51 protein-coding genes and 1 other RNA gene (1 of these 52 running past the window's edge) are annotated in these 57,671 nt (G+C 54.7%); 5 read left to right on the forward strand and 47 right to left on the reverse strand.

Translation table 11 applies throughout. The features are described 5' to 3' along the window. Positions 1-46: 46 nt before the first annotated feature. Positions 47-982, reverse strand: coding sequence for a ketopantoate reductase family protein (locus M3G15_RS06700; protein ID WP_260070451.1), 936 nt, complete (start codon positions 980-982; stop codon positions 47-49). Between the two features lie 103 nt (positions 983-1,085). Continuing rightward, positions 1,086-1,739: an RsfA family transcriptional regulator gene (locus M3G15_RS06705; protein ID WP_260070452.1), complete on the reverse strand. Its 654-nt coding sequence runs from the start codon at positions 1,737-1,739 to the stop codon at positions 1,086-1,088. 345 nt (positions 1,740-2,084) lie between these two features. Between M3G15_RS06705 and M3G15_RS06710 the strand changes: the two genes are divergently transcribed. After that, entirely contained in the window at positions 2,085-2,321 is a 237-nt protein-coding gene (locus M3G15_RS06710; protein ID WP_009225581.1) for a DUF2626 domain-containing protein, read from the forward strand. A 129-nt stretch (positions 2,322-2,450) separates the two neighbouring features. Then, positions 2,451-3,527, forward strand: coding sequence for a coiled-coil domain-containing protein (locus tag M3G15_RS06715; protein ID WP_260070453.1), 1,077 nt, complete (start codon positions 2,451-2,453; stop codon positions 3,525-3,527). A 14-nt stretch (positions 3,528-3,541) separates the two neighbouring features. On the opposite strand, the gene M3G15_RS06720 is transcribed toward M3G15_RS06715, so the two are convergent. From M3G15_RS06720 to M3G15_RS06730, 3 genes are all read right to left on the reverse strand, one after another. Then, a complete protein-coding gene (locus M3G15_RS06720; RefSeq protein ID WP_260070454.1) occupies positions 3,542-4,804 on the reverse strand; it encodes a sugar ABC transporter substrate-binding protein in 1,263 nt (420 codons plus the stop codon). 40 nt (positions 4,805-4,844) lie between these two features. Then, on the reverse strand, positions 4,845-5,267 hold the full coding sequence (locus tag M3G15_RS06725) for a hypothetical protein (RefSeq protein WP_260070455.1): 423 nt from the start codon (positions 5,265-5,267) through the stop codon (positions 4,845-4,847). Between the two features lie 197 nt (positions 5,268-5,464). Further along, positions 5,465-6,796: a PhoH family protein gene (locus M3G15_RS06730; RefSeq protein WP_036645603.1), complete on the reverse strand. Its 1,332-nt coding sequence runs from the start codon at positions 6,794-6,796 to the stop codon at positions 5,465-5,467. Positions 6,797-6,920: 124 nt separating this feature from the next. On the opposite strand from M3G15_RS06730, the gene M3G15_RS06735 reads away from it, so the two are divergent. After that, entirely contained in the window at positions 6,921-7,496 is a 576-nt protein-coding gene (locus M3G15_RS06735) for a YhcN/YlaJ family sporulation lipoprotein (protein WP_036645601.1), read from the forward strand. Between the two features lie 40 nt (positions 7,497-7,536). Here the strand turns inward: M3G15_RS06735 and M3G15_RS06740 are convergent, their stop codons facing one another. From M3G15_RS06740 to M3G15_RS06765, 6 genes are all read right to left on the reverse strand, one after another. Further along, entirely contained in the window at positions 7,537-7,989 is a 453-nt protein-coding gene (locus M3G15_RS06740; protein WP_009225576.1) for a pyridoxamine 5'-phosphate oxidase family protein, read from the reverse strand. Between the two features lie 106 nt (positions 7,990-8,095). Further along, positions 8,096-9,190, reverse strand: coding sequence for an LCP family protein (locus M3G15_RS06745; RefSeq protein WP_036645599.1), 1,095 nt, complete (start codon positions 9,188-9,190; stop codon positions 8,096-8,098). Between the two features lie 93 nt (positions 9,191-9,283). Then, positions 9,284-9,592: a YlaH-like family protein gene (locus M3G15_RS06750; protein ID WP_009225574.1), complete on the reverse strand. Its 309-nt coding sequence runs from the start codon at positions 9,590-9,592 to the stop codon at positions 9,284-9,286. A gap of 37 nt (positions 9,593-9,629) precedes the next feature. Next, the gene (typA, locus tag M3G15_RS06755; RefSeq protein WP_009225573.1) at positions 9,630-11,471 is read right to left on the reverse strand and encodes a translational GTPase TypA; all 1,842 of its coding nucleotides are present in this window, start codon (positions 11,469-11,471) and stop codon (positions 9,630-9,632) included. A 205-nt stretch (positions 11,472-11,676) separates the two neighbouring features. Beyond that, a complete protein-coding gene (locus tag M3G15_RS06760; protein WP_009225572.1) occupies positions 11,677-12,177 on the reverse strand; it encodes a hypothetical protein in 501 nt (166 codons plus the stop codon). Between the two features lie 156 nt (positions 12,178-12,333). Further along, positions 12,334-12,993: a TerC family protein gene (locus M3G15_RS06765; RefSeq protein ID WP_009225571.1), complete on the reverse strand. Its 660-nt coding sequence runs from the start codon at positions 12,991-12,993 to the stop codon at positions 12,334-12,336. Between the two features lie 131 nt (positions 12,994-13,124). On the opposite strand from M3G15_RS06765, the gene M3G15_RS06770 reads away from it, so the two are divergent. Then, positions 13,125-13,829 (forward strand): TerC family protein, encoded by a 705-nt coding sequence (locus M3G15_RS06770; protein WP_009225570.1) that lies wholly within the window; start codon positions 13,125-13,127, stop codon positions 13,827-13,829. 61 nt (positions 13,830-13,890) lie between these two features. Here M3G15_RS06770 and thiI read toward each other — a convergent pair whose 3' ends face one another. The 6 genes from thiI to M3G15_RS06800 all read right to left on the reverse strand — a co-directional run bounded on the left by thiI (position 13,891) and on the right by M3G15_RS06800 (position 18,661). Further along, the gene (gene thiI / locus M3G15_RS06775) at positions 13,891-15,126 is read right to left on the reverse strand and encodes a tRNA uracil 4-sulfurtransferase ThiI (RefSeq protein WP_260070456.1); all 1,236 of its coding nucleotides are present in this window, start codon (positions 15,124-15,126) and stop codon (positions 13,891-13,893) included. A 15-nt stretch (positions 15,127-15,141) separates the two neighbouring features. Then, positions 15,142-16,281: a cysteine desulfurase family protein gene (locus M3G15_RS06780; RefSeq protein ID WP_036645596.1), complete on the reverse strand. Its 1,140-nt coding sequence runs from the start codon at positions 16,279-16,281 to the stop codon at positions 15,142-15,144. A gap of 119 nt (positions 16,282-16,400) precedes the next feature. After that, a complete protein-coding gene (locus tag M3G15_RS06785) occupies positions 16,401-17,168 on the reverse strand; it encodes a lytic transglycosylase domain-containing protein (protein WP_260070457.1) in 768 nt (255 codons plus the stop codon). 187 nt (positions 17,169-17,355) lie between these two features. Continuing rightward, positions 17,356-17,766 (reverse strand): hypothetical protein, encoded by a 411-nt coding sequence (locus M3G15_RS06790; protein WP_260070458.1) that lies wholly within the window; start codon positions 17,764-17,766, stop codon positions 17,356-17,358. Positions 17,767-17,795: 29 nt separating this feature from the next. Next, positions 17,796-18,050, reverse strand: coding sequence for a DUF1540 domain-containing protein (locus tag M3G15_RS21645; RefSeq protein WP_397376595.1), 255 nt, complete (start codon positions 18,048-18,050; stop codon positions 17,796-17,798). Between the two features lie 107 nt (positions 18,051-18,157). Next, on the reverse strand, positions 18,158-18,661 hold the full coding sequence (locus M3G15_RS06800) for a YpuI family protein (RefSeq protein WP_009225564.1): 504 nt from the start codon (positions 18,659-18,661) through the stop codon (positions 18,158-18,160). Positions 18,662-18,819: 158 nt separating this feature from the next. Here M3G15_RS06800 and M3G15_RS06805 point away from each other — a divergent pair, with 158 nt between their 5' ends. Further along, positions 18,820-20,760, forward strand: a complete 1,941-nt coding sequence (locus M3G15_RS06805; RefSeq protein ID WP_260070459.1) for a S8 family peptidase — start codon at positions 18,820-18,822, stop codon at positions 20,758-20,760. Positions 20,761-20,849: 89 nt separating this feature from the next. Here the strand turns inward: M3G15_RS06805 and rnpB are convergent. The 30 genes from rnpB to addB form a co-directional block, all read right to left on the reverse strand. Next, an RNA gene (gene rnpB / locus M3G15_RS06810) (RNase P RNA component class A) lies at positions 20,850-21,262 on the reverse strand. A gap of 120 nt (positions 21,263-21,382) precedes the next feature. Beyond that, positions 21,383-22,498, reverse strand: coding sequence for a Nif3-like dinuclear metal center hexameric protein (locus M3G15_RS06815; protein ID WP_009225562.1), 1,116 nt, complete (start codon positions 22,496-22,498; stop codon positions 21,383-21,385). Next, on the reverse strand, positions 22,474-23,235 hold the full coding sequence (locus M3G15_RS06820) for a tRNA (adenine(22)-N(1))-methyltransferase (RefSeq protein WP_036645658.1): 762 nt from the start codon (positions 23,233-23,235) through the stop codon (positions 22,474-22,476). Before M3G15_RS06820 ends, M3G15_RS06815 begins: the two co-directional genes overlap by 25 nt. 317 nt (positions 23,236-23,552) lie before the next feature. After that, a complete protein-coding gene (gene rpoD / locus M3G15_RS06825; RefSeq protein WP_009225560.1) occupies positions 23,553-24,677 on the reverse strand; it encodes an RNA polymerase sigma factor RpoD in 1,125 nt (374 codons plus the stop codon). 46 nt (positions 24,678-24,723) lie between these two features. Beyond that, on the reverse strand, positions 24,724-26,547 hold the full coding sequence (dnaG, locus tag M3G15_RS06830; protein ID WP_260070460.1) for a DNA primase: 1,824 nt from the start codon (positions 26,545-26,547) through the stop codon (positions 24,724-24,726). A 101-nt stretch (positions 26,548-26,648) separates the two neighbouring features. Continuing rightward, the gene (locus M3G15_RS06835; protein ID WP_036645591.1) at positions 26,649-27,098 is read right to left on the reverse strand and encodes a YaiI/YqxD family protein; all 450 of its coding nucleotides are present in this window, start codon (positions 27,096-27,098) and stop codon (positions 26,649-26,651) included. A gap of 154 nt (positions 27,099-27,252) precedes the next feature. Next, on the reverse strand, positions 27,253-29,334 hold the full coding sequence (gene glyS / locus M3G15_RS06840; protein ID WP_260070461.1) for a glycine--tRNA ligase subunit beta: 2,082 nt from the start codon (positions 29,332-29,334) through the stop codon (positions 27,253-27,255). Beyond that, the gene (gene glyQ, locus M3G15_RS06845; protein WP_036645656.1) at positions 29,327-30,214 is read right to left on the reverse strand and encodes a glycine--tRNA ligase subunit alpha; all 888 of its coding nucleotides are present in this window, start codon (positions 30,212-30,214) and stop codon (positions 29,327-29,329) included. The genes glyS and glyQ overlap by 8 nt, the downstream gene beginning before the upstream one ends. Positions 30,215-30,655: 441 nt before the next feature. Next, entirely contained in the window at positions 30,656-31,405 is a 750-nt protein-coding gene (gene recO / locus M3G15_RS06850; protein ID WP_260070462.1) for a DNA repair protein RecO, read from the reverse strand. 39 nt (positions 31,406-31,444) lie between these two features. Beyond that, positions 31,445-31,582: a YqzL family protein gene (locus tag M3G15_RS06855; protein ID WP_009225554.1), complete on the reverse strand. Its 138-nt coding sequence runs from the start codon at positions 31,580-31,582 to the stop codon at positions 31,445-31,447. A gap of 119 nt (positions 31,583-31,701) precedes the next feature. Then, positions 31,702-32,604 carry a GTPase Era gene (gene era, locus M3G15_RS06860; RefSeq protein ID WP_009225553.1) on the reverse strand — a complete coding sequence of 301 codons (903 nt, stop codon included), beginning with the start codon at positions 32,602-32,604 and terminating at the stop codon, positions 31,702-31,704. 497 nt (positions 32,605-33,101) lie between these two features. Continuing rightward, positions 33,102-33,512, reverse strand: coding sequence for a cytidine deaminase (cdd, locus tag M3G15_RS06865; RefSeq protein ID WP_036645588.1), 411 nt, complete (start codon positions 33,510-33,512; stop codon positions 33,102-33,104). Between the two features lie 51 nt (positions 33,513-33,563). Then, positions 33,564-33,938, reverse strand: coding sequence for a diacylglycerol kinase family protein (locus tag M3G15_RS06870; RefSeq protein WP_009225551.1), 375 nt, complete (start codon positions 33,936-33,938; stop codon positions 33,564-33,566). Then, positions 33,938-34,435 (reverse strand): rRNA maturation RNase YbeY, encoded by a 498-nt coding sequence (ybeY, locus tag M3G15_RS06875; protein ID WP_009225550.1) that lies wholly within the window; start codon positions 34,433-34,435, stop codon positions 33,938-33,940. The genes M3G15_RS06870 and ybeY overlap by 1 nt, the downstream gene beginning before the upstream one ends. Then, the gene (locus M3G15_RS06880; protein ID WP_009225549.1) at positions 34,407-36,698 is read right to left on the reverse strand and encodes an HD family phosphohydrolase; all 2,292 of its coding nucleotides are present in this window, start codon (positions 36,696-36,698) and stop codon (positions 34,407-34,409) included. Before M3G15_RS06880 ends, ybeY begins: the two co-directional genes overlap by 29 nt. 49 nt (positions 36,699-36,747) lie before the next feature. Then, positions 36,748-37,719, reverse strand: a complete 972-nt coding sequence (locus tag M3G15_RS06885; RefSeq protein WP_009225548.1) for a PhoH family protein — start codon at positions 37,717-37,719, stop codon at positions 36,748-36,750. 6 nt (positions 37,720-37,725) lie between these two features. Beyond that, positions 37,726-38,907 (reverse strand): sporulation protein YqfD, encoded by a 1,182-nt coding sequence (gene yqfD, locus M3G15_RS06890; RefSeq protein ID WP_009225547.1) that lies wholly within the window; start codon positions 38,905-38,907, stop codon positions 37,726-37,728. Between the two features lie 3 nt (positions 38,908-38,910). Next, positions 38,911-39,198: a sporulation protein YqfC gene (gene yqfC, locus M3G15_RS06895; RefSeq protein ID WP_009225546.1), complete on the reverse strand. Its 288-nt coding sequence runs from the start codon at positions 39,196-39,198 to the stop codon at positions 38,911-38,913. Positions 39,199-39,507: 309 nt separating this feature from the next. Further along, positions 39,508-39,951 carry a GatB/YqeY domain-containing protein gene (locus tag M3G15_RS06900; RefSeq protein ID WP_009225545.1) on the reverse strand — a complete coding sequence of 148 codons (444 nt, stop codon included), beginning with the start codon at positions 39,949-39,951 and terminating at the stop codon, positions 39,508-39,510. Between the two features lie 16 nt (positions 39,952-39,967). Next, on the reverse strand, positions 39,968-40,141 hold the full coding sequence (gene rpsU / locus M3G15_RS06905; protein WP_005547957.1) for a 30S ribosomal protein S21: 174 nt from the start codon (positions 40,139-40,141) through the stop codon (positions 39,968-39,970). A 131-nt stretch (positions 40,142-40,272) separates the two neighbouring features. After that, positions 40,273-40,638: a histidine triad nucleotide-binding protein gene (locus M3G15_RS06910; RefSeq protein WP_009225544.1), complete on the reverse strand. Its 366-nt coding sequence runs from the start codon at positions 40,636-40,638 to the stop codon at positions 40,273-40,275. 247 nt (positions 40,639-40,885) lie between these two features. After that, a complete protein-coding gene (locus M3G15_RS06915; protein WP_260070463.1) occupies positions 40,886-42,040 on the reverse strand; it encodes an ABC transporter permease in 1,155 nt (384 codons plus the stop codon). A 1-nt stretch (position 42,041) separates the two neighbouring features. Further along, on the reverse strand, positions 42,042-43,166 hold the full coding sequence (locus M3G15_RS06920) for an ABC transporter permease (RefSeq protein WP_260070464.1): 1,125 nt from the start codon (positions 43,164-43,166) through the stop codon (positions 42,042-42,044). Between the two features lie 43 nt (positions 43,167-43,209). Then, positions 43,210-44,145, reverse strand: coding sequence for an ABC transporter ATP-binding protein (locus tag M3G15_RS06925; protein WP_260070465.1), 936 nt, complete (start codon positions 44,143-44,145; stop codon positions 43,210-43,212). Between the two features lie 137 nt (positions 44,146-44,282). Next, on the reverse strand, positions 44,283-45,395 hold the full coding sequence (locus M3G15_RS06930) for a sensor histidine kinase (protein WP_260070466.1): 1,113 nt from the start codon (positions 45,393-45,395) through the stop codon (positions 44,283-44,285). 3 nt (positions 45,396-45,398) lie between these two features. After that, positions 45,399-46,142: a response regulator transcription factor gene (locus M3G15_RS06935; RefSeq protein ID WP_260070467.1), complete on the reverse strand. Its 744-nt coding sequence runs from the start codon at positions 46,140-46,142 to the stop codon at positions 45,399-45,401. Positions 46,143-46,222: 80 nt separating this feature from the next. Further along, on the reverse strand, positions 46,223-49,693 hold the full coding sequence (locus tag M3G15_RS06940; RefSeq protein WP_260070468.1) for an AAA family ATPase: 3,471 nt from the start codon (positions 49,691-49,693) through the stop codon (positions 46,223-46,225). Then, a complete protein-coding gene (locus tag M3G15_RS06945; RefSeq protein WP_009224105.1) occupies positions 49,690-50,889 on the reverse strand; it encodes an exonuclease SbcCD subunit D in 1,200 nt (399 codons plus the stop codon). The genes M3G15_RS06940 and M3G15_RS06945 overlap by 4 nt, the downstream gene beginning before the upstream one ends. A gap of 101 nt (positions 50,890-50,990) precedes the next feature. Next, on the reverse strand, positions 50,991-55,016 hold the full coding sequence (addA, locus tag M3G15_RS06950; protein WP_260070469.1) for a helicase-exonuclease AddAB subunit AddA: 4,026 nt from the start codon (positions 55,014-55,016) through the stop codon (positions 50,991-50,993). After that, positions 55,013-57,671, reverse strand: the 3' portion of a protein-coding gene (addB, locus tag M3G15_RS06955; protein WP_260070470.1) for a helicase-exonuclease AddAB subunit AddB. The gene runs 884 nt beyond the window's last position; 2,659 of the gene's 3,543 nt are visible here — the last part of the coding sequence; its start codon lies off the right edge, out of view; the stop codon is at positions 55,013-55,015. Before addB ends, addA begins: the two co-directional genes overlap by 4 nt.

The raw sequence follows: 57,671 nt of genomic DNA on the forward strand, positions 1-57,671 counted from the left end.
ATCAATTCATAAAAGTAAGTAACTATATTTTTATATCCATGTCAGATTATAATGCTCGGACCAACCGCCAAACCATCTCGTGTCCGGGAACCGCGATTCCTTTGCTGCGCGCCATCTCGACCAATTTCCCATTAATATGATCAATCTCCGTTGGCATGCCCTGCTGCACGTCCTTTAGCATGGAAGAGATATTCGTTGAGGTCGACCGGCAAACCGCAGCGATTTGATCAAACATGTCGGCATTGTAAGGGATTCCGTAAGCCTCATAAACGCGTAATCCTTCATCGCAAAGTTGCCGGAGCAGGCGAATTCGTTCGTCGTTCTCCAGCAGTTGGCCGTTATTCAGCCGCCACAAAGCCGTTAAGGGGTTGATCGCCGCATTGATTAGCAGCTTCCTGTAGATTTCTCTCCCGATGTCTTTCGACAAAAGGGCTGTAAATCCTGCCTTCTCCAGCATTTTCACGAAACTTTCTGCTGGAGACTCCAGATCGGCCATACCGCCGTTCGCGCCAATTTGCGTTATCCCCTGACCTGCACGGTTCACGCTGGATTCGTTCAGCCGTTTTGCGCCTTCCGTCGTAATTGCCGCATAAAGCGGAACCCCTGGCAGCGCATTGCCGATCAGCTCTAGGTGCCCTATGCCATTTTGAAAGCATACGACCTTCGTCTTCGGACCCACAAACCGACTGAGAAAAGTCAGCAGATTAGCATCGATATGGCGTTGTTTCGTGGTTAACAACAGCCATTCGGCCGTATCGCTCGCTCTGTCCCTACTGCCTTCTCCCACGGGATAAGCTTCGAGCCGCTGGCCATCCACAACGGTTGCGGTCCCGTCGGCTTCGGCAAGCCGAATCCCTTCTTTCTTTAGCTTTGCGGCCTGCTCAGGGGTTCTTGTCCAAAAACGCACCGGCACGCCGAACGCCGCCAGCTTACCGCCAAACAACAGCCCCAATGCACCGGCGCCGATGATGTCAACCTTCATGAAGCTTCACGACCTTTCCTTTCTTCTAATCCCTTTATACCAAACTCCCCCCTAACAACACAAAAATCCCGCCATTTTGGCGAGATTTTGCGATAGGTTTCTGTTATTCGATCCGTTCTAAATTTCCGTTCGCGTCCATCTTGAATCTGGATTTGTTTTCCTCGTCTTCTTCGTTTAAAAAAGCTAACCGTCTAGCCCGGTCCATGATCTGAATCAACGCCTTATAATCGTCGTTCACGACCCGGTAATCGGTCTGTACCTCATTGACCTGTGCCGACAACTTCTCGTTTTCCTCGCGAAGCTTAGCAATCTCCTCTTCTTTCTCTCTAAGCTCCTTCTCCAACGCTTTCATTTGACGATTGGTTTCCTGAATCGTGTTTTTCCACCCGCGCAAAAAGCGGATCACCGCATCGATGGAAATCGTCTCCTCCGACACCCCATCTCCGCGATAACCGTTGTCGTCCACATCGACGGAAGTAAGCGAGGCCATGCCGGAACCGGCCGTTAGCGAGTTTTGCTTTTTCATATAATTACGCTTCTGTCTTTGTGCTTTCGCGATGCTGATGGCCGCTTCGTACTTCTTGCGAACGCAGCTGTTCCATCGGAAACCGCAGGCCGCCGCCGTTCTGCCTATCCGTTCTCCGACCTCTTCGAAAGCGTTTAATTGGGTGCTGCCCTCCCGTATATGCCGAAGGGTAACCTCGGCCAGAATCAAATCATCTTCTGGGCTCCATGCATCTTGTCTCACAGCTGTCATGCTATAAAAACCTCCTAACGACATCCTAATCTAACCGTCATCCAACCGGCGGTCTCCGGCAGGCGTAAGGGTAAAATGCTTCTTACTCCATTTCTATGCCTCTCATAGAGTTCATAGAATCTATTTGATACTAAAATGTATTTCCAAAATCCAGCTCCTCCATACATGACGTTTCACGAAATGAATAACAAGAGCAGGCGCCGCCAACACTACTGTTAGGTTTGTCACAACAACACCTGCGTAATTTGGCTAAATCATGACTTTTCGTTTACACTTTTCAGCCTAACGGGTATAATGGGGAAAGGAATGGAAGCTCGTTGATACATAAGAAAGGGGGATTACCTCGTGGCACGCATGTTCCGCGTCCTTGGCTTCTTCACATTGGCTATTGGGCTTATGGCCTTTGCGGGCGATCTGACGGAAATGGCTTTGCTGTTCTTCTTGCAAACCGCCTTTTTCGTCCTTTTCGGCTATCTGAAGCTTACCGAGAGAACCTATATCCTGCTGTTCTGGGGATATATGATCGTCGCATTTACCGGTTTCAGCTACTGGACGGTCTTCAAAATGGGTTTACCCCTCTAATCCCAAATCTCATAAATGTTCCAAAAAGGCGTTTCGGCTATGTGCTGGAACGCCTTTTTTCGTGAGTTCTGCTATTTCCGGGCCTGTTATCATATATATAGGACAACTACAGATGGGAGAGGATCGTTGTTGAAGATACGCATCATATCGCTCTGTCTATTGCTGTTGCTGGCGGCTCTTCAGTTTGCCCGTTTGTCGGCCGCCGCTGCTCCGCTGACTGCCGAAGAACAACAGATCCTGGAACAAAGCTTGTCCATTCAGGAAATCGACCGGGAAATCGAGCGGATCGAATCCCGCCAGCAAGAGACGGAAATGGACCTTCGCGAGCTGCAAGAGCAATTAACCGAAAAAAACGAACAAATCCGTATCAGCCGCGAACAAGCTGGCTTAAGACTACGCGCGTATTATATGGGGGAACGGGAAAATCTGCTGTACGCATTGCTAAGCGTGAACAGCCTCAAAGATTTTTTTACCGTATTGGATTATTATCAACTCATTATGGATCGGGATCGTACCATATTAAACCAATACAAGTCGGAATATGCTGAACTGACGAAGACCAAGCAGAAGCTGGAAGCCACGTCCACCGAACTCGACCGCATGAAAGAGGAGCTGCAGCTCCAGCGCACCCGGGTTGCCGCGCTTCGGCAAAGCGTCGACGAATCCCTTGGCCTCAGTGCCGATCCCGAGAAGCTCAAGGCGTTAATTCAAGAGTTGACCGCCTATTGGGAGAGCGTTGGGCTGTATGAGCTCCGCAGATATTTTCAGGCACTCAGCTCCGCCATGTCGCAATTCTCCGACTTTTTGAAGCAGAACGAGAGCAGTTTGATCGCTGAAAAAGGGGGATACCGTTTGGAAATCCACGAGGATGATCTGAATGCGTTCCTCTATGGCAAGAGCGAGTTGCTCAAGGATATGAGCTTTCAATTCAAAACGGACAAGATCATCGCGCGCGGCAGCCGGGAAGGCTTGGAGCTCGAAGTCGAGGGTCATTATACGGTGGAGCAGGAGCCGGAGAACGCGATTGTTTTCCATGTGGACCGCCTGCTGTTTAATGGGTTGGCCCTCCCGGATACGACGCGGGCCGAGCTGGAGCGGGATTTCGACCTTGGCTTTTATCCGAAAAAAATTGTCCCCTTCGTGGAAGCCACTGAGGCGGTGATCTCCGAGGGGACGTTAACGGTGAAATTGAAGTTGGCGTTGTAAGCGCTGGTGATGCTTTACCGACTAAGCTCAGCCAACCGTCCGCGATATTGCTTGCCAGTGATCGCTCCGCTTAAATAATCGGAGGTGAGCGGCGCGAAGCGCTCGAGCTGTTCCGGCAGCGACGGACTCGCCGGCAGCACAATTCCGGATCCGGCAGCCAGCGTGGCGGGGATCCAAGTGGGGAGCTGATTTCGGACGGCTTCGTAATAAACGGTTTTGAGAACAGGAAGATGCCCGGTTGTTTCATACCAACGCGCTTGATTATAAAGGGAGGTCATTTCTGAAATCCACAATCCGGCCGCATCGGGATGATCCGTTTGCGAAGAAACGGCATAACTTCGGCCTAGGATCCAGGTTGACGCTAGATTCGGCTGGAACTCCGGCATCCAGATTTTCGAGCGGGGATGACGATGCTTCTCGGCTTCCGTCGCCGTGGTGATCATCATCGCCAGTTCGCCGTCACTCAGCTTGCTCCACGAATCCGATCGGGCCAAGCCCGAATCCAAGAGCGCGGGGCGCAACGATTCCAGCTGTTGCAGGGCGTACGTCATATTGCCCTCCACTGTATAGAATTGCCCGGAACCGGCCGGCTTCCAGCCTCCGCCGACTTGCCACAGCAAAGTCGCTGCCGCATAGGGATCACGGTAATCCAATCCTAACAGGTAGGGCTGGGAATGTTGTTTTTTGAAGGTGGAGACTAAGACGTTCCAATCGTCCGCTGTAGCCGGCGGGCGTTCCAGTCCAAGCTGCTTCAGTTTGTCCTCATGATAAACCAGCACATAGGGATCCACATCCAGCGGAACTCCCCAGACGTAACCGTTCCACTCGTTTGGAATTAAGGAAGCGCTTAACACTTCGCCTGACAAGGAACCAGAGAAATAGCCCTCCGTGGGCAGCAGATAACCGTCCGCTGCAAAACGGCGAATCCAGACATTGTCCAAGAGCAGGACGTCCGGCGATTCCCCGAGCTTCATCAGCTGGCGCTGGTACGCAGCATAACTCTCCTCTAACGGCACATTCACCAGATCAACCTCCACCGGATGGCTCACCGTAAACTGCCGGTTCATCTCCTCCAGGCGACGGAAGTCAGTCTCATTCATCTGCACGGCCACGTGAATGTGGCCGGTCTCCTCCTTGGTTTGCGCTTCAGGCGGTGTAACCGGCTGAGCCTCCCCGCCGTCTTCTTGGCGAACTAGCGTCATTTCTTCGCTAGGCGACAGATTAATTAAAGCGAGCAGGAGGATTGCAAAAAGCACCCAATGATTTTTTCGCTTCACGCCTGTCCTTCCTCTCCACAATTTAGGAGCGCACGTCACGTCAATAACCTTCTGATACTCCGTATTGTAGCAAATCGCCGGATGAATTGTCCCGTAAAAAAATGTATATGTGTATGGCGGTGGGGTGCTTGGACTTTAACTCTCCTGTAATGTATGCGATTCCTGCAAAAATGCAGTTTTTTGAGGTGAAATCGCCGCTTTGTGCAAAATGCCTGCAAAAGTGCAGGCTTTTTGCGCCGAATTGCCCCATTTGTCCGAAATCGTGAAAAATAACTGTACTTTTGCAGGCTTTGGCCGAGAAATCGGGATTTAGCCGAAAAAAACTGCACTTTTGCAGGTTTCCCCCTTCGAGCAAAAGCGTGCAAACGAGCAAAAAAGCCCGGCGAATTAAGATAAACCGATTCGCCGGGCTTTTACTATTATTTTCCTCGCGACGGACGAGCGGTATGCTCTCGGTCAGCAACTTCCTGTTCCAGGAAGGCAAGTAACGAGCCGGAGGAAGTTTACGTCCGCATTTGGGAGCCGGTTCTCCTCCTTCTACCTCATCAGGGACAACTGGCGGACAAGAGCGGGCCGTGGTCGTTACTTGCTTCCGTTGACCTGGCTATCACTGTATCCGCCACAGTTGGCCAAGGCCAAGTCCAGTCCGAGCTCGCCCTTCTACAACAAATCCGCCGCCAGCTGAGCCAGCTTGGAGCGTTCGCCCTTCTCCAGGGTGATATGCCCGCTGATGCCCTGGTCGCGGAAGCGTTCGACCAAAATGGTTAATCCGTTGCTGGAAGCGTCCAGATACGGATGGTCGATCTGCTCCGGATCGCCAACCAGCACGATCTTGCTGCCTTCCCCGACGCGCGACACGATCGTCTTCACCTCATGGCGCGACAGGTTTTGCGCCTCGTCCACGATGATGAACTGCCCGGGGATCGAGCGGCCGCGAATGTACGTAAGGGCCTCCACCTGAATGCTGCCAAGCCCCATCAAGATTTTCTCGATGTCGCCGGATTTCTTCGTATCAAACAGGTACTCCAGGTTATCATAGATCGGCTGCATCCAAGGCCGCAGCTTTTCTTCTTTTTCCCCGGGCAGGTATCCGATATCCTTCCCCATCGGGACAACGGGCCGGGCAATCAGCAGCTTTTTGTATTTGTGCTCATCCTCGACCTTCAGCAGACCGGCGGCTAACGCAAGCAACGTCTTACCGGTGCCGGCTTTACCGGTGATCGTAACGAGCGGAATATCATCGTTAAGCAAGAGCTCCAATGCCATGCGCTGCTGGGCGTTTCGAGCGCTAATCCCCCAGACCGGCTCATTACTAAGATACAGCGGCTCCAAGCGGGTGGCATCTTCGTTCACTTTCAGCAAAGCGGATTTGCCAGTCCCCATCTCATCTTTTAATATCACAAACTCATGCGGGTAAAGGGAATAATTAGCCCCAAGCGGTTTAATTGGCAAAAAGCGATACGTATAAAATTCATCAATCACCGACGGATGAACCTTGATGGTTGAATAACCTCCGTATAGGTCGCTGGGGCCTACGGTCCGGTCCGACAAATAATCTTCGGCATGGAGTCCCAGAACGTCGGCTTTGATTCGGACCAGCACATCCTTGCTGACCAGAATGACCGGCCGCGGCGTTTCCATCTCCGCCTGCTCCAGGTGATAGTTCAGGGCTACCGCGAGAATCCGGTTGTCGTTGGTGACTTCCCCGAACTTTTCCTGAACCTTGACGAAGCTGCGGTGATTTAACTCGACCTTAATTCGCCCGCCGCCCTCCAGCGGTACGCCATCATGCAAATGGCCCGTTGACCGCAAGCCATCCAGCAAGCGAGAGACGCCCCGCGCATTCCGGCCGATCTCGTCGGCATTGCGCTTTTTGCTGTCGATTTCCTCCAGCACGACAGCCGGAATGACCACATCATGTTCGTCAAAGGCAAATACGGCACCCGGATCATGCAATAATACATTCGTATCCAATACAAAGATCTTCTTCATCATTATCCCCTCCACCGCGGTCATTGCAGCCTTATGAGCATACATATTTTTTGGCGTCCCGGGAACTCTATAACCGATATTAGAACCGGTATCGAGAGATCAATTCCGAAAGGACGGATTGAACATGCGATTATGGCTGTGTTTGTTACTGACGGCTACCCTGCTTACAAGTTGCGGAACTCGTTCTGAAAAGGCATCACCCTCTCCAAATCATCAAACAGGGAATGCGCCCCAGGCACAAAGCGTGAATCCTTATGCCACCAACGCCAACGACAAAGAGGTCATGTCAGACCGTGACAGACAAGTTTATTTGGAAGAACTGGTGAAAAAAGTCCCTGGCGTGAAAGGCGCGCATTGTGTCATTATGGGCAAAACCGCCATCGTTGGTATCGATGTGGATAGCCGCCTCGAACGTGCAAGGGTAGGGAGCATTAAATATACGGTAGCTGAAGCGCTTCGAAAAGATCCGCACGGAGCCGGCGCCATCGTCACCGCGGATATCGACTTAAATCAACGACTTGCCGAGATCGGCAAGAAAATCCGCGAAGGTCGGCCGGTTTCCGGCTTCGCCACCGAGCTGGCTGACATTATCGGACGGATCGTCCCTCAGATTCCGAACGATACCCGGCCGCCGGAAGGCAATCCGAAGCAAATGCAAATCGCCCCTGACGGCGGAGCAACGCGGCAAAATCTGCGTTAAGTTTGTCCCAAGAAGGAAAAAAAGCCTAGCGATCAACTCGCTAGGCTTTCTTCATGGCTTCAAACACTTGACGATCCAGCATGTCCGCAGCACGCTGGTCATAAACTTTGGCATATTCCGGCGGTGACACCAGCTGCGCGCCATAAAACAGCGCGTTTCGCACCGCATCGATCTCGATGTCGAAGCAGCACATATTAAACGGCACCCCGTCCAATGGATCCTGTACAACGGTAGCTCGGCCATTGATGGCGTAAATCGTATCCTGGCCAAACACTGTGACCGTCGCCCGCGGATTGGCCTTCAAATTACCGACCAGTCTGGAGCGATGATCCAGCGCCAGCCGCAGCTTCGAAGGATCCACGGCATACACCCAAGAAATGGCGCTGGACGTAGGGCCGCCGGATTCCTGATCCACCGTGTTCAACAGTACATACGTTTCGGACTGGAGAAGGGAATAAAGTGAATCAGATAATTGAGTTACGACTTCGGACATTAGACCAGCCCTCCTGTACAGTGTTACATCGGATTTCTGCTCAATACGCTTCAGCTATCCTTAAGTCAATTGTATTATAGCATGCGGCAAAACTTGCATTCAATCGTCAGTTCACCTGTCCGTCGTCCGTCTCCCCGCTATTTGCCTGCGCGGAACTTGCCTTCCCGGCGAGCTGATCCTTCAGCGCCTGCTTGGCCGCTTCCAGTTCATCCTGGTGCAAGTAGACGTACGGGCTCTTCCAATCCCCGGTCACTGGCACGAATGCCACATTCTCCTTAGAAATGTTCCAATACGCTTGAATGATATTTTTCATTTGCTGCGATTCCAGGTCGGTCTCCATATTCTTTCCGACGGATTCGATCACTTTGCCGGCCCCCATGACACCGTTCAGCGACTTCGCTTGGTCGATCAGGGCGTGCAGCACTTCATTCTGCCGGCGGTTACGGTCGAAATCATCCGAACCCTTCGTCTGCGGCTTGCAGTTCGATTTGCGGTAGCGCACGTAGCCTAACGCATCTTCCCCGTTCAGGTGCTGCTCGCCTTTCTTCAGGTTGATGTTCGTACCGTCCGCCGTATCGCGGTAACACATGTCGGCATCCACATTGACGTCAACGCCGCCCAGCGCATCCACCACATCGCGGAACCCTTGGAAATTCAGCACCGTCACATAATCGATATTGATACCAAAAAACTTGCCCATCATCGTTTTCATTTCCTGTGTGGCGGGAATCCCTGTTTTCTTCTCAGCCGCCAGGAAGTTCGGATAGTACGCGTTGAGCTTGTTCGTCTTATATCCGTCCAATTCCAGCTTGGTATCGCGCGGAAGAGAGACGACCGTTGCCGATTTGGTATCGGGATTCATCGCGATGACCATCATCACGTCACTCAGATGGGTGCCGGTCTGCGGACGGTAATCCGTCCCAAGCAACAGCATCGTAATCGGCTTCACCTTGGCGGATTTCTCAGGTGCTACTTTGTCTGGAGTCCCCGTTGCATCGATCACCTGATCCGCGGTATAGAATAAATACCCTGCATAAAGGCCAACCCCGATTACCCCGAGGATGAGGAGCGTCAGGACGGTTTTGAAGAACCGTTTCAGGCCGCCGGATTTTCTTTTTCGAGTGGAGCCCGCTTTTGCACCTTTTGTCGATCCTCTTTGGCTTTGCCCCCGTGGAGGTAAGCCGCTGCGGTTAGAACTCATGAACTTAAACACCTTATTTCTGTAAAAATGTTGTCGCATTCATTAAGACGTACCGAGCTTCGGAAAAGTTACCGGTTAGAAAGCGGAGGCAAATTATGCCGATTTATCGCTTGACGGCGAACCCGTCTTGTTCTCCTTGTTCCGTCGACCCTCGACAAAATAACGAATCCGCACCATCAGCATCAAAACGACAGCCACCAGCAAACATTGAATGATCGGCAGCTTGTCAATTTGGAAGATGAGCAGCAGGAAGGAGCCCAGCGCCATAAGGAGGTACAGAATAATCTCTTTAAACAGCGGCAGCTTCTGCTGTGCACGGAACACTTTATTGTAAACATAAATGATCAGCACGAAGATCAGCACGTAGGAAATGATCGGATGGCTGGCAAACCAAGCCTGCATAACGAACCCCTCCTTCAAATGGCAACCTTATTCCTAATTATAGGTTGGCTTCCGCCATTTTGCGATGTTTTTCTGCCCGTTCCCGTTCGCTCTTGTTCAAAATCTTCTTACGCAGGCGAACCGATTTTGGCGTAATTTCACAATATTCGTCGTCATTCAAATATTCCAGCGCTTGTTCCAACGAGAAGAGCCGCGGCGTCTTCATCTTCACCGTTTCGTCCTTCGTGGCGGAGCGCACGTTTGTCAGTTGTTTTTCCTTACAAATATTCACCACAATATCGTTATCGCGGGTATGCTCCCCGACGATCATGCCTTCATAAACTTCCGTTCCCGGTTCCACGAACAGAATCCCGCGATCCTCAATGGACAAGATCCCGTAGAGGGTGGAAACGCCGTTTTCACTGGAAACAAGCACGCCTTCATGACGTCCGCCAACCTGTCCGCCAACGAATGGACCATAGCTGTCGAACGCGTGATTCATAACGCCGTAACCGCGAGTCAACGTAAGGAAATGCGTCCGATACCCGATCAGGCCGCGGGCTGGAATCAAGAACTCCAAGCGAACCTGGCCGTTACCGTTGTTAACCATATTCACCATTTCCGCTTTGCGGGAACCCAAGCTTTCCATGACTGCGCCCATGCTTTCTTCCGGCACGTCGATCAGCAGGCGTTCGATCGGTTCCATTTTCACGCCGTCGATTTCCCGTACGATGACCTCAGGCTTAGATACCTGCAGCTCGTACCCTTCACGGCGCATGTTCTCGATCAGAATGCCCAGGTGAAGCTCACCACGGCCAGATACGATAAATGCGTCCGGGCTGTCCGTCTCATCCACGCGCAAGGAAACGTCAGTTTCCAGCTCTTTAAACAGGCGCTCGCGCAGTTTACGGGAAGTCACCCATTTGCCTTCGCGTCCTGCAAACGGGCTGTTATTAACGAGGAACGTCATTTGCAGCGTTGGTTCATCGATCTTCAAGACCGGCAAGGCTTCCGGGTGATTTGGATCGGCGATCGTTTCCCCGATATTGATGTCCTTGATCCCGGCAACAGCGACGATGTCCCCGGCTCCGGCTTCTTCGATTTCCACGCGGCGCAGGCCCTGGAAGCCAAACAGCTTCTCGATACGAGCGGTCTTCTTGCCGCCGTCGCGCGTCATCACCGCCACAGATTGACCTTGGCGAATCACGCCGCGGTTCACACGGCCGATGGCGATCCGGCCCAAGTATTCGTTATAGTCCATCAACGTCACGAGGAATTGCAGCGGCTCGTCAACGTTCTCCGTAGGCGCCGGAATATGGTCGATGATCGTTTCGTAAAGCGCCAGCATATTGTCATCCTGCTTCTCTGGATCCAAGCTGGATGTACCGTTTAACGCGGAGGCGTAAACGACCGGGAAGTCCAGCTGATCCTCACTGGCTTCCAACTCGATAAACAGATCCAGCACCTCATCGATCACTTCGGCCGGACGTGCAGCCGGGCGGTCGATTTTGTTCACCACGACGATTGGCGTCAGGTGATGCTCCAGCGCTTTACGAAGCACGAATTTCGTCTGCGGCATGCAACCTTCGTAAGCATCAACTACGAGCAGCACGCCGTCGACCATTTTCATAATCCGTTCCACTTCCCCGCCGAAGTCGGCGTGTCCCGGAGTATCTACGATATTAATCAAATAGTCCTTGTACGTAATGGCAGTATTTTTCGCCAAAATGGTAATCCCGCGTTCCCGCTCCAAATCGTTGGAGTCCATGGCCCGCTCTTGCACCGCTTCGTTCTCCCGGAAAATCCCGGATTGCTGCAGCAGCTTGTCGACGAGCGTCGTTTTCCCGTGGTCAACGTGGGCAATAATCGCAATATTGCGAATTTGTTTTCTATCATGCATAGGTTTGTCTCCAGATCCTTTCGTCTCTATAGATTATTGAGATGGTTTTATAAAATACAATTTGCACTTCGAACAGGAATTAGTTTACAAGACCAAGTGCAGCCTCATCCACCACAAAACAAAGCGTCGACTTAAATGCCGACGCTTGACATATCCCTTATATTATACGTGAAATCTTGAAATTTTCAAGAACTATCCCTGTGACTCACCAAGATCTCCGGCGGTTGCCCCGGCCAGCGATCAACCAAATCCCGGCAACGATCAGAACAATAGCTAAGAAATAAACGATCGTCGAAGCAAACAACGTCCAGCCAAGCAAGAGGAGTGATATCGCTCCCAATATCATGGCGGCGATGAATATTCCGTTCTGGCGCTGAGGCGCGAAATAACCATATTCAAACAAACCGACGGCAACGCCTAGGAAGAAGATCGGCCAGGTGTATTTCAATGTTTGCCATCCGCCGATGACCCCGGTAAAAAATACGAGGCTGTATACGACCAGAATGGCTCCGGGAAGCAGCAGTTCCGCAGGGCCTTTCCGCCAGAAATGCCATACGTGAAGCAAGATCCCAGGGATCAGCAGCAGCAGCGGCCAAAGCGCTCTTCCAAGAAAGCTGAAAAACCCTAATTTACCGAGCAGGATAATCACTCCGGCAGCGAGGATCAAGACGCCTGTCATGAGTTTGTTGTTGTCGGACATATCCATCACACACCTTCCAGAAGACAATGAGGGACAAGACGTTGCAAATTACGACATCCCCTTCACTTCCAGTTTATATGAATTCTGCCCAAAAAACCACTCGGCCTAAGGCGGGGGCCTGATGTTTTTTTCGGATGGTGTGGATGGAACTGCTGAGTGCGGTTAACCGCGCCCGGCGTTACATTTTCGCAGCCAGCCGAACATAATAACGACCGCGGCGGTTCCCGCCGGTACGACTCGTGCCAATGCGGGAGCGGCCGCCGCAAGCGCCGGTCCAAGCTGCGGATCCTGCAGCAGCATTTCTCCGGCAGTGTATCCGAGGATGCCTGCACCGGCATAAACGAGGAGCGGCAGACGCTGCAGCCAATCGGCGATCAGGTTGCTGCCCCAGACCACGATCGGAATGCTGATGGCGATCCCGATCACAAGAATCGACACATCGCCCTCTGCCAGCGCGGCGATCGCCAGTACATTATCCAAGCTCATAATAAAATCGGCGGCAAGAATCGTCTGCACCGCCTTCCACAATGAGCTTGCGCCCGCCACGCGGGAGTGTTCCTCCTGCGGCAGCAGCAGCTTTACGGCAATAGCAGCCAGCAGTACGCCGCCTGCCGCATGAATAAACGGGATTTTCAACAGTAACACGGCTACCCAGGTCAAGACGCAGCGCAGCAGTACGGCTCCCAGCGCTCCCCACCATACCGCCCGCTTACGTTGTTTAAGCGGCAAATTCTTGCTCGCCATAGCTATAACAACGGCGTTATCGCCGCTGAGTACGAGATTGATGATTAATATTTCCGATAACAGCAGCAAATGTTCCAAGCTTATCCCTCCCCCCTACAACTTGTATGAGGGATGTAGCCAAGCTATGCCACTTTAAAAAACAACTCTGGACAAATGAATCCTTTTAGAGATTTAATACGTATATACGTCTATAGAGGAAGTGACATAACGTGGACTTATTTAGCGCTGCTTTTTTTCTCGCCCTGATCAATATCATTTTTATCGATCTCATTTTGGCGGGTGATAATGCAATCGTCATCGGGATGGCGGCAAGAAAACTGCCCCACTCGGTCCAGAAGAAAGCCATTTTATACGGTACCATCGGTGCCGTGGTACTAAGGATCGCCGCAACGCTGATCGTCGTATGGCTGTTGCAAATCCCCTGGCTGCTGGCGGTAGGCGGATTGATGCTGGTCTTTATCGCCTACAAGGTGCTGGCGGATGAAGGCGGCCATGACAACATCGAAGCGAAGGATAAGCTATGGCCGGCGATCCGTACGATTATCATTGCCGACGCCGCCATGGGACTCGACAATGTCATCGCCGTAGCGGGGGCGTCCAAGCAGCACATGGTGCTGGTGGTGATCGGCCTGCTGATCAGCGTCCCGATCGTTGTTTGGGGTAGTACCTTGTTTATTAAACTGTTGGACAAGTTCCCTTGGATCGCATATCTTGGCGCTGCAGTACTTGCCTACACAGCCGCCAATATGATTACGGAGGAACGCCATTTCGCGCATTTCTTCGAGGAGAACCCGTCTCTTCGTTATCTGCTGATCGCCATTGTGATCGCCGGCGTGCTGTTGGCGGGTTACATGAAGAAGCGCCAGCAGCGCAAAGAAACCGAAGGAGCTCAGACCCATCCGGCAACCCGGTAGAAAAAAGCAAAACCCGCATGCGGCCATTTGAATTTGGCCCGGGCGGGTTTTCTCTTTAGGGTTAGAACCAACTTTCCTGAACGACGTTGTCCTCCGCGTTATCCCGTCGCTTGATGCTGCGCCCGGGGCGGATAAAGATCGTTTCCGTATCCTCTACGGCTTTGTCAATCATCTCATCCAAATTCTCCAACGAACGCTCAACGTTCTCCAGGACCCTCAGATTCGGGTTGGTTGCTGGAGATTTCGGAACAAATAACGTGCAACAATCTTCATAAGGCAAAATCGACAAGTCGTACGTGCCAATCTGCTGCGCCATCGCAATGATATCCACCTTGTCGGTCATCACCAAAGGCCGCAGGATCGGGAGATTGGTTACGCGTCCGATCGCATTCATGCTGGACAACGTTTGGCTGGCTACCTGGCCCAAGCTGTCTCCGGTGACTAGAGCCAAGGCGCCATTCCGTTCCGCCAGCTTCGTGGCAATGCGCAGCATCGCTCTTCGCATCATCGTGATGATCAAGTTATCCTGACCAGTCTGTGCCAGCTTGGTTTGAATTTCGGTAAACGGCACAAGGTGCAGCTTGATGAAGCCGGAATATTGAGCTAACACGTTGGCTAAATCAATGACCTTTTGCTCCGCTTTTTTACTGGTAAATGGATAGCTGTGGAAATGAACGCATTCGATTTCCAATCCGCGTCGCAGCGCCGACCAACCGGCAACAGGGCTGTCGATCCCTCCGGACAACAGCAGCATGGCTTTGCCGTTTGAACCGAGCGGGAACCCTCCCGCTCCCGGTATCACTTCGCAGAACAGATACGTGCCCTGCTCCCGAATCTCTACGCGCAGCTCCAGTTCAGGATGATGGACATCCACCCGAAGCTCGGGGCAGGCGTTCAGGATCGGGTTGCTGACCAGCTTGTTCATTTCCTGCGACGAGTGGGGGAACGGCTTCCATATCCGGCGGGCGGTAACTTTAAACTTCGTTCCCGGGGCTGGCCCCAGCTCCTTAATGAAATCGACCGCGGTCTGAAGGATATCCTCCAGACGGGACGGTACAACCTTGATGGGAGACATCGAAGTGACGCCAAACACGTTCTTCAGCGCCGCGATCATCGGTTCAAGCGGCTCTCCGTTTATGGCAATAAAGATTCTTCCGTATTCTTTGATGACTTCCGCCCGGGGGAAGTCATGCATCAGCGCTTTGACATGGTTGTGGATCACTTTCTCGAAGCGCGAGCGGTTTCGCCCCTTGAGGGTAATTTCTCCAAAACGGAGCAGCAACATATCATATTCCATTTTAACATTTCTCTCCTATCGTAAAACCTGCAGCCGCTTAACACATTGCTTTAACGCGGCGAGCAGGGCGTCAATGTCTCGTTCTTCATGTTCTTCGCCCAGACTGATCCGAATGCCGGACGAGGCCACTTCCTTGGATTTGCCCATGGCCAGCAGGATGCGGCTCGGTTCACTTCGCTTGGAAGAACAAGCCGAGCGGGTGGATACGAAAAATCCTTCTTCCTCCAGCATGTGCAGCAACGCTTCGGCTTTCATCCCCGGATAAGAAAAATGCACGATGTGCGGCGCTCCTTGCGCCGGGGAATTGATCGTCAGCTCTGGCAGCTCTGCAAGCCCATGCATTAGACGCTCACGTAAGCCATACAGCTTGGCTGCCCGAGTCTCGCGGCCTTCCTTCGCCAGACGCAACGCCTTGGCGAAAGCCACGATATAAGGGATGTTCTCCGTACCTGAACGGTAGCCCCCCTCCTGTCCGCCGCCTGCCAGCAGCGGCGCAAGCCGGAGCCCCTCACGGACGTACAGCAGACCAACTCCTTTGGGTCCTCTTAGTTTGTGCGCAGACAGGCTGTATAAATCAATTCCGCTGTCAGCCAAGGACAAGGGCAGCTTTCCAAAGCCCTGAACGCCGTCCACATGGAACAGCACCCGAGGCGCAACCGCTTTAAGCATCCGGCCGATTTCCCCCACCGGCTGTACGGTCCCGGTTTCATTGTTGACATGCATGACCGACACCAGTACGGTGTCTGGACGCAACGCTTCCCGCACCTGTTCGACAGTCACGCCTCCATCCTCGTCAACCGGAAGAATGGTCGTCTCCCAGCCCCAAGTGGCCAACTGCTTGACACTCTCGAACACGGAGGGATGCTCCGTTGCCGTCGTGATCAAATGCTTGCCCCGCTCAGTAAACTGAAGGGCGACCCCTTTAATGGCCATATTGTTGCTTTCTGTCGCCCCGCCGGTAAACACGATTTCCCGCGACTGAACTCCCAGAGCAGCGGCGCTTACCTCTCTCGCTTTGTCCAGCAGCTTCGCACTCTCTTCGCCCAGCCGGTGTAACGAAGACGGGTTCCCATAGTGCCGTGCCATAACTTCTGCAACAGTCTTGGTGACGTCCTCGTAGGGCGGGGTCGTCGCCGCATGGTCGAAATAGATCATTATTTTCACCTTCATCTCAAAAAAGATCAAATGAAAAACGCGTATACCCGAAATCACCGCGATCGGAGCGTTTTCCCTTTGATCTTTCGAATCATGTACTACTCAATTTTTATAACCAATTAAGCCTCGTATTTCGCTTGCGCTCGCATAATCTTGGCAATATAGCCCTGCGTCTCCTGCGGCAGCAAATGGAACTTCTCCATCAGTTGCTCATCGTTGCTGATTCCCAGCCGCTGCAGTCTGCCCGGTCCGGCATTGTAGGCCGCAAGAGCCGTTTTGATATCCCCGCCGTAACGGTGGATTTGATAAGACAAATATTTGGTGCCTCCGTCGATATTCTGCGCCGGATCAAACGGATCGCTGACCCCCAGCCCTTTCGCCGTAGCGTCCATCAACTGCATCAGACCTTTGGCACCGGCGGACGATACCGCCTGCGGATTAAAGGACGACTCCGTCGCAATCACCGCTTTGATCAGGCTTTCCGGCACTCCATATCGCGCACTAGCCTGGGCAATCAAAGACTGCAAATTGGCTATACCCTCCGCCTCCTGCCCCGGGACATCCCCTACCGTCTCTGCCGCAGCGGCCGTCAAGTAATTGGGAAGCATCTCTGCGAAGACTCCGTCCAACGATTCCCCAGAGTCAATACCAGCAGAATACAGATACCCTTGAAGCGACGCTAACAAAGATTGAGTATCGGCATTGGATTCGGTCTCAGGTGACGATTTCTCGCCCTGTTCCGCCAACATCAACTCCTGAAGCAATATATCAAACAACGAGCCGTCCGTATCACCGGTTACCCGCTCAGATGACGATTGTTGCAAGTTTAATGGGTTTAAAGACTGAAGCTGAATCAGCTGTTCCACCGTTCGCGGATCGATTTGCATGCGTTATAAGCTCCTTATCGAGGAATAACTAGTTCAATGCCTATATTTTACACGCAATCCGCGACTCATACCACCCTTTTTCGATAAAAGCTGCAGAAAAGAAAAGGCCAACGCCCTAAAGATGACGTTAGCCGATTGATATGACGGTCATGATTCCATCGCCACCAGCAGCCCCATCGGACGACTGTTAGCGGGTAAACGGCATCAGTACAAAGTAGCTTAACGTGGATACGAGCCCTAGGCCGATCGCCCAAGCTCCGGATGTTTTGTTGCCTTGGCTGTAGGCATAGAAGCCCATAACCGCAGCCAGCGGACCTAGAATAATCGACCATAAGAACAACGAGGCGATCCCTAAACCAACGCCGACGTAACCTACGGTACGTCCCGCCGTATTGGCGTTATCCGCAAGTTCGGTCCGGGAGGCATCGTGAGGTTCTTCGGATCTTTCACTGCGGACCACGTTACCGCTGAACGTCCCCGCCGGCGTGACCTCGGCCGCATACTCCTCACGGTGCTCACGATTTACTTTACGCGGATAGTCGGTGCGGCTTTTTTCGGCCGATTTTTTGTGCGGTTTGTCTGCTTTGGTATCCGTCATCTGAAGCACCTCCTTGAAATGTGTTTTCCTTACGACGATTTGGACTTAGGTTTAAACGTATGGCAGCAAGTGGAAGCGGACGATGAAGCGGTATCTCGGTGTTCCGTATCAAACGTTTCGCCGGCGAACTCTGCCGAATAACGGCTCTTCGCATGCTGATCGACATCGATCATAATGACGTCGGCATTGCACACGTTTTTCTCTCCCCAATAGGTGCAGTTGGATACGCTACATTTAACTATGGGTTTTTCCCCATTTGGCATATTGATCACCTCGCGTATCATTTTCTCCCCGGCCTGATTCCCTTATGCGCCGCACAATTAGCAAATCGTTCCCAAAAATAAAAAGATGCCGTGATCGCGGCATCTTGTCGTTTCATTTCATCCATCATTTATTTGGCGGAACGGTTTAATCGTAATTGGGTTAAATAATCGCTTTCATAATAATTTAGATCGTCCCGCAATTCCTCAAAAATCCCCGTGATATCCAGCACGATGTCGCGCGCCGCGCGAACCGGCTTCTTACGGAATCGAATGGCATCCTGCCCGGTATAAGCGTATCTGCCATCTTCGGAATAGCTTTCATTTTTAGGATAGAAGAAGTTATTAACGCAGTCATGGTACACATGGTATAGCACTTTCTCAGCAGCTTCGTCGTCAAAGGTTCCGCGACGGAGGGCAACGCCCAGCTTCTCGTAGCAAACCTCACTGAACACAAGCAGGTGACGCAGATCTGACAAAAATCCTTGGTAAAACAATACTCTGTCTTCGTCTTGGCCTTCCATAAGCTGCGGCAGAGAATGTTGGTTCAAGAACGTTTCAAGCTTCTCCACCGCTTGTTTTAATTTCTCTCGAGTGGTTTCACACAGCTGCCTGATGTTATTGGCTTGTGGCATGCGAACAATTCTCCTTCACCTGTAATGATCGGTATAGTCATTATCGAAATTATCGTAACACAATTTTACAGAATACGGTATCCCTCAAGAATAAAATCAGAGACATCACCTCACGCTATGGCTATGGACATTGGACACATGTTAAAGGAGGTTAACTGATGAACTGGCGCAGATGGACCGCTTTGGGGTTAACGGGTGCTGCGGCGGTAGCTGCGGTTTCGCTTCTTCTCCCATCCGCGGACAATGACAAGACAACTCCACGGAAATCCGTAACTCAGCTAACCGTGCCAAAGCCGGCGGAGGAGCAGAAATTAAAGCAAAGCATGCTGAAACGGGATATGACCGCAACCGAACGGTTATCTCGGATGGACGCTCGGGGGCATCTTCGTTCGCTTGCGGCAAGCTCTCCCGGCAGCATAGGTGACAAGCTGCAAGATGCCGCGCAGAAATTGCAGAAGGATCATAAGCATTTTCAGGCGATCCTCTGGTACGATGCCACAAAAGGGCAAACCCGGCAGTTTCGGCGGGAGGATTTTAAACCGGATCCGGCTGTAAGTAAGCAGCTCAACACCTATTTGGGTTACGCGAAAAAAGCGTTAAGCAAATCAAGCAGTTATGAATCGCCTTCCTTCCCAGAGAAGCAGCCGAAATATTTCATTGCTGCAGAGCCGGTGAAGGGCAAAAAGCAAGGGATTATCGCAGTAATGGATATCGGAATCTTAGGGCGGGTGCAGGATCACCAGCATAAAAACCTGCGTTTGATTCCTTATCCGAAGGAAGGCAAATTCAAGGTAGAATCGGTGCATGCGGACACGCTGAAAGACATTACGGTGAAGACGGGGCATGACAACGAAAAAGCAAGCCATTACTACGAGAACGAAATCGTTGTAATGTTCCACAGCAAGCCAACAGACGAGCAAATAAAGCAGATTTTGGCCGACATCTCCGGCAAACCGCCGCGGAAGCTGAACAGCACCTACATCTTCCGTTCGGACACGATGAGCATGAATCAGCTGAAGCAATATTTTCAAAATAAATGGCAGCCAAAGTATATCGAGCCGCATTATCTCTATCTGACCAATGAAAACGGCGACAGCATTTGGGACGATCCGGAGAGCTACTATTACAAAGACGATAAGGTAGCTGGCACCGAAGATAATCCCGAGATTCCAAACGATTTGCTGTTCTCCGAATACCAATGGAATCTGCCGATTATCGAGACGAACCGCGGCTGGAAATTGTCGAAGGGCAGCAACGACGTGATCGTAGGGGTCGTGGATACCGGCGTGGATCTGACGCACCCTGATCTGCAGGGCCGATTGCTGAAGGGCTACAACGTGATCGAACCGGACAAGGAGCCTACCGATGATGTTGGGCATGGCACGCATGTGGCGGGCATCATTTCCGCCAATGTGAACAATGGCGAAGGGATCGCCGGCATGATGTGGGGCGGCAAAATATTGCCGGTGAAGGCGCTAGACAAATCCGGTTCAGGCACAACGTATTCGGTGGCCCAGGGCATCATTTGGGCGACGGACCACGGCGCTAAAGTGATTAATATGAGCCTTGGCAACTACGCCGATGCCCAGTTTTTGCATGAAGCGATCAAGTACGCATATGAGCGGGATGTGGTGCTGATTGCGGCTACAGGGAACGATAATACCGAACGTCCAGGGTACCCTGCCGCTTATCCTGAAGTGTTGTCCGTGTCGGCAACCGACTATAACATGCAGAAAGCTTCCTTCTCCAATTACGGCGATTACATCGACGTGATGGCCCCAGGTGAAAGCATCGCCAGCACCTATCCGGATAATCAGTATGCCGCGTTATCCGGGACATCGATGGCGAGCCCGCACGTCGCAGCTCTCGCTGCTCTGATCCGATCGGTGAATCCAGACCTGAAGAACACCGAGGTCATGGACATTATCCGGAAGAACGTCATCGATCTTGGTGAAAAAGGTCGGGACAAATATTACGGGTACGGGCAGATCGACGTCTATGCCGCGTTGCAGGCTGCTGGTGGCAGTGCAGCTCCGCTGCAGTTCTGGCCGCAGTCAGTCCAACGTAAAATGGAGCGTGCGGTGGATCGCGTCAAATAACTTCCTAAACCAAAAGCCTCCGCATCGCTGGAAGTTCATCCAAGCGATGCGGAGGCTTTGACATTGATATAAGTCATGTTCCCTTTAGTGATGAAAGTTTGCCATAAGCCGGGTTCTGTACTCGTTGCGGTATAACGGGAACCACCCTCCCGCCTTGAGTGACAATCATCTATCTAGGCCGCACATTACTGAGCGGCTCCAGCAACCAACCCGGACGCGCCTCGGGCAAAGGCCGCTTCGCAAAGAAGCTGCGTCCCATTAGGTCTTGCTCCAGGTGGGGTTTACCAGGAACGAAGTCGCCAGCGTTCCTCGGGGTCTCTTACACCTCGGTTCCATCCTTGCCTGTGACCCCTCCACGAAGTGGAGAAGTCCATCGGCGGTCCATTTCTGTGGCACTATCCTTCAGCTCGCGCTGACTGGACGTTATCCAGCACCCTGCCCTGTGGAGCCCGGACTTTCCTCCCGCGGCTTTGCAGCCGCCGGCGATTGTCTGTCAAACTTTCGTAAGGCAACACTAGTTAGTATACAGACATTGCCGTCCGCTGACAAGAGCGCTTTTCCGGTAAGGCTGACGTTTCCTGCCAGCTTTGGAGACGGATATTCGTAGGTCCCAGACGCCCTTTTACATAAATCGAAACGGCTCGGTGTTGACCTGGGAAGCATGTACCCGGGTTGCATATTTGTCTTCGCTTAATTTTTCAGTCAGCCAAGCAGCAACGCGAGGCTTCATGATCTTCTCCGCATTATGCCCCGGGTCGACGATCGCAACCCCTGCCATCCAGGCATCCTGTGCGGTATGGTAATCTACGTCCCCGGTGACGAGCACGTCCGCCCCGCGGAATTGGGCATTTTTCCAATACCGTCCGCCTGAACCGCCCAAGACTGCAGCTTTGCGAATCGGCCGGTCCAAATCCCCGACAACTCGAACCATCGGCACGTCCAGTCGCTCTTTGACGCGCTGCACGAAGTCCCGGAGCGTAACAGGCTCCGTTAGCTTCCCAACCCGTCCAAGTCCAAAAGTGCGCCCCTTCAAATCCATAGGATACAGATCATAGGCTACCTCTTCATACGGATGCTGCTTCAGCATCGCTTGAATGACCTTGTTGCGCAGGCTCTGCGGCACAACGGTTTCGATGCGTACCTCCTCGACCCGCTCCAGCTTGCCTTGGCTGCCGATATACGGGGCGGTCCCTTCTCCCGGCTTAAACGTGCCGAAGCCTTCGAGGTTGAAGCTGCAGTGGCTGTAGTTACCGATGTGGCCTGCCCCTGCGTTCAACATCGCCTGAAGCACCGGCTCGTGGTGATCCTTGGGCACAAATACGACCAGTTTATACAGGTTGTCCGTATGCACATCTTCAAGCGAACCGGCGCTTTCGATGCCCAGTGCTTCCGCCATCCAGTCGTTCATCCCGCCGTCCGTGACGTCGAGGTTCGTATGCGCGATATATACCGCGATATCGTTTTTGATCAGCTTCTCGTACACCTTGCCCATCGGCGTGTCGCTCTGCAAATGAGCCAGCGGACGATAAATGATGGCATGATGGGCGACAATCAGATCCGCCTCTAAGGCAATTGCCTCGTCTACAACCTCCTCATTCACGTCCAATGCTACGAGCACGCCCCGAATTTCCTTCTGCAGGCTGCCTAGTTGGAGGCCAATTTTGTCCCCCTCCATCGCCACATGCTTAGGAGCCAGCTGCTCCATGTATTGCACTACTGTTTGTCCTTTGGCAAACATGCCAGCACCTCCTTTAACTGCTCCGATAACCGGGTAAGCTCCGCTTCCTTCTGACGGGATGCCTCCAGCGTTGAGGAAGCCACCGACCGGCGGATCCCCTCCAGCTTACGAAGCTCTGATTCCCATTTCCTGAAAAAGACTTCATTGGGGGCCGCGGTTAATCGAGGCCCCATCATGAGCAGGAGCTCGCGAGTCAAGCTGACCCGGCCTCCCGCCAGCTGGCGTTCACGGTACAGCTCAGCGTTCCGGACCTCGGCATCCGGCTGGGCTTCGGCCATCAGCACTTCGTAAATTTTGCCGTCCTCCTCCAAGATCGCCTCTTCGGCCAAATACCAATCGTGCTCGAGCAACCAGCGGCGGACAAATTCTCCGCCAACGTTCGGCTGCAGCACGAGCCGCTTGACACCGGCCAGCTTCGCTTGGCCGGCATCGAGAATGGAGGAGATCAGCGCCCCGCCCATCCCGGCGATGGTGATCACGTCAACTTCGCCGGGTGCAATCACGGCGAGTCCGTCCCCTTTGCGGACAGAGATCCGCGCCGTCTCCCCGGCTTCAGCCACCTGACGGCGTGCCGCTTCCAGCGGGCCGTCGTTCACTTCGCCGGCGACGGCGAAGACCGCTTGTCCACTGCGCACGGCAGCCACGGGCAGCAGCGCGTGGTCTGAACCGATATCGGCAAACCGGCATCCGGCCGGAAGCCAGTCGGCAATAAGCTGCAATCTAGCTGACAATTTCATGTCGTTATCCACACCACCCATTTTTTCCTTAATTCACAACAATAGCAGATATGCCACATAGCGATCGATAATAAAGTGCCAGGGCATCACATACCGCGGAAAGCAGCTCCACAGCGATTTGCAATGCCCAGGGAAAAACGGTAAAATAAAAAACAATAAAGAAAAAGAAGGAAATTATTCCAAAAGAAAGGGACGACGCTTAACGGACATCAGAGCCGTTATCGACCTGCTTCCGGGTCTACGTCCATAAAGCGCCGCTGTAACAAAAATGACCTTGCTGCTTGGCTGCAGAAGGTCAAGATTGCAGGCGATGACGCCTATTCGAGGAAGTCCTTCAACCGCTTGCTGCGGCTAGGATGGCGCAGCTTACGGAGCGCTTTCGCTTCGATTTGCCGGATACGCTCCCGCGTTACGCCGAAGACTTTCCCCACTTCCTCAAGGGTTCTTGTACGTCCGTCGTCCAGTCCAAACCGTAAACGGAGCACGTTCTCTTCGCGTTCAGTGAGCGTGTCCAGTACATCCTCCAGCTGTTCTTTCAGCAGCTCGTAAGCCGCTGCGTCGGCTGGCGCCAAGGCTTCCTGGTCTTCGATAAAGTCGCCAAGATGGGAGTCGTCCTCTTCCCCGATCGGCGTTTCCAGCGAAACCGGCTCTTGGGCGATCTTCATGATCTCCCGGACCTTCTCCACGCTAAGATCCATCTCCGCAGCGATTTCTTCCGGAGCAGGTTCGCGTCCCAGCTCTTGCAGCAGCTGCCGGGATACCCGAATCAGCTTGTTGATCGTTTCGACCATATGAACCGGAATCCGAATCGTTCGGGCCTGGTCGGCAATCGCACGGGTAATGGCCTGACGGATCCACCAGGTGGCATAGGTACTGAATTTGAAGCCTTTCTTGTGGTCGAATTTCTCCACGGCTTTAATCAAGCCCATATTTCCTTCTTGGATCAAGTCCAAGAACAGCATGCCGCGACCAACATAACGTTTGGCGATGCTGACAACCAACCGCAGGTTGGCTTCAGCCAAGCGCCGCTTTGCCTCTTCGTCCCCGTTTTCGATCCGTTTGGCCAGCTCCATTTCGTCGTCCGCCGACAGCAGCGGGACACGTCCGATTTCCTTCAGATACATCCGAACTGGATCGTTAATCTTGATTCCCGGAGGAAGCGAGAGGTCGTCGTCATAATTAAAATCATCGTCATGCGAGTCGTCTCCATCGCCGCGGCTCCGATGATCATCGTCGCCGTCACCGGTAATATCGATGCCGAGATCGGCCAATTGTTCAAAAAACTCGTCCATTTGCTCGGGATCCTGATCGAATGGCGAAAGCTTCTCCATAATTTCTTTATAAGTTAAGGATGATCTTTTCTTCCCTTGTTCGATCAATTGATCCCTTACCTGATCCAAGGTGAGTTCCGTTTCTAGTTCAGTATGTTGTTCATTCGTCATTTCTGGCTCCCTCCTCCCTAGAAACATCATCGAAAGTCCGTTCGTCTTACTGTCTCTCTAGGGCAATAATCTCACTTGCAATTTGCGCCGCACGCAAATAGTCACCGGCCCGTTCGGCCGAAACCATTTCCTCTTTCTTACGTTTGATCTGCTCCAGCAGCGGCACCTTCTGAATTTCACGGATACAATCGTCCAGCTCCTGTGTTGTCCATTCGGCCGGTGTATCCATCATCGCGATCGAGATGACCGTCTGCTCTAGCCGCTCATCTTGAAGTGAGGAAATGAAACGGCTGGCATCCGGGGGTTTCCCTTGCGCGTAATAGGCGTATAGATAAGCGGCAATCGCCACATGATCTTCGATGTTAAAGTTCGTCCCAAGGCGTTCGCCTACATAGCGGGACACCTCTTCGTCCTGCAGCATGAATGAAAGCAGTCTCCGTTCCGCCACATGAAAAGCGGGCAGCAACGTCGGCATGGATGCCTGCCCTTTTTTATGCCTACCATTATTCCACCTTTCGGGCTTATTATCCCCGGCATTTGCCTTTTTTTGCATAGCCGTTCTCAGCTCGTTACACTCTTGCTTCAAGCTGTCGAAGGACACCTGCAATTCGGCGGAGAGCTCCTTCAAATAAATTTCGCGTTCGCTTGGGGAGGAGAGCGCCGCAATAATCGGCATCGCCTCTTTGATATAAGCGATCTTTCCGTCTTCTTCTAGCAGTATATGGTTTTTTCTCAGATATATAAGCCTAAATTTAACGGAAGATACCGCACCATCCAAAACTTGATGGCGGAACCGTTCGGCTCCGTACTTTTGGATAAATTCATCAGGGTCCAGCCCTTCGCTGAGCATTGCGATTTTTACCTGGGAGAATCCTGCGCCTTCGAGGATCGGGATGCTCTTTAAGGCTGCAGCCTGACCGGCGGAGTCTCCGTCATAGCAGACCAATACCTCATCGGCAAGGCTCCGCATGATCGCCGCATGGTGTTCCGTCAAAGCGGTCCCCATGGTGGCGACACCGTTGTGAACTCCGGCTTCCCATGCGCTGATGACATCGCCGTAACCCTCAAACAGGACGATTTGGCCCGTCTTGCGGATCTCGTTCTTGGCTTGATGCAAATTGTAAAGAACACGGCTCTTCGTAAACAGCTTACTTTCCGGCGAATTTAAGTATTTCGGTTGCCCGTCGCCGAGCACTCTGCCCGCAAACGCAATCACTTTGCCGTTTCGGTTGTGCAATGGGAAGATGACCCGGTCGCGGAAGCGATCCACGTAACCGGAACCGTCCTGCTTCGATGACAGCAATCCACCCTTCTCCATCGTTTCCAGATTAAATGATCTCTTGTCCAAAAACTGGACGAGCGTATCCCATCTGGCGGGTGCGTAACCAATCTGGAACGTATCGATGGCCTTGTCGGTAAAGCCGCGGGATTTCAAATATTCCATCGCCGGCTTTCCGTATTCGGTGTTCTTGAGCAAATAATGATAAAGCTTGGAGGACCACTCATGGGCCTGCAGCAGCTCTTCCAACTCCCGGTTACGCGGGGTATCGGCGTAACCTCTGCCCTTATCCTCGTAAGGGATATGCGCCTCGTCCGCCATGATTCTGACAGCTTCGGGAAAGGTTAATCCTTCGATTTCCATCCTGAATTTGATGGCATTTCCGCCTTTGCCGCAGCCATAGCAATGGAAAATTTGGCGTTCGGGTGTGACTGTAAACGACGGGGTCTTCTCCGAATGGAACGGGCATAACCCCTTCAAATACTTCCCCTGCTTCGTTAGATGAACGTGCTTGCTGACCGTATCGACGATATCGTGCTGACGCAGAACCGCCTCGATGACTTCCTCCGGAATGCCACGCCCGGTACTCATCCAAATCACCTTCATCTTTCACGCGTGAGTATCGCTCAAAATGTCAAAAGCACCGACATTTTGCTGCTCTCGGGTGACACGTAAATAGTAATTCGCTAAAACTATACATTCTCCTGCAAACGAATCAAAAGTTTTGACAAAGCGTCCGTAAACCGCTCACGGTCCTCGATGGTAAAAGGCTTGGGGCCCTTGGCGCGGTGCCCTGCCCGCCTTGCTTTCGCATGGTGATGACGGCGTTCGAGCAAATAGTCGATATTTCCCGGATGGTAGATATCGCCGCGCGGAGATATCCCGTGACAATCTCTCGCAATGATCAATGCCGCCAGCCCGTAGTCCTGGGTCACAACGATATCGCCCTTCTCTACATGAGCGGCGATATACATATCCGCGCTTTGTCCGCTGCGATCAACCTGGACAACCGTCACTCCCGGCTCCGGCTGCAGAACATGATCATATGAGGCCACCATGATCACAGGTACACCAAATCTGCCGGCCGTTTCGACAATTTCAGCCTTGACCGGACAGGAATCCCCATCGACGACGATCCGCATCCACCACGCCTCCATGTATTACAATATAACCTCGAAATGCCTGAATCTAAACAAGACCGTGCCGAAACTCATCGATATGTGCCGAATAGCGATGGATGGCTGACGGCAAGCCCTTCGCTTGCCGTCAGCCACACTTTTGCTTCATTGCCTTCGATTATGCCCAAACCAGTTTGCCGAAATCGGCAAAGGCTTTGAGATCTTCATCAATAGCCGCCAGCAATGCCAACCGGTTCGTCCGGATCGCATCGTCCTCGGCCATAACCATGACGGCATCAAAGAAGACCGTAATCGCATCTTTTAACCCGCCGATCAGCTCCAGCGCACCAACCGCGTCGCGGGAAGCCAGCGTTTCCCGGTATTTATCCGAGATCGAACGCCATGCCTCATACAGCGCTTGCTCCGCCGGTTCGCTTAGCAGATCGGAGCGAACCTTCTCTCCGGTGGCTTTGGCCGCCAGGTTGCTGACCCGTCCAAACGATTCAACAGTTGCTTTGAACTCTTCCTTCGTATCCACCGCTTCCATTAACGCCTTGCCGCGAGCTACCGTGGAGACGACATCATCATAACCTGCCGACAGAACGGCATCCACGACGTCGTAGCGTAGGTTTTCGTCCGAAAGCGTCTTTCTGACACGCAAGCCAAAGAAATCCATCAGATCCTTCATGATTTCATCTTCGCTGCGTTTCAGCCCGCGGAATTGCTGATGCGTTTCCAGCGCCAGCTTGAAAATGTCAGTGAGCGAAACAGACAGCTTATGCTCCACAATGATCTGCACGATGCCGGCAGCCTGACGGCGCAGCCCGTACGGATCCTGAGAGCCGGTTGGAATGATCCCAATCGAGAAGCATCCAACAATCGTGTCGATTTTGTCAGCGATGCTGACGATCGAGCCAACGGTCGAAGCGGGTACGGCATCATCGGCAAATCGCGGCTGGTAATGCTCAAAGATCCCTTTCGCCACCACTTCCGGTTCGCCGGCTTTACGGGCATAATCTTCACCCATAACCCCTTGCAATTCAGGGAACTCGTAAACCATCTGGGTAACCAGGTCAAACTTACAAATTTCAGCCGTACGCGCAGCAGCTTCGGCCGTTCCGGTATCCGTCCTCAGCATCGCCGACAGCTTCTCCGTATTGCGACGGATGCGGCGCACTTTGTCCCCGATCGTGCCAAGCTCCTCATGGAACACGATGCTCTCCAGTTTAGACAACGCGTCCTTGATCGCCAGCTTCTGGTCTTCCTCATAGAAAAATTTCGCGTCGGACAAGCGGGCACGAAGCACCTTCTCGTTACCGCGGGCAATCACGTCCAGCGACGTGTTGTTCCCGTTACGCACTGTGACGAAGTAAGGAAGCAGGTTGCCTTGCGCATTCAGCACCGGGAAGTAGCGCTGATGCTCACGCATCGAGGTAATAAGCACTTCCTGCGGAATGTTCAGGAACGACTCCTCAAACGTACCATACAGCACCGTTGGCGTCTCGACCAAGAACAATACTTCCTCCAGCAAATCTTCTTTCACGGCGATATGCCAGCCTTTTTCTTTGGCCAAGGCTTCGATTTGGTTCTGAATCAAGGCTTGACGTTCATTGACGTCCGCGATCACGTGCTGGCTGCGCAGCGTTTCCACATAGGCTGCAGGCTCTTCGATCACCGTTTCCGTTCCAAGGAACCGGTGTCCCCGCGTAACATTGCCGGACTTCACCCCGGCGATTTCCAGCTCGATAACGTCTTTGCCGAACAACGCAACCAGCCAGCGAATCGGGCGAACGAACTTAAAGTCGTAATTCCCCCAACGCATGTTCTTCGGAAAATTCATCGCCTGCAAAATGCCCAGCAATCCCTCGGCAAGAAGACTGGACGTCTCTACGCCCATCCGGCTTTTGCTGACATAAACATACTCCGTGCCGCCAACCTCACGGAACGTAAACTGTTCCGGGCTGGCACCCTGGCTGCGGGCAAAGCCAAGCGCCGCTTTACTCCACTGTCCGTTTTCATCCAGGGCGATTTTACGCGAAGGCCCTTTAACCTCCTCATGCACGTCCTCTTGCTTCTCTGCCACGTCTTTGACGAGAACGGCCAATCGGCGAGGGGTCGCATAAGCTTCGACTGCTCCGTGCTGTATGACCGATTCCTCCAGCCATTTCACCGTCCGCTCCTTTAATTGCTCCATCGCAGCGCGGATAAACCGGGCCGGCATTTCTTCAAGTCCAATTTCAAACAGCAGGTCCTTAGCCACGTGCAGCACCCCCTTTCTGAAGCATCGGGAATCCAAGCTTCTCGCGTTCCTCCAAGTAAGTTGCGGCAACCTGACGGGCCAAATTCCGCACCCGCGTAATATACCCTGTCCGTTCGGTGACGCTGATCGCGCCGCGGGCATCCAGCAGGTTAAACGTATGCGAGCATTTCAACACATAATCGTAAGCCGGGTACACCAAATGCTGCTCCATCGCTTTGTTAGCTTCTTGCTCGTACATATTAAACAGCGTAAACAGCATTTTCACGTCAGAGATTTCAAACGTGTATTTGGAATGCTCATATTCGGCCTGATGGAAAACATCACCGTAAGTCGTGCCATCCACCCATTCGAGCTCAAACACGTTCTCCTTGTCTTGAATGTAGGAGGCCAGACGCTCCATCCCATAAGTGATTTCTACGGCTACCGGATTCGTTTCGATCCCGCCGACTTGCTGGAAGTAAGTAAACTGCGTGACTTCCATGCCGTCTAGCCAAACTTCCCAGCCGAGGCCCCATGCGCCCAAGCCCGGATGCTCCCAGTTGTCTTCGACAAACCGGATGTCATGCTCCAGCGGATTGATGCCCAGCCGTTTCAAACTTTCCAAGTAAATCTCCTGGATATTATCCGGCGACGGCTTCATGATCACCTGGAACTGATGGTGCTGGTACAGCCGGTTCGGGTTCTCCCCGTAACGCCCGTCCGCTGGACGCCGGGAAGGCTCCACGTAAGCCACATTCCACGGCTCAGGGCCAATCGAACGCAGGAAAGTCATCGGGTTCAGCGTACCGGCCCCTTTTTCCACGTCATACGGCTGCACGACGATGCAATTCTGTTCTGCCCAGAACTGCTGCAGCGTCAAAATCATTTGTTGAAAGTTGATACTCATGGCGAACCTCATCTCCTAACCTTCAGGTTTGTTCAGCAAGCATGGGCTAGAAGGGAGAAATAAAAAGCCCCCGCCTCTACGCCTGCTGTCAGACGTAGGGACGAGAGCTGTAAGAGGCCATTTCCTCATACTTATAAGTTCCCGCGGTTCCACCCTACTTGATTTGCCGCGGCCTCCTATCGGTGACCATTGCCGGCAAATCCGCTTTTCACGATCGGTTTGTGCTCCCGGGCTGCCGCTTCACAAGACCGTCTATCCGGGCTCCCACCCTCCCCGGTCGCTTGTTCCTCTCCTGATCCACCAACATCGACTCAGAAAAAGGAGTTCATAGACTTCTTCTTGTTACTCTTCCCGTTCAACGCACAAGTCTCCCTCTTGAAAATGACACTTCGAGGGAGAAATTCTTTTATATATTAACTAATTTTATCGCGTTCGTCAAATTTCATACTTGTCCAGTTGATCGAGAAAATGGCGTGATTTCAGCTTCATCCCAAGCTGCATATCCATGAAGGCGCGCATCACGGTCTTTAGCTCCCGTTTCGTCTCGTCCTTGACCTCTACGTTTCCGAGCCGGCGCAGGTCCATTTTTTCAAATAACATGAGCAATTTAAGCACTCCCGGTGTGACCTGCATCGCGGCCGGATCTTGGTGACGGCAGGATCGGCAGAGCCTCCCGCCTAGCCGCGGGCTGACATACGGTGAATCGTCAACTCGCCCGCAGGAAACGCAGCTTTCAAACGAAGGACCGTAGCCTGCAGCCTGCAAGATTTTCATTTCGAACAGGTGGGTGACGATCTGCGGGTCCTTGCCCGACGATAAACCATCCAGGCAAGCTTTCAGTTGAGTGAACCAGAAGCTGCCCACCTCTTCATCCTGCAGCGTCTTGTCCAACAGCTCGCAGGCATACGAAGCGTAAGCCGCGAGAAATAGGTCCTCACGCAAAGAAAAGTGAGACTCAATCATCTCACCCTGGTTTAAGGTGCCCAAACCGCCGTTTTGGCGGAAGAACACATATTCTCCATGTGTAAAAGGCTGAGTCAGGGCCCCGTGGCGGCTCTTCACCTTCTTGGCGCCGCGCACCAGTACCCCGATTTTGCCGCTCGTTTCGGTACATAATGTAATAATTTTATTGCCTTCCCCATAATCCATGCTGCGGATGACGATTCCTTCCACCCTGTAGAGCATTTCGTTTCCCCCAAACTCGCCTCTCCCGCCAGATCCGTACTACTCGGCTTCTGCCTCTAGAATCAGCTCTTCGGCAGCCGCAGCCTCCTCCTCATACGCGCTGCTGGCTTCTTTATAAAGCAAGTAAGCATCGACATCTCCAGTCATCGCAAAATACTTCCACGAAAAATCTCGCATTCGTATTCACCCTTTCTTCGGAAATGACGCCTGCATCTACAAAGAATAGGATGTGCGCATGAACGGGATCTATGCGTTGCAATAACTCCCAGTATAAAGCTAGAACTAAACGTTACGCCTTAAGCGTCCTTATGGAACCCGAGGTCCTTCAAGATCCGTTCTTGGTTACGCCAGTCTTTCTTCACCTTCACCCATAACTCAAGAAAAATCTTCGATCCAAGCAGGTTCTCGATATCTTGCCGGGCCAGCTTACCTACTTCCTTCAGCAGCGCCCCCTGCTTGCCGATAATGATCCCCTTCTGGGAATCACGCTCGACGAAAATGACCGCGGAAATGTACACCACGCCGTTCTCCTGCACGCGCATATCTTCAATCGTGACAGCGATCGAGTGCGGCACTTCCTCGCGGGTGAGATGCAAGATTTTCTCACGGATCAGCTCGGCGCAGACAAATTGCTCCGGATGGTCCGTGACCTGATCCTCCGGATAATACTGCGGTCCTTCCGGCAGGTATTTGCCGATCTGCTCCAGCAGCCGGTTTACGTTGTTCCCCAGCATTGCGGAAATCGGCACGATTTCGCTGAATGGATAAAGCTTGCTGTACTCTTCAATCAACGGCAGCAGTTGCTCCGGCTCAACGCGGTCGATTTTGTTCAGCACCAGAATGACCGGCGTCCGTACATCCTTTAGCCGTTCGATGATAAAGCGGTCGCCGCCGCCCAATCCTTCTGCGGCATCAACGAGGAACAACACGGCCTCGACTTCGCCAAGCGTGTTGAGCGCCGTCGTATTCATATAGTCGCCAAGCTTGGATTGGCGTTTATGAATCCCCGGCGTATCCAGAAATACGATCTGCATCTCTTCCGAGGTATAGACGCCGTGGATTTTATTCCGCGTCGTTTGCGGTTTATCGGACATAATGGCGATCTTTTGCCCGATGATATGGTTCATCAGCGTGGATTTACCCACGTTTGGGCGTCCCACAATCGCCACAAAACCGGATTTGAATTTTGCTTTTGCCATATATTGAGTTCCTTTCGTGTGACCTGATCCGTTTTTCTGACGGGATCGGTCTGTGTTGGTTCTGTGAGTTCGTGTTGTGTGAGAATCTGTGGTGGTTCGCTTTGGTTTCGCGGTGTGCTGTGTCCCCTAGCGTTTGGTTCGGTTCATCGACCGTTTGGTTCGCGTTCCCGGTCCGTGTCTCCAACCGTTCGTAACGGAACGTAATGACCTTATTTGCCCATTTCCCGGCGATTTCCCGCTTTAACGGAACTCAGAGCCCTTATTCGGCACTCACGACGTCCATTTTCCGTGAAAAGTCCGAAATAACGCCTCCTGGTTCCGTTAGAATTCCAAATCGCCTCTATACAGCAAAATAACGTCTCTCAGTTCCATTAGAGATACTGCAAGGAGCGTTCGATCGCGGTTGGAGTAACGTCAGGATCGGAAAGCCCAGTTGAATCCAAGATTCAACGTCGAATCCGCATCAGCGCGCCGCTTCGTGAAGCCGCCTTTTTGAACTACTTCTGCTCCTCCAGATGGGAGGGGCCGAAGGCGTAGGGGAGCAACTCCCGTACCGTCGTCTGACGGATGTCGCCCTTCAGATTGCCCAGGATGACAGGCATGTCCGGCCCGCACAGCTCCAGCAGCACCTGGCGGCAGACCCCGCAAGGCGCAACCGGTTCCTCTGTGTCGGCAACCACGGCGATAGCTTGGAACGTCCCGGGTCGATGCCCATCGGCAATCGCCCGAAACATCGCGGTACGCTCCGCGCAGTTCCCAGGGGAGTAAGCCGCATTCTCGACATTGCAACCGTGGTGAACCTGTCCTTTGCTATCGAGCAGAGCTGCCCCAACGCCGAATCCCGAATACGGAATATAAGCCGCTTTGCGGGCTTCGATCGCTTCTTCCATCAATTGACCGTAATCCATAACCATATCATCTCCTTCAACCAAAGCAAAAATAAGTTACGGGCTCCAATCTTACAGCAGCCCCAGACAACGCATCAATGGCTCGTAAAAAATCAATATCCCGATCACTACGGCAAAAACCGCAGCGACCAGTACAGCCCCGGCTGCAGCATCCTTGGCGATCTTGCCAAGACGATGCCACTCAGGGGCTGCGAGATCTACAACGGCTTCAATCGCCGTATTCACGAGCTCAAGAGAAATAACCAAGGCGATGACGAGCAGCAATAAGGCTACGTCTCTCGCGGGAAGGGATAACGCAATCGCCGCGGCAATCACAATGACCGCCGCGACGCAATGGAACCGCACATGACGCTGAGTCCTTAGCGAAGTAGCGATTCCCTCCAACGCGTATCGAAAAGATGAACTCCAGCGGCGCGACGGCTTCATTAGCGAACAAGCCCCACCTCGGCGAGCGCCGCTTCTTGTTTGCCCATCATTTCCGCTTCGCTGACCGCGTCTTGATGATCGTAACCTAGCAGGTGCAGGAACCCGTGCACAAACAGAAATCCGATTTCCCGCTCCAGCGAATGACCGTACTCCTCACTTTGCGCTTTGGCCCGTTCCACGGAGATGATGATATCTCCAAGCATTTCGGTCATATCGTCCAGCTCTTCGTCTTCTTCCAGCTCATAGACGATTTCCGGCTCTTCCTCCAGCGATTCGTTCATCGCAAACGACAACACATCGGTCGGCCGGTCGATGCCGCGATAATCGCGGTTTAATTCGTGGATCGCCTCATCGTCCACGAACGTGAGCGCCACTTCGCCTTCCGTGATACCTTCCGCTTGTCCAGCGATCTGCAGCACCCGCTCCAAGAGATCGATCAGATCTTGACCGATCTCCATTTTATCCTGTTCATTGCTCCAAGCCAGCTGTAGGCCCATTTACGTTTTGCCCCCTGTCCTTCTCCTCGTTCTCTTTACTCTTCTTGACTTCCTCCGGATATTCAATCCGCGAATGGAAGATGCCCATTACCGTTTCCTTCAGCGTTTGGGCGATGATATCGAGCTCCCGCATCGTCAGATCACATTCGTTAAACTGGTGATCATCCAAGCGGCTCTTAATAATTTTCTCGATCATGGACTCAACCTGCTCCACCGTTGGTTTGCGCAGGGAGCGTACGGCCGCCTCAACACTGTCGGCAATCCCGACCACAGCGGCCTCCTTCGATTGAGCCTTAGGCCCCGGATAGCGGAAATCATCCTCCGTGAAATCCGGTTCAACGCCTTGTTCCTCCGCCAATCGCAGCGCCTTGTGGTAGAAATAATGCAAAAACGTCGTTCCATGATGCTGCTCGGCAATATCCCGGATCGGCTTCGGCAGCTTATATTCCTTTTGCATCTCCACCCCATCCCGGGCATGGGCGATAATAATCGATTTGCTTAACTTCGGATCGATAAAGTCGTGTGGATTTTCCATGTTGTTCTGATTTTCGATAAAATAGCTCGGCCGCTTCGTCTTCCCGATATCGTGATAATACGAACCGACGCGGCACAGCAGTCCGTTGGCACCAATCGCTTCGGCTGCCGCCTCCGACAGATTGCCCACCATTACACTGTGATGGTAAGTCCCCGGCGTTTCCGTCAACAGCTTGCGCAGCAGCGGGTGGTTGGGGTTCGACAGCTCCACCAGCTTAAGCGCCGAGAGGATGCCGAAGGTGACCTCGAAGAACGGCATCAAGCCGATGACCAAAATCGTTGTCAACAATCCCCCAGCAACGGAAAATCCAAGCGCATATAACGTGCTGGTTTGCGTCCAGTCCTGATTATCAATCAGCTGCAGGGCAAAGATCGACAGCGCGCCAAACAAGCAGATCATAATCCCCGCCTTGAGCAGTGTAGAGCGCTGGCTGGCCCGGTGAATCGCGAAAATCGCAGCAAACGAAGTCACCAAAGCAAAGAACCCAAACTGAAAATCAAACATTTCGCTTTGCCGCTGATTTAAAATGATGCTAGCCAGAACGCTAAACAAAAAGGAGCAGAGATAAGCGAGCGGCAAATCCAGTAACAGCGTAATCAGCATCGCACCGGTGGCAATCGGGGCTAAATACCCGATAAAAGCCTGCTGTTCACTCTGCAGAATGTTGATGACATGCATCGAAGCAATCGTGATAAAAATAATTAGCAGCAGCATAACGAACTGCGCGTTGTTGTATTTGAACCGGCTGGCGCCTTCCGATTGACGAATAAACATAATCAGCCCGGTCGCCATCAGCAAAGACAGCAAAACGAGCCCCAGTTGCGGTGAATAATCGACCTCATCCTTGAGAAGGCCGTTCTTCTCCAGCAGGGTGTACATTTCCTGGGTAATTCTTTCGCCCTTATGGACGAGCACATCCCCTTGCTTAATATATACCGTAGGTGTATTCTCGCGCGCTTCCACCTTCGCCGCCTTCGTTGCTTCTTCATCATAAAACTTATTAGCGGTGATGGACAGACGGGCAAGCTCCTGCACAACCTCGCGTGCAGTCCTTTTGCTTAGCGAGCTTGTGCTGACCATTTCCGCGACTTTTGCCCGTGCGGTTTGCGCTTCAACGATCGGATCCGCCGTCAGCCGGGCCACAATATCCGCAGCAACCGGCTTCATCGCGTTGATATCCTCTGCCGTTAAGCGAGGGATCTTGATAAACGTCTCTTCCGAAATGTGATATTGCTGTTCATCAATGCGCTGGGTCACTTCCTCAAACAAGGTCGCCGAATAAACGCTGGAATTCCGATTGTTCATGATGAAGTTCTGCACATAATCCTTAACGCGCTGCGGCAGCTCCTCGCGATAGATCTTAATCTTATCTTCTTCCGAAACCTGGTCGTCCTGGTTCAAGCGGAAGATCCGGTCAAGCATTTGCGCGACTAATGTTTCGTTGCGGAGCGGCAGGATAGTGTAGACCTGTCCCACCTTCTCGGCAGCCTCCTCCTGCGCTTTCAGCGTCGCCTTGGTATCGGGAATGTCCATCGGCGCCAAGATTTCCTTCTCGCTCGGCAAACCTACCGCAATGTCATACGTTTCGGGCAACAATTTGGGCGCCAAGCTGACGTAGAACATAACGACAAGCAGCGCGAACAGAACATAACGCACGCTGGTGCTATGCTTCCATCCTGCAAATCTGAATTGTAACGCGCTTTTCTTTTGCTGATCGTCATTTGTCATATTAGACAGCCCTCCTGAACATGGTAAACCCTAACAACGTCTGGGAAGCTTACCCTTGGTTTTCGGCAGCGCGGTCGTACGCCATAATAATCTTCTGGACCAGCGAATGACGAACGACGTCGGACTCGGCAAATTGGACGAATCCGATCTCTTCGATTCCGCTCAAAATCGCCTTCGCTTCGACCAAACCGGATTTCTTCCCTTTGGGAAGGTCGATTTGCGTCACGTCCCCGGTAATTACCATTTTAGAACCAAAGCCTAGCCGAGTCAGGAACATCTTCATTTGCTCCGGCGTCGTATTTTGGGCTTCGTCCAAAATAATAAAGGAATCATCCAGCGTCCGGCCCCGCATATAGGCAAGCGGCGCGATCTCGATTAACCCGCGCTCCAGCGCCTTAGCGGTCTGCTCCGGTCCCATAACATCGTACAATGCATCATACAGGGGACGCAGATAAGGATCCACCTTCTCCTGGAGATCCCCAGGCAAGAATCCCAGGCTTTCCCCTGCTTCGACCGCCGGACGAGTCAAAATAATCCGTTTGACCGAGCCTTCCTTGAGCGCGCTAATCGCGAGGACAACGGCCAAATACGTTTTGCCTGTCCCGGCAGGGCCGACGCCAAAGACGACGTCCCGTTTCTTAATCGTCGTAACGTAGTGCTTCTGCCCGATCGTCTTCACCCGAATCGGCTTGCCGCGATAAGTAATGGCAATTTCACCTTTATATAAATCAAGCAGCTGATCCGCGCGGAAATCCTTAGCCAAATCGACGGCATATAACACGTCCCGTTCGGTCAAGATATATCCGTTCCGAATCAGTTCTAGCAAAACTTCAAACAACTGCTCTACCTTCTCCGCCTCACGTTGTTCCCCGCGGATGGTAATTTCCGATTCTCGCAAAACAATGCTTGCTGGTAAATGCTGTTCAATTAATTTCAGGAACGAATCCTGAGGGCCAAACAAAGAGAGTCCTTCAGCCGCACTGTGAAGCGGTAATTTGATGTTCACCAGTTGTTCCGACAAATAGCCTCATTCTCCTTGATCTTGTACTATCGGCACTTCTTCCGAAATGTTCTGTTCTACTTCGAAATGCACTTTTATATAAACTTTACCATTGTCCGCCTTCTCATGCAAAATTTTTTGATCCAGAATGACGCTATCCGTGCCGTACTTCGCCAGAATATCGCGCTTCGCTCGCTCAATTCCCTCCTGTTTTGCTTGTTCCTCCGTCCGTTTCAGCTCAAGCTCCGTCGTTTCCATCACCTTCTCGGTCATCCAGCCAATCGGGAGCTTCCAACCGCGCCATGTCAACGGATCCTGATCGGTCATCGTCTCTGATTGTGCATAAGTCACTTTGCCATAACCGGTTAACTGAATCGCAGTATTGCCAAAATATAAATACCCCCGTTGCTTGCGCTCTCCCGTGTAAACCTTCTGCTTATATACCAGCGGTACCTGGATGTTATACTCGTGCCAGACAATACCGCGGATCTTCGCCACGGGCACGACCAGCTTGCCGCCTTGGAATCCCGACACCAGCACTTGTCCTTTCTTCACCCGATCGTTTTTCCTGACCTCCGGCTGACCTTTTTCCACATAAATATGTGTGATCACCGCGTCATGCTTGCTGATCAAATGGCTTGGGCTGACCAGTTTCTGGTCCTTTGGTTTGGTCGCCTCCACCACTTGGATCGTGATTTTTGTCCCCGTACGGGTAACCCCAACCCAGGACGTGCCCGGCAGCTTGCGGGTGAGTTCGGCAGACAGCTTGTCCTGCTCAGGCAAACGAAAAATCCATTGAAACGGATAAATGCCCTCTTGTCTAGCCGCTTGAAGAATATCTTGGGAGGCAATCTCCTTGTTCCCTACTACCTCGACATCCCAGACCAGCGAAGATAAGCAAAAAATCGCCGCAACAAATAAAGCGAATCCGGCGATAAACCCCTTCCTCTTCCATACGCGGCCTAACACAAACGGGAGCCCGGAGCGTCCCTGAACCGACATTCGGCAGCCTGTCCGTTTCAAGAGCGGCCGCAGCCGAAAGAAGTCGGGCAGCGCGATCTTCATGTTCATTTGCCCTCCGGGCAAGGGTTGGACATCCCAAATGTCGATGCCCTGGTGAGATATCTCATTCACAAGCTGTTCGATCGATCCTCCGCGGACCGTGATGGTAACGATGCCTCTCAGCTGGTTTAAGGCCGGTGATTTCACGCTTCATTCCCCCGTTCCACGATATTTAATGCCGAAGATCCGCCCTTCCACGACCACTTCTTCGGGCATGATGGCTTTAATAACCAAGCCGCTTCCCTCGACTTCCAGCGTTCCTTCACTCAGCGCCAAATGCAGCGCTTCGGGAGAGAAGTGGACCACGCCCCGATGATTTTCTATATACAGCTGCTGACCTCCAATTAAGGTGAGCCTCGGCAAATCGAATACAAGGTCACTGGGCAGGTCGAGCGCATCGACCGTCCATTTGCGAATTTTGCGGACAAACCGGCTCATATGAGACAATCCTCCTTCCCCTACTGTACAAATTATGCGGCCCTGCTTGGATTTATGAGAATGGAAAAGGAGAAGTAAAAGCCAAGGTTGCTTAGGCCGGCAACCTTGGCTTTCATGGGGGGGATATATAATCGGATAGGAGGCTACCCATGAATTGAGTAGCCGACCTTCCACACCGTACGTACCGTTCGGCATACGGCGGTTCAACCGCTTGACACGTTTGTCCTGGGTTTGCTTATCGCCCATGCCGGGCGCACATGAAAAAACACCTTCTACGAATACATCGTAAAAGGTGTTTGTCTCTCGAAGTTATGGCAAAAGCTGTTGAACCGTCTGGTTTACGAGCTTACCGTCTGCCCGGCCTTTTACCTTGGGCATCAGTGCACTCATCACTTTCCCGAGATCGGCTTTCGAAGAAGCACCGGTTTCCTGGATGGTCTGCTGTACAATGACTTTAATTTCTTCTTCGCTTAGCTGTTCGGGAAGGTACTCAGCAAGGATCTCCGCTTCCGCTTTCACTTGCTCGGCAAGATCGTCACGACCCGCTTTCTCAAATTCTTGGAGGGCATCTTTGCGCTGTTTGATTTCACGACTTAGGATATCAAGCACTTCATTATCGTTCAAAGTTCTTTTCAAATCTATCTCAAGATTCTTGATCGTAGCACGAACCATTCGAATGGTGGAGAGCTTGAACTTGTCTTGACTCTTCATCGCTTGCTTCATATCTTCGTTCAATCGCTCGCTAAGATTCATCGCTGATTAAATCCTCCTAAAACTTTCTCTTACGAGCAGCCTCGGACTTTTTCTTGCGCTTTACGCTTGGCTTTTCATAATGCTTACGTTTCTTCACCTCAGCCAATACTCCATCTTTCGCGATGGAACGTTTAAAGCGACGAAGTGCAGCATCAATTGTCTCGTTTTTGCGAACTTTAGTTTCAGACACCAGTTTTCCCTCCCTCCGACCAGACCGTCCAAGAGCATAACACGGTTCATCAAACTTCATTATAGGGGAAAGAGAAATAGGGTGTCAACCTGAGCACCGGCTTTTTTCTCTTCCAAATTCTAAAAGGAGTTTTAGAGCGCGTGAGAGCTAGAGGATTGCACCAACGCGCCCAGCTTGGCGCCTCCAATCAGATGGTAATGCAGATGCGCGACCGCTTGTCCGCTGTCGGGTCCGCAGTTGTTGATCAGCCGGTACCCGCTCTCTGCAACGCCTAGCTTCTTCGCGGTTTCTTGCGCAACACGGTGCATCTCGCCGATCAGAGCAAAATCTTCGGGAGCCACGTCATTCATGGAAGCGATATGCTTCTTAGGAATGATCAGCACATGTACCGGTGCAGCGGGTTGAATATCGTGGAAAACAAGAACGCGATCATCCTCATACACCTTGTTCGACGGGATCGTCCCCTCGACGATTTTACAAAACAAACAGTTGTCCATCGGAAAGCCTCCTAAACAGATTCTGTGATAGGTTTCATTTTACCGAAAATAGGCAAAAAAAAGAAGCACCCTGCCGCCTCACAGAATGAGTTGGCTTTACGCACGGACGTATTGGACGGAAAAAGCAACGACTCTTTCTGTCACCAATACGTCCGGCGGGGTGCTTGCAAATAGGATGTCGGCTAACTGTAGTATAACAGCAGGTTGATACTGTTACTGTGATGTACATCACCGGCGAATGAATATTTTAAATGAAATTACGCGTATCGTTGTTCCGTGCGATCTTATAGGCTGCCAGCAGGAAGAAAACCAGGGCAAACGCGGCAAGTACGGACAGGTTAAACCAGATTTGAGCAAAGCCTACGCCTTGCTGCAGCGTTTCAATCGACTGCAACACCCAGTGCTGCGGCATGAACTCGGAGATCCGCCGCACCGCTTCCGGCATGATCTCGCTTGGGAAGAAGCAGCCCGCGAGCAAGCAGGACGGCGTCACGATAATATTTTGCAGAGCGCTGGAGATGCCGCTGTTCTTAGAGAACACGACGATCACGAGCGACAGGCCGATCGATACGAGCGCAAACAGCATCAGAAGCAGCGCCATCCGCCCAAACGGAATCCCAGTATCGATGTGGAACACGACCTCCAGGAAAAACAGGGTGACCACAATCTGTACCGCCATCACCACGAAATTGACGATCAAGTTAGAAATCACAAAATGCTTGGCGTTGATCGGAGAGGAAATCACACGGAAGAAGGTGCGGTCCTCCCGGCTTTTCAGAATCAACTCCGACAAATTCACGGCTGACATCATCATCAGCATAATCAGGAAGCCAATCGTTTGATACGTCATCGCATGCTTTTGCTCTACAGAGCTGTCAGCCGACTGGACGGTGAACGTAATCCCGGATTGTTGATAATCTTCGTAAAGCTGGGCGAATTTCGCCTCGTCTCCCTGAGCCACCCGGCTTAGGGCTGCCAAATTCCCAGTGTAATTGTAGAGCATCGCTTTCATGTAAGCAGTGACCGTTGTGCCTTTGACCGATTGAATTCCGATATGGTCAGGCTCCCCGGCAAGGATGCTATCGGAGTAACCGACACCCAGGACCAAACCGCTGTCCAGCTGACCGGCGGCCAGTTGCTCGCGAAGCTCCGCCTCCGTCACTTCCGTCAACCGAATTTGATCCAGTCCTTCCAGAAACCGAATCGTATCCGTTGCAATTGGTTTATCCCCATCTTGATTCACTACGCCAACTCGCAGTCCGGCATCTCCCCCGTTGCCATAAATCATCAACGATAATAAGATTCCGGCCAGCGGCAGGGCTACATATAAAATAAGATTACTGCGTTTGCGGAATGTCTTCCGCAGCGTTTGGGACGTCAACCACCAAATATCCTTAATCATGTTACAGGCCCTCCTTGCGCCGCATCATCCAGGCTGCCGCTGCCAACAGCACGATACCTAAACTTAAATTTAAAGCTACGACCGGCCACATCGCCGAAACTTGATTGTTATAAATAATTTGCGTAATCGCTACGTTCGCCCATCGAACCGGTGACAAGTTGGCTGCCGCCGCCAGCGGACCAAGTTCCCCCATCGGAAAGTACGCTCCTCCTAAGAATGCCGCGACTTGAGTAAAAATCAAGATCACGCCTTGCGTCGCCGCCTCTTTCAGCACATAGCTTACTGCGAGACCCAGACTGACGGCCATGATTACTTCCGAGCTTAGCACTGCCATCACCGCGCCCGGATGCTCTCCCCAATAAGCATTAAAGGCAAATTTACTAAAGAGAATCAGGAGGATGACGCACAACAGGTTCGTCACCATGTTACCAAGTACTTTACCGGCGAAAATCTCACCCTTGGCAACCGGAGAGGCTGCTAGCCGCATGCTGGTCCCTTGGCGAATCTCCCCGGTAATCAGCCGGCTTGCAGATAGCGAGCTCCACAAAGCGATCATCGAGGTCATCGCCATCGCGTAATAATCGATGGAGCCCGGCTGACGGTCAGCTGCAATTGAAGTCTCTTTGATATATTCCCGCTGATTCGCCGCACCTGCTGCCAGCGCCCCTTCCGCCTGGCCGGGAGCGTTCTTCTCAATGGCCATGATCGCGTTGTATTGCTGGGCAAAGGCTGTCAGCATTCCTTGCACGACGTTGCCTTGAATCGGATCCCGGCCGCTTAAATAGAGCAACACACCTTGATCACTCAGTTCTACGTACTCATCGTAATGGTCGGCTTCAACCTCTTTCCGAGCGTCTGCGCCCGGAGCCAATTGCTCGAACGTTAATCCCATACCGGCCGTCTCTTGGGTAAACGCCTTGAAGGCTTGCGTTAAAGCCGGATTCTCACCGTTGTCCTTCACCAACACCCGAATATCCCCAATCTGGGCCGTACTCTCAAAGGCATTTGTCAGGGCAGTGCCTAGAATTAAGATCAGCACAATCGGAAAAGCGAGCATAAACACCAACGTCCAACGGTTGCGGACCTCCTGCTTAAGCTCCTTAAGTGCAATCGATAATGTATTCATTTCTCAAATCTCCTCCCAAAGCGATCGGTTTACGATCGCAGCCCTAGTCACGCAAGTTGCGTCCAGTCAGCGTCAAGAACACCGTTTCCAGATTTGGCTCCTGCTCCTCGACGGAACGAATGACCGCCCCGCCGTCGATCAGCTGCTTCAGGATGCCGCTCAAGTTATCCACCGACAGGTCGCTGTGTATGCGAATTTCGGATTCATGCGCCGTTACCGTCCTTACCCCTGGCAAGCGTCGGATTAGCCCCAAGAACGCCTCGCCATCCTGTTTCAGTTCAATGCGCACTTCCTTCATGTCGGTGATCGTGGCGATCAACTGCTCTTTCGTGCCGTCCGCGATAATTTTGCCATGATCGATAATGGCGATCCGGGAGCAGATTTCTTCAACTTCCTCCATGTAATGGCTCGTATAAATGATCGTGCAGCCCATTTCATTCAGCTTCCGGACGGAGGTGAGAATATAGTTACGCGACTGCGGATCAATGCCGACCGTAGGTTCATCCATGATGATCAGCTTTGGCCGATGCGCGATGGCACAAGCGATGTTCAGCCGCCGTTTCATCCCGCCGGAAAAGTTCTTTGGAAAGCTCTTCGCCTTATCCTCCAGACCGACAAAACGCAGCGCTTCCTCTACCCGTTCCTTCAGTTCCGTTCCCCGCAAGCCGTACAACCCGGCGAAGAACTTCACATTTTCGTAAGCGGTCATATCTTGGTAAATCGCCAAATCCTGCGGAACAATGCCTAGGTTCATTTTGGCGAAGCGGTTGTGCTTGCTGATGTCTTTATCCAAAATGCGGATCTCCCCGCTCGTCGGACGCAGCAGCGAAGCGGCCAGATTGATCGTTGTGCTTTTGCCGGCGCCGTTGGATCCAAGAAATCCGAAGATCTCCCCTTCCCGCACGGATAAGGACATATTGTCAACTGCGATAAAGTCGCCGAATTTTTTCGTGAGTCCGCGAATCTCTAAAACGTTCATTGCAACCTCTCCATTCTGCTTCGTTCTTGACCTTATTGTAGAAAAAAAGGATGCCCTTATGTCAGTGCATAAGTTCATCCTTTGCGCATGAGAAAATTCATATTGTCTTAGGGGCGGACCCATGCCAATGAAGTTCTTCATGATTCGGGAGGTGCGTAGGGAATTAAGGTGGTCACCTTGAATCCCTGCGTGCCGTCTGCGATCACCGTGCCGTTCACCGCAGCCGCGCGCTCTTCCATACCGATCAAGCCCATTCCTTTGACGATCTTGGCTTGTCCTCGGCCATTGTCCGTTACGACGGCTTGAATCCATTTGCCGAGAACCCGCACTTCGACCTGTACGGAGGTAGCTCCACTGTATTTGGCCGTATTGGTCAGCGCCTCCGTCACGTTGTCATAAATGATTTTCCAATAAAGCGGTGTAATCTTCTCCAGATCTCCGCTATGGACGACCAGGGTCTGCAGTCCGGAACGGTTGCCAAAGGCTTCTACGGCGCTTTTTAACCGATGGATCCCTAACTGCTCCACCGGAGGCTTCATGTTCTTCAGCGTTTGCCGGATACGTTCAATCGATTCCTGGGCAATGCCAATCGCATTCTGCAGCAGCTTCTCCGCCCCTGGCGGGTCGGTATGCAGCACACGCTTGGCGGCCTCCATCTGGATCAGCGCCCCAGTCATGGAGTGGCCAACGCCATCATGAATTTCCTGGGAGAGACGGTTTCGTTCTTCCAGCTTATACGTGTATTCCGAAGCCCGAATGAAGTCCTCATTGTCGTTCAGCCGCTTCCGCAGCTTATCCTGAGTCAAACGCAGCTTGTCGAGCTGCTCCTCCTGCCGGCTTAACCTCATCAGCAGGCGGCGGACATGATGCCTGTTAAGCAAGCTGATGATCACGATAAACGCGTATACCGCTGCCAGCGTCCCTTTCAGGAAGAGCAGCGGTACTGCAAGCAGCGCCGCAGCAACGATGAGCGTGCTCTTTCCCTTTGCCATTTCATAGGTGGTTGGCGGCAGCAGCAGCACGAACTCGGGAGAGACGTAAACCGCGCAACAGGCGCAGTAGATCAGCATCGCTCCGTACAGCGCATTTCGATACGCCAATTTGGGAAGCAGAAGCGCCGTGAGGTCCAAGGCCAAATAAAGTAAAACGATCAAGATCAGCCAGGGGGACGGGGAAGCTTCCCTCGCATAGATCAAAGCAATGGCCAGGCCCAGCACGAGCCACTTGTTGCCGATGCTCCACCGTTCCATAAGCTAGCGGACCCTCCCGGTCAAGTAATAAATGGCGATTTGCGTGCGGTGCTCCAGCCCGGTTTTGTTCAGGATCGAGGTGATGTAGTTGGCTACGGTTCCCTCTGATATAAAAATTTCCTTCGCGATTTCCTTGTTGGACAAGCCCTTGGCAATTCGGGACATGACCTCCAGCTCCCGTTCGGTGAACCGCTCCAGATCGCTTGGCGACAGGCCGGTGCCTACCGGAGTTGAAGCTGCAGCAGGAGTCACCGACGATGCAGTCGCATTCGCTTGCGCGCTCACCGATTCCGGCGGAGGCGGCACCTCCGCTTCCTCCGAAGCTCCGCCAGAGGCAAGCGTCTGCTTGAGCTTGTCCAGCACCACGTCCTGCAAGACGTTGTGGCCGTAATACACGCTTTTGATCGCGTCGCGAATGCGTTCCGGGTCGTTATTTTTCAGCAAATATCCTTTCGCGCCAAAACGGATCGCGTCCATGACGTATTCATCGTCGTCGAAGGTGGTCAGGATCAGCGGCTTCGCCAGCCCTTCCTCCGTCAGCAGCCGGGTCGCTTCCACCCCGTTCATATTTGGCATCCGCACGTCCAGCAACGCAATGTCTACCGGGTTGGACCGGCAGTACTCGACCGCCTTTTGTCCGTCCTCCACGGTCTCCGCCACCTCGAATTCCTCAAAGCTGTTTAAAATAATTCGCATTCCCTCACGGATAAACGAGTTGTCGTCTGCGATCAGCACCCGTATCTTCATACCGCTCCTCCGTTTCGTCTCCTTACTCGGCGGCGTTGCCACAAGGCCCGCCTTGCGCTTTCTTTCTAAATTTGTGAAGGCTACAGCCGTTCCAGCTTAATCCGGGAACCGGCCCCGCCGCTTTCCGACGGAATCACCACCAGCTTGCGGGCCAACCGGGTCTGCAACTCGGCAACGTGGCTGATAATCCCCACCGAGAGATGGTCGTGATGCAGGTGCTCCAGTGAGGTGATGACCGTATCCAACAGCTCGGGATCCAGCGTCCCAAAGCCTTCGTCCAGGAAAAAGAATTGCAGCGGATATTGGCCGCGAAGCTGAATCTGCGCTGACAAGGCCAGCGCCAGCGCCAGGGAAGCCAGGAAGGTCTCCCCGCCGGACAACGTCGCCACCGGGCGCTTCACGCCGCCGCTCGCATCGTCGCGGATGACAAAGCCGCCGCCGGAGTCGGTCTCCAGCGCATACCGCTGCTTCGTCAGGAACCGCAGACGTTGGGAAGCCGCATGGCTGACATTCATCAGCTGCTCCTCCGCGACATACTCAACGAACGCGTTCCCGCGCAGCGCTGATTGCAGCTTGGCGAGCAAGCCGGCTTCATGCTCCAGCTGGCTGCGGACCTGCTCCAGCTCCTGCCAGCGGACATGGCGAACCTGCAGGTCCTCCCAGTCCCGCTCGGCCCGGGCTTTTTGCTGCAAGGCCGCTTCATCTTGCTCTTTCGCCGCGGCGAATGCCGCTCTACTTTGCTGCCATTCCTCGTCGCTGACCGTTTGTCCCGACAGCTTGGCGTCCAGCTCACTTAGGCTAATCACGAGCTCCTGCTCCCGGCTGCGGTGTTGCTGCACCGTCTCCGCGATCGATTCCGCTTCTCCCGGGGCAAGCAGGTTATTCAATACGGAAGCTTCCTCCTCAAAAGGCGACGCCTCCAGCGCTTGAAGCCAGCGGGCCGCAAGCTCCGCCTCCTGCTCCCGGGCCGATGCGGCCGCTTGAGCAGCCAGCGCTTCCGCTTTGGCGAGCTCATGGCTTCGGGCCGCTGTTTCCGTCTGCATCGCTCGGCTGCGCTCCGCCTGCTCACGAAGGGCCGCCAGCTTCTCCCGTGCTTCGGTTAGCAGCTCATCAACCGGACGTTCCCCGGCCACGGCGTGCAATCTCTCCTGTTTCTCCCGCAGGAGATCCTGTTTCCCCTGCTCCTGTACTTCCCATTGGACCAGCGTTTTGTCCAGCTCGATCATTTCGCCGGTCAATGCCTGCAGCTTGGCCATTTTCTCCTCGATAAACGGCACGCTGACGGCCAGCCGGCCCCGCAAATCTTCGGCCAGCCGATCCTTGGCGGCATACGTCTCCATTTGCCGGGCGGCTTCCTCTGGCGAGAGGTCCGGGTAAAGCTCGGCCCACTCGCGCTGCTTGGCCGCGAGGGCCTCGCGGTGCTGCGCGCTGCGGGCGGCCGCCTGCTTCAGCTGGCCGGAGGCCGCGGCTTCCGCCGCTTCGGCGGCGGCACGCTGCGGCTGCAAGGCCGCCAGCGCGCTTTGCGCTGCGCGGCCGTCCCGCTGCAGCGCCTCCAGCCGGCGGCGGCAAGCGGCGTGCCGCTCGGCCAGCGCCGCGGCCTGGCGCTGCAGGGCCGCGAGGCCGGCGGGCGCGGCTGCGTGCGGCGCGGCGAGCGCAGCCGCTGTGGCGGCGGCTTCGGCGCTGGCGGCGGCTTCGCCCGCAGCAAGCGCGCCTGGCGCAGAAGCAGGCTCGCCGCTGTAGCCGAAGGCGCCGTCCTGGGCCAGCGCCTGCAGCAGCGCGCTGCACACGTCGCGGTCGCGGGCGACGGCGAACTGCAGCTCGCGGGCCTCCGCGATCAGGGCGGCGAGCGTCTCAAGCTCCGCCTCCCCGCCGGCGCCCCCGTCGTCATCGCCCTCGGCCGGAGCCGGATGATGCGCGGAGCCGCACACCGGGCACGGTTCGCCGCTGTGTAGCTGCTCGGCTAACCGTGCCGCCCACAGATGACGTTCACGGGCTTTCAGCGCCTGACGCAGCGAGTGTTCGTATCCGGTGAGCTCAGCAGCATGTTGCTGCAGCTCCTTCTCCACTGCCGTCAGCTCCAAAGCGGTTTCCGCGAGCTGTCCGGCAAGCGCTTGGCCGGATTGCTGTACCTCGGCAATCTCCCTCGCGATTTGCTCCAGCTTGCCTGCAGCCTGCTGCAAGCTCGTACGCGCAGCCGCTTCCTCGGTCTCCGCTTGCGCAAGCTGCTCCTGCAACGCGGCCAGCTGCTGGGCCAGCCGTACGGCAGCTTGCGCTTGATGACGCTCCTCGGCCTTAACTTCCGTGTCCTTCAGCTGCTGCTCCAGCTCGCGCTGGCGCGTCTGCGCCTTGGCCAGCAGCTGCTCCTCCTTCGCCGTCTGCTCGGCGAGGTGCTGCTTACGCTGCGCGCCCTCCGCGCGCTGCGCCGCGAGCCGCTGCAGCTCGGCGCTAAGGCGCGCGGCCTCATCCTGCAGGCTGCGCGCCTGCTCCAGCTGCTCGAGCCGCACGAGCAGCGCCGGCTCCTCGCGGCCGAGCGCCGCCGCTGCGGCTTCGGCAGCCGCGCCGGCCTCGGCGGCCGCCGCAGCCGCGGCCCGGGCGGCCTGCTCGGCCTCGGCCGCGGCTAGCGCGCGAGCGGCGGCGGCGCGCTGCGCCTCTTGCCAGGCCGTCAGCACCGGCCTGAGCGCCTCGGCGGCGCTCCCGCGCGCCAGCTTCGCCTCCAGCGCGGCGATCTCGCCGCCTTGCGCGCGCAGCGCCTCCAGCTGCGCCGCACGCTCGGCGCGCTCCACCGCCAGCTCGCGCACTTTGGCGAGCTGGTCGTAGCGCTGCTGCTCGCGCAGCAGCTCGCGGCGCCGCTGGGCGGCGAGCGCTGCGGCTTCGCGCACCGCTGCCGCCGCTTGCTCCAGCGCCTCGGCGGAGGCATTGCCGAGCCCTTGCTGCTCGGCAGCGACCTCAGCGCGGCGCTGCTCGTTCGCTCTGACCTTGCGGGTCAGCTTCTGCCCGAGCAGGTCGCCGTATTTCTCCAAGTGGAACAGGCGCTGCAGCATCGCCCGTCGGTCCGCCCCCTTCAGGGACAAAAACTCGGCGAATTTCCCCTGCGGCAATACGACCGCGCGGGTGAAATCGTCCATCTTAAGGCCCAGCTTCTGTTCCACGCAGCGCGTCACGTCAGCGAGCTTATCGGCGATCACTTTTTCCTCATCATCCGGCAGAATTTCGATAAACCGGCTGATCGTATTGCTGACCGACAGCTCGCCCTGGCGCTTAAACCGCCGCTCCACCCGGTAACGCTCCGTCCCGGCAGCAGAGGTCAACTCGAACGTAAACGCGACGAACAGCGCGTCTTCCAAATGGTTCATAATCCCTTGGGTTCCGCCGGATGCACGGCCGACCTTGCCATAAAGGGCCAGCGTGATCGCATCCAGAATCGTCGACTTCCCGCTGCCTGTCGGCCCAAAAATGCCAAACAACCCTGTCTCGCACAGCTCGGTAAAATCGATCGTCTGCATCTCACGGTAGCTTTGCAGCCCGGCTAATTTCAGCGTAATCGGCTTCATCGGCTTACTCCCTCCATCGCTCCATCCGCATCCGCACCTTCGTCCTCTTCTTCGGAGACGAGCGACATAAACAGCTCGACCAACTCGGCCTCCGGCTCGGCTCCGCCGGTTTGCCGCTGATAAAACTTGCGGAACAGCTCATGCACCGGCACACTCTCCCGGGAGGCCAGCTCCTCCTGCAGCTCCCGTCCCGGATATACCGGCCGGATATGGACGATCCCGTCATGGGCTTTGCGCAGCGCCTGGATGTCGCCCAGCGACATCGCTTCGCTCAGACTGATTTCGAGGTCGATAAACGCATTCGCGTCCCTCCCCTCCTCCAGCCAGCGGTACGCTTCTGCCAGTCCGCCCCGGCAGCTCCAGCGCACCAGCGGCCGCCCGCTGCTCAGGTACAGCTCCTCCAAGATCGGCTCCTTCCCGGGCGCCACGTCCAGGAGCATCACCGATTTGGCTTGTCCTGCCTCAGAAAAAGAATACGCCAGCGGCGACCCGCTATACCGGGTCAATCCGCCTCCCTTCACCGCCTGCGGCCGATGCAGGTGGCCCAGCGCCGTATATTGCGCGCCGATGTCCAGCGCCGACGGGTCCACGGTATATGCGCCGCCAACCTGAATCGGCCGTTCAGAGTCAGACTCCACGCCGCCAAGCACATAGATATGGCTCATCGCGAGGTTCACCGTGTCCGGGCGAAACGCACCGGCCAGCTGGCGCATCAGCAGCCCTACCTTGGCGCTGTAGGCAAGCCGCAGCTCGGATTCATCCGCGTCGCCGGCCAGCAGCTCGGACAGCCGGGCTTCGGAAGGATAGGGCAGCGCGGCGATGACCGCCGTCTCCCCGGTGCGCGGCACGGGAACGGTGATCGCCTCCGGCACCGGCAGCCCCACCAGCGAAATGCCCCGGCGCGCAACCAGCGGCGATACCGCGGCCACCCGCTCCGGCTGGTCATGGTTCCCGGCGATCACCGCCAGATGACAGCCGGTCTCCGTCAGCCGCGCCGCCGCCTCATAGAACATCGCTTCCGCCGCAGCCGGCGGGTTCACACTGTCATAGACGTCGCCCGCCATCAGGACGAGATCAACCTGCTGCTCCTTAACCATCTGCACCAGCTCGTCCAGAAACGCCTCCTGCTCTGCGAGCCGGCTGCGTCCCTCCAGCGTGCGCCCCAAATGCCAATCGCCCGTATGTAAAATGCGCATCCGTTTCTCCCCCTTGATTCCGGCCAAGTACGCCGGCGTTCAAAACATCCCTTTTTTCATAAAGCCGTAAAACCTGCAATTCTATCCATACTCATTTTAGATTACAGTCTCACCGCTTGGCCGCCGTCGAAGAAATACAACCACTTCTCATCCACGGTCGAACCGGTGATCTCCTCAACCGCCTTGGCGTACAGCTCCAGCTGGAACCGGTACGATTCCGCCAGGGCCGCAGCGCCGCCGCGATGCTCCAGCACCCGGTCGCTTTTGTAATCGAGCAGGTACACTTTGCCGCCTGCAGCGAACAGGCAGTCCACGATCCCCTGGATCAGCACCGTTTCCCCATCCAGCTCCCGGATTGCGTCGCCTGCTGTGCCGTCTTGCATGGCTTCCAAGCCCCCCAGCTGCGGCGAGGCTTCCGCTGCAGGCAGCCCGTAGCTGAACGGCATCTCACGTTTCAACCAGTCCGCCTGCCGCAGCAGTTCGCCAAGCGGGCTCTGCAGCAATCTGGCGATGCTATCCACCTCGATGGCCGCAGCCTGCTCAGCGGTCATAATCTTCCGCTCGATCAACCGGGCGAGCGTCGCTTGGACGACCGCGATTCCCGGCTCTGCGTCAAACGGCAGATGCTGCATCAGCGTATGGTAGGCCACCCCGCGTTCGGTTGGGGTCAGCTTGCGCTGCTCCATGAACCGTGGCCGCCGCAGATGCAGCTTGAAATCCGGCTGCTCTTCCGCCTCCGCCTGCTCCCGCTCGCGCAATAGCTCCGCTTCGGCGAAGACGTCGCGCACCGGCTCCTCCTGCAGCATCAGCAGCGCCTTCATCTCCGTCACCGAGGTTTTGGCCGCGATTCGGCTTGCTGCCGCATAAGGATACGTCCAGCTGAGCCGGGACTCCACCATAGCTCTCATCTCAGCGGCCTCGGTACCGTCCGCATCCTCTGCAAGGACCGCTGTCGGCTGCCCGGACAGCAGCGCCTTGATTTGCGCCGTGTCCACCGCCGCAGCCTCTGCAGTTGCTGCCGCTTCTGTTTCCGCTCCTCCGTTCTGTCCCGCCGAGCGGGCGGAAAGAAACGCGATGTGCCAGTCAGAAGGGCTGTCCGCTAACACGGCAGGGCCAACCTCCGGCAGCCCGGCAAACTGTCGCAGCTCGCGCGCGCTTGGATGGCGAATCAACGCCGGGCCGATCCAGTCGAGATAGCAGCGGCCGCGCGCCAGCAAGTAATCTGGCAGCTGCTGTTCACTTGCCTCAAGTGCACCGCCCCAAGCTTCGACGGACTTGGTGAGATTTTTGACCGAGGAGACGAGCACGAGCTTGTCCTTCGGGCGGGTGAGCGCCACGTACAAGACGCGCATCTCCTCCGCCAGCAGCTCCATTTGCGCCCGCCGCCGGATCGCCAGGTTCGGCAGCGTCGGGTAGCTGACGCGCGTGTTCGCGTCGACGTACTTCGGACCAAAACCCAGCTCCTTATGCATCAGAAACGGCGCGTTCAGATCCTGCCGGTTAAATTGCTTGGACAGTCCGGCGACGAACACAACTGGAAACTCCAAGCCTTTACTCTTGTGGATCGTCATGATCCGAACGCCGTCGCCCTGTTCCCCGGCATCCCCCGGAGCTCCAAGGTCTCCGCCGTTCTCGCGCAACCGTGTGACGTAACGCAAGAAGCGGAACAACCCGGGCGCAGAAGACGATACCTCGTATTGTCTCGCCCGATCCAGCAGCGCCTGCAGGTTGCTCTGACGCTGGGTTCCGCCCGGCAAGCCGCCAACCCATTCCAGATAACCGGTTTCCCGGTAAATCTCTCGGATCAGGTCGCCCAGCTGTCCAACCCGCGCCATGCTCCGCCAAGCTTCCAGCTGCCGTAAGAAAGCCTGCAGCTTCAGCGCCAAAGCATCATTGGCCGAAGGTTCAATTTGCCCCGTCTCCGGGTGATACACCGAGGCTTCCCCGGCGTCGCCTCCCCTGCTGTCGCTCAAAGCCGACTCCGCATTCCCTGCGGCTGCCCGTGCGAGCACCGCCTCATAGTAACGGCCGCTTGGAGAAGCAAGGCGAATGTCCGCCAGCTCCTCCTCGGAGAAATCGTACAGCGGAGAACGCAGCACCGCCGCCAGCGGAATATCCTGCAGCGGATTATCGATCACCTGCAGGAGCGACAGCATCGTCTCGACCTCGGACGCCTGAAAATACCCCTGGCTCAGTTCCCCGTACGCCGGGATTCCTTCCATCCGAAGCTCCTCGATCATCGCCGGCGCCCAGGTCAGCGTTGAGCGCAGCAAAATCACCATGTCCCGGAAAGCGACCGGGCGCATCGCCTGCAGCTGTTTGTCGTAGATGCGCAGCGGTTCGCCGCCTTCGCCCAGCATGCCGCGAATGCGGGCCGCGATCGCACGGGCTTCCAGCCGCACCGCTTCAATCAGCGCCGCCTCATCTTCCTCATCCCCGCCGTCGCCGTCCGTCCATTCGTTGTCCCCGCGTTCGGACGAATCTGAACCGCCGCTTGAGCCGTTGTCGCGATCGATCAGCAAGAGCTCGGGCCGATAATCCTCCGCCCCCTCCGGCGGAAAACCTTCTCCATACACCAGTTCCGCTCGTGTATCGTACGAAATTTCCGCCACGCTTTCGTTCATGATTTGCCGGAACAGCAAATTCACCGCATCAACGACCTCACGCCGGCTGCGGAAGTTCCGCGCTAAATCGATGCGCAGCCCGGCTCCGTCAAAATCGTCGCCATAGGTCCGATATTTCTCCAGGAACAGCCCCGGTTCAGCCAAGCGGAAACGATAGATGCTCTGCTTCACGTCGCCGACCATAAACCGGTTGCCCGGGTTCTCCCGGGAGATCAACCGTACGATCGTTTCCTGCACCGTATTGGTGTCCTGATATTCGTCCAGCAGCACCTCATCGAATTGCCGGCGGTATTCCAAGGCAGCATCGGACGGCCGAAGCTCGCCCGGCTCCGAATCCGGATGCCGCAGGATCTGCAAGCAATAATGCTCCAGGTCGGAGAAATCGAGCCAGCCCTTGGACACTTTTTGCAGCCGGTAACGTTCCCCAAATTCGCTTACGAGCTCGGACAACGCGCCAAGCAGCGGAGCCATGTCATGCATCTCCCGCAAAAACGCCTCCGGCGGCCGGCCATAGAGTTGCGTGCGCAAATCGGTCACCGTCTTCTTCGCTTCCTCCCGCAGCGCCTTAACCCGCTCCTGCACCTCCGGATCGGTCTGGTCTTTCTTGACCGGCTTCAGCTTGCCGAAGTTCACAGCCTGAAAGGCGTCATACAACGAAGCCCAAGCTCCGCCTGCCACCGCTTCCTGCAGCGAGCGGACCACGTTCAGATCGTCCTCCAGCGTGACGGCGTACGGCTCCGGCCCTCCTGGAGACAACGCCAGCGCCTTCGCTTGAGTCAGCAAGCTGATCGCGCCTCCCAGCGCCAACTTCGTATCGGCCAATAGGCTTTGGACCCATGCGCTCTTCTCTAAGGCATCGAGATCCGGAGCCATAAAAGCTGAGGATGCTTCCTGAAGCCAATGATCCGGCCAAGGATGGCTGCGCGAGAAGTCGTAAAGCCGCTGCACCAGCGTAAAGACCGCCGTATCGCTGCGCTCTCCGCCAAACAGATCTACCAGCTTCAAAAACGGGCTGTCCTCCGGTTCGCTGCCGTATTTGTCCTCAAGCAGCTCCTCCAGCACCTCTTGACGCAGCAGCGCCGTCTCGCTTTCCGAGGCGATCCGAAAGCCCGGATCTAACGGGATCAGCGTGTAATAGCGTTGGATCACTTCCATACAAAACGAGTGGAGCGTCGTGATCGAAGCACGCCCCAACATGGCCAACTGATGGTTTAGGTACTCGTTGCCCGGGTCCTTGGCCAGTTCCTTCTCCAGCGCTTCCGTGATCCGCCCCCGCATCTCCGCGGCGGCGGCTTTGGTGAACGTGGCCACCAGCAGCCGGTCCACGCTCAGCGGTTGTTCGCGGTCCGTCAGCTTGCGGATAATCCGCTCGACGAGCACCGCCGTCTTGCCGGACCCGGCGGCCGCCGCCACCAGCATGTCGCCGCCGGACAGAGCGATCGCCCGCCATTGGTCGTCGCTCCAATAACTGCCGGCCGGTTTGGGTTTCATCGGGATGGTCATGAAGGATTCGCCTCCTTTCCGCGCTCCTGTCCAAGGAGCTGCCAAATTTCGTTTTTGCCCGGTTTGCCGAGGACGTGGTATGCATTGCCGTCCAGCGCTTCCTCAAAGCGGCACACCGGTTTGTAGGGACAAAACGTACAAGCCGTTTCCAGCCCAAGCCGATATGGGGCAATCTGCACGTCACCGTCGGTGATGCGCGTGCCGATCTCCGTAATCGTCCGCCGCACAGAACCCAGCAGCGTATCCCACTGCTCCGGCGTCGCAACCGAGGCGCTGCTATAAAAGCCGCCGTCCGCCTTGATCGCCACCGGGATGATATCGGAATAGCCTTTTTCCAGCTGAGCGTCCATCTTCGCGATCACATCCCGGTCTGCCAGCAGCAGGCCCTTCATCTTGAATCGCTTTAACAGCTCCTGCTGCGCCTGCTCCGCGCTCATGCCGTTGCTGCTCTGCAGCAGCGGGTTATGCACGTGGAAATACAGCGTGCCCGCAGGGAGCGCAGGCTGGCCAAGCCAGGCTTCCGCCGAGGACAACAAGACGTCCAGATACGTGAGCATTTGCAGCGATAAGCCGTAATACACCTCATGCAGCTTCAGGTCGGTCTGGCTTGACTTGTAGTCGATGACCCGCAAGAGCAGGCCTTGCTCCCCTTCCGCCATGTCCACACGATCAATCCGGCCGACAATTTCCATAACGCAGCCGTTCGGTAACTCAAACGTCAGCGGAGGCAAGGGCCGCCCTGGTCCAAAATCCAACTCCAGTCCAACCGGTTCAAAGCTGCCCCGGCGCGCTTGCTCGCCAAGGATCAACGAAGCACGGCCGACGATAGCTTTCAGCTTGCGGGAAATATAACCGTAGCGCTTGGAGCTTAACAGGATTTCTCCCTGCAGCTTGGGCGCCAGTTCATCAACGGCCGAATTGGCCGCCTGAATCGCCTCCTCCGGCGTGAGGCTCCCCCAGCTGCGGTTTTGCGCCTTAAAAGTGATCGCCATCTGACTGAGCGCAGCGTGAAACAACTGTCCGATGTCCGGCGCTTGCAGCCGGTAAAGCTGGCGTTCCTTCAGCTTCAGCCCATGCGAAGCGAAGTGCGCAAACGGACAAGCCGAGAACTGCTCCATTCGCGACACGCTTGTCCGCAGCCGCTTGCCGTAAAGCCGTCGGCTCGTTGCCGGCGTCAAACCGCGCACCCGGTTACGATAATCCAGTGAGGTCAGCAGGCGCGCCGCTTTGCTCTCCCATTCCGGCCGGGTCTTGTACCATTCCAGCACACGCCACCATAGCGGTGAAATGGACTCTCCCGCCTTCCACAGCCGCAGCTGGCCGATTAAGGCGTTCAGCGCCGGGCCCGGACGGGAGACGAATTCAAGCTGCGACGCCATCGGATCGGCAGAACTGCTTGCAGGTCCTGGTGTTAACAGCAGCGGCCGCTCCGTTAGTCCCGGGAAAATCCGCTTCACATGCCGGATCACCTCCGACGGCAAAAGCGCACCGCCCTCTCCGTCGGCAGCAGGGTAGCTCAACCACAGAGAACGGCTTGCCCCAGACAACGCTTCGTAAATGAGGAAGCGCTCATCCAGCAGCTTGCGGGCCAGCCCCGGAGCCAGCTCCAAGCCAAGCTCCGCCAGTCGCTCCCGCTCCTGCTCGCTGAGCACACCCTCCTCCTGCAGATTGGCCGGCATGATCCCTTCGTTGATGCCAAGCAGGAACAGATGCTTGACTTGCCCCGAACGCGTCCGCTCCGTACTCCCGATCAGCACCTGGTCGAGCGAAGGCGGCACAAGCGACACCTTCAGCTCCTTGAGCCCGGTCTCCAGCACGCCGGCAAACAGCTCCAGCTCCAAAGGCTCGTCCCCCATCATTTCCACGATCTGGTCGAGCACGTCCAATACCGCGCTCCATAGTTGGCGATGCTCCATCGCCTGACGCGGCTTGCCTTCGCGCACCATCCGATGCGCCAGCACATCCAGACGCTGGGCGGCCTCCACCCGCTCCAGCAGATGGAATACTGCGGCACACATGTCTGCCGCGTTCTTCGCCTTGCGGATCTCTTTCTCAAACGCTGACAAAGGGCCGGCGACCGCAGCGCGGCACCGCTCCAGCAGCTGCAGCTGCTCCATGGCTTTAACGGATGCCGCCGTTTGATCCTCCTGCTCCAGCGACAGGCTTGGCGCCGACTTCCAAGGACGGCCGTCAAACCAACGGTAACCTTGAATCCCGCTCGCCAGAGCATAATTCTCCAGCACATCCATATGCTCGCGCGTCAGGCTGCCGTCCAGCGGCAGAAGAAATTCGCTTTTCACGCAGCGAAATACGTCTTCGTATCTCCAAAACCCGAGTACCACGTCCAACGCGGCCCGGATAAATTCGATCATCGGGTGATACAGCATACTTGCTTTCTGGTCAAGAAAATAAGGGATCCCGTATGCTTCCATCGTCGGAGCAAGCAGTTCTTCATAATCCCCTAAGTTGCGCACCAGCAGCGCCATGTCCCGCCAACGCACGCCTTCTTCCCTGGCGAGGCGAACCATCTCGCGCGCCGCGCCTTCAACCTCAGCCCGCCGGCTGGCAGCCCGGTGCAAAGATAGGGCCTGTTCCAAATCTTGAGGCGGCTCGGACTTCGGCCACGGCGAACGCCGCTCGTACGCAGACTCCAGG

The organism is Paenibacillus sp. p3-SID1389 (assembly GCF_025151705.1).
GTDB lineage: Bacteria > Bacillota > Bacilli > Paenibacillales > Paenibacillaceae > Fontibacillus > Fontibacillus phoenicis.

What these genes read in the sequence shown, in the direction of transcription:
- M3G15_RS06700 (WP_260070451.1), bottom strand. Translation starts at nt 982, where the DNA reads ATGAAGGTTGACATCATCGGCGCCGGTGCATTGGGGCTGTTGTTTGGC.
- M3G15_RS06705 (WP_260070452.1), bottom strand. Translation starts at nt 1,739, where the DNA reads ATGACAGCTGTGAGACAAGATGCATGGAGCCCAGAAGATGATTTGATT.
- M3G15_RS06730 (WP_036645603.1), bottom strand. Translation starts at nt 6,796, where the DNA reads ATGAAGAAGATCTTTGTATTGGATACGAATGTATTATTGCATGATCCG.
- M3G15_RS06735 (WP_036645601.1), top strand. Translation starts at nt 6,921, where the DNA reads ATGCGATTATGGCTGTGTTTGTTACTGACGGCTACCCTGCTTACAAGT.
- M3G15_RS06740 (WP_009225576.1), bottom strand. Translation starts at nt 7,989, where the DNA reads ATGTCCGAAGTCGTAACTCAATTATCTGATTCACTTTATTCCCTTCTC.
- M3G15_RS06745 (WP_036645599.1), bottom strand. Translation starts at nt 9,190, where the DNA reads ATGAGTTCTAACCGCAGCGGCTTACCTCCACGGGGGCAAAGCCAAAGA.
- M3G15_RS06750 (WP_009225574.1), bottom strand. Translation starts at nt 9,592, where the DNA reads ATGCAGGCTTGGTTTGCCAGCCATCCGATCATTTCCTACGTGCTGATC.
- typA (WP_009225573.1), bottom strand. Translation starts at nt 11,471, where the DNA reads ATGCATGATAGAAAACAAATTCGCAATATTGCGATTATTGCCCACGTT.
- M3G15_RS06760 (WP_009225572.1), bottom strand. Translation starts at nt 12,177, where the DNA reads ATGGATATGTCCGACAACAACAAACTCATGACAGGCGTCTTGATCCTC.
- thiI (WP_260070456.1), bottom strand. Translation starts at nt 15,126, where the DNA reads ATGGAATATGATATGTTGCTGCTCCGTTTTGGAGAAATTACCCTCAAG.
- M3G15_RS06780 (WP_036645596.1), bottom strand. Translation starts at nt 16,281, where the DNA reads ATGATCTATTTCGACCATGCGGCGACGACCCCGCCCTACGAGGACGTC.
- M3G15_RS06785 (WP_260070457.1), bottom strand. Translation starts at nt 17,168, where the DNA reads ATGCAAATCGATCCGCGAACGGTGGAACAGCTGATTCAGCTTCAGTCT.
- M3G15_RS06790 (WP_260070458.1), bottom strand. Translation starts at nt 17,766, where the DNA reads ATGACGGATACCAAAGCAGACAAACCGCACAAAAAATCGGCCGAAAAA.
- M3G15_RS21645 (WP_397376595.1), bottom strand. Translation starts at nt 18,050, where the DNA reads ATGATACGCGAGGTGATCAATATGCCAAATGGGGAAAAACCCATAGTT.
- M3G15_RS06800 (WP_009225564.1), bottom strand. Translation starts at nt 18,661, where the DNA reads ATGCCACAAGCCAATAACATCAGGCAGCTGTGTGAAACCACTCGAGAG.
- M3G15_RS06805 (WP_260070459.1), top strand. Translation starts at nt 18,820, where the DNA reads ATGAACTGGCGCAGATGGACCGCTTTGGGGTTAACGGGTGCTGCGGCG.
- M3G15_RS06815 (WP_009225562.1), bottom strand. Translation starts at nt 22,498, where the DNA reads ATGTTTGCCAAAGGACAAACAGTAGTGCAATACATGGAGCAGCTGGCT.
- M3G15_RS06820 (WP_036645658.1), bottom strand. Translation starts at nt 23,235, where the DNA reads ATGAAATTGTCAGCTAGATTGCAGCTTATTGCCGACTGGCTTCCGGCC.
- rpoD (WP_009225560.1), bottom strand. Translation starts at nt 24,677, where the DNA reads ATGACGAATGAACAACATACTGAACTAGAAACGGAACTCACCTTGGAT.
- dnaG (WP_260070460.1), bottom strand. Translation starts at nt 26,547, where the DNA reads ATGAGTACCGGGCGTGGCATTCCGGAGGAAGTCATCGAGGCGGTTCTG.
- M3G15_RS06835 (WP_036645591.1), bottom strand. Translation starts at nt 27,098, where the DNA reads ATGCGGATCGTCGTCGATGGGGATTCCTGTCCGGTCAAGGCTGAAATT.
- recO (WP_260070462.1), bottom strand. Translation starts at nt 31,405, where the DNA reads ATGCTCTACAGGGTGGAAGGAATCGTCATCCGCAGCATGGATTATGGG.
- M3G15_RS06855 (WP_009225554.1), bottom strand. Translation starts at nt 31,582, where the DNA reads ATGCGAGATTTTTCGTGGAAGTATTTTGCGATGACTGGAGATGTCGAT.
- era (WP_009225553.1), bottom strand. Translation starts at nt 32,604, where the DNA reads ATGGCAAAAGCAAAATTCAAATCCGGTTTTGTGGCGATTGTGGGACGC.
- cdd (WP_036645588.1), bottom strand. Translation starts at nt 33,512, where the DNA reads ATGGATTACGGTCAATTGATGGAAGAAGCGATCGAAGCCCGCAAAGCG.
- M3G15_RS06870 (WP_009225551.1), bottom strand. Translation starts at nt 33,938, where the DNA reads ATGAAGCCGTCGCGCCGCTGGAGTTCATCTTTTCGATACGCGTTGGAG.
- ybeY (WP_009225550.1), bottom strand. Translation starts at nt 34,435, where the DNA reads ATGGGCCTACAGCTGGCTTGGAGCAATGAACAGGATAAAATGGAGATC.
- M3G15_RS06880 (WP_009225549.1), bottom strand. Translation starts at nt 36,698, where the DNA reads ATGACAAATGACGATCAGCAAAAGAAAAGCGCGTTACAATTCAGATTT.
- yqfC (WP_009225546.1), bottom strand. Translation starts at nt 39,198, where the DNA reads ATGAGCCGGTTTGTCCGCAAAATTCGCAAATGGACGGTCGATGCGCTC.
- M3G15_RS06900 (WP_009225545.1), bottom strand. Translation starts at nt 39,951, where the DNA reads ATGAATCTTAGCGAGCGATTGAACGAAGATATGAAGCAAGCGATGAAG.
- M3G15_RS06910 (WP_009225544.1), bottom strand. Translation starts at nt 40,638, where the DNA reads ATGGACAACTGTTTGTTTTGTAAAATCGTCGAGGGGACGATCCCGTCG.
- M3G15_RS06915 (WP_260070463.1), bottom strand. Translation starts at nt 42,040, where the DNA reads ATGATTAAGGATATTTGGTGGTTGACGTCCCAAACGCTGCGGAAGACA.
- M3G15_RS06920 (WP_260070464.1), bottom strand. Translation starts at nt 43,166, where the DNA reads ATGAATACATTATCGATTGCACTTAAGGAGCTTAAGCAGGAGGTCCGC.
- M3G15_RS06925 (WP_260070465.1), bottom strand. Translation starts at nt 44,145, where the DNA reads ATGAACGTTTTAGAGATTCGCGGACTCACGAAAAAATTCGGCGACTTT.
- M3G15_RS06930 (WP_260070466.1), bottom strand. Translation starts at nt 45,395, where the DNA reads ATGGAACGGTGGAGCATCGGCAACAAGTGGCTCGTGCTGGGCCTGGCC.
- M3G15_RS06935 (WP_260070467.1), bottom strand. Translation starts at nt 46,142, where the DNA reads ATGAAGATACGGGTGCTGATCGCAGACGACAACTCGTTTATCCGTGAG.
- M3G15_RS06940 (WP_260070468.1), bottom strand. Translation starts at nt 49,693, where the DNA reads ATGAAGCCGATTACGCTGAAATTAGCCGGGCTGCAAAGCTACCGTGAG.
- M3G15_RS06945 (WP_009224105.1), bottom strand. Translation starts at nt 50,889, where the DNA reads ATGCGCATTTTACATACGGGCGATTGGCATTTGGGGCGCACGCTGGAG.
- addA (WP_260070469.1), bottom strand. Translation starts at nt 55,016, where the DNA reads ATGACCATCCCGATGAAACCCAAACCGGCCGGCAGTTATTGGAGCGAC.